Annotated in this window: 68 protein-coding genes, 2 tRNA genes and 1 pseudogene (1 of these 71 cut by a window edge); 57 read left to right on the top strand and 14 right to left on the bottom strand. The window is 46.3% G+C overall.

The genetic code is table 11. The features are described from left to right. Positions 1-275: the 3' portion of a polyprenol monophosphomannose synthase gene (locus E0E47_RS00335; RefSeq protein WP_172604613.1), read on the top strand. The gene continues 469 nt to the left of window position 1, outside the view; the window shows 275 of its 744 coding nt (coding positions 470-744); its start codon lies beyond the left edge, outside the window; it ends in the stop codon at positions 273-275. Positions 276-431: 156 nt separating this feature from the next. Here the strand turns inward: E0E47_RS00335 and E0E47_RS00330 are convergent, their stop codons facing one another. Continuing rightward, positions 432-1,076: a hypothetical protein gene (locus E0E47_RS00330; RefSeq protein ID WP_130892536.1), complete on the bottom strand. Its 645-nt coding sequence runs from the start codon at positions 1,074-1,076 to the stop codon at positions 432-434. A 135-nt stretch (positions 1,077-1,211) separates the two neighbouring features. Here E0E47_RS00330 and dinD point away from each other — a divergent pair, with 135 nt between their 5' ends. From dinD to E0E47_RS00305, 5 genes are all read left to right on the top strand, one after another. Then, the gene (dinD, locus tag E0E47_RS00325) at positions 1,212-2,045 is read left to right on the top strand and encodes a DNA damage-inducible protein D (protein WP_008619513.1); all 834 of its coding nucleotides are present in this window, start codon (positions 1,212-1,214) and stop codon (positions 2,043-2,045) included. Positions 2,046-2,122: 77 nt separating this feature from the next. Further along, positions 2,123-3,499, top strand: a complete 1,377-nt coding sequence (locus E0E47_RS00320; protein ID WP_172604738.1) for a dihydroorotase — start codon at positions 2,123-2,125, stop codon at positions 3,497-3,499. Beyond that, positions 3,484-4,407: a vitamin B12 dependent-methionine synthase activation domain-containing protein gene (locus E0E47_RS00315; RefSeq protein ID WP_130892534.1), complete on the top strand. Its 924-nt coding sequence runs from the start codon at positions 3,484-3,486 to the stop codon at positions 4,405-4,407. Before E0E47_RS00320 ends, E0E47_RS00315 begins: the two co-directional genes overlap by 16 nt. Positions 4,408-4,423: 16 nt before the next feature. Next, the gene (locus E0E47_RS00310) at positions 4,424-5,614 is read left to right on the top strand and encodes a metallophosphoesterase (protein ID WP_130892533.1); all 1,191 of its coding nucleotides are present in this window, start codon (positions 4,424-4,426) and stop codon (positions 5,612-5,614) included. A gap of 43 nt (positions 5,615-5,657) precedes the next feature. Further along, entirely contained in the window at positions 5,658-6,413 is a 756-nt protein-coding gene (locus E0E47_RS00305) for a lysophospholipid acyltransferase family protein (RefSeq protein ID WP_130892532.1), read from the top strand. 66 nt (positions 6,414-6,479) lie between these two features. Here the strand turns inward: E0E47_RS00305 and E0E47_RS00300 are convergent, their stop codons facing one another. From E0E47_RS00300 to E0E47_RS00290, 3 genes are all read right to left on the bottom strand, one after another. Further along, positions 6,480-7,247 carry a DUF4369 domain-containing protein gene (locus tag E0E47_RS00300; RefSeq protein ID WP_008626046.1) on the bottom strand — a complete coding sequence of 256 codons (768 nt, stop codon included), beginning with the start codon at positions 7,245-7,247 and terminating at the stop codon, positions 6,480-6,482. A gap of 74 nt (positions 7,248-7,321) precedes the next feature. Further along, positions 7,322-7,738 (bottom strand): hypothetical protein, encoded by a 417-nt coding sequence (locus tag E0E47_RS00295; protein ID WP_130892531.1) that lies wholly within the window; start codon positions 7,736-7,738, stop codon positions 7,322-7,324. Then, positions 7,722-8,042, bottom strand: a complete 321-nt coding sequence (locus E0E47_RS00290; protein ID WP_008626049.1) for an FtsB family cell division protein — start codon at positions 8,040-8,042, stop codon at positions 7,722-7,724. Before E0E47_RS00290 ends, E0E47_RS00295 begins: the two co-directional genes overlap by 17 nt. 110 nt (positions 8,043-8,152) lie before the next feature. On the opposite strand from E0E47_RS00290, the gene E0E47_RS00285 reads away from it, so the two are divergent. Then, entirely contained in the window at positions 8,153-9,967 is a 1,815-nt protein-coding gene (locus E0E47_RS00285; RefSeq protein WP_130892530.1) for a DNA polymerase III subunit gamma/tau, read from the top strand. A gap of 31 nt (positions 9,968-9,998) precedes the next feature. Here the strand turns inward: E0E47_RS00285 and queF are convergent, their stop codons facing one another. From queF to E0E47_RS00270, 3 genes are read right to left on the bottom strand one after another with little or no spacing between them, the layout of a single operon-like run. Further along, positions 9,999-10,466 (bottom strand): preQ(1) synthase, encoded by a 468-nt coding sequence (gene queF / locus E0E47_RS00280; RefSeq protein WP_008626052.1) that lies wholly within the window; start codon positions 10,464-10,466, stop codon positions 9,999-10,001. After that, on the bottom strand, positions 10,463-11,152 hold the full coding sequence (gene queC, locus E0E47_RS00275; RefSeq protein ID WP_172604737.1) for a 7-cyano-7-deazaguanine synthase QueC: 690 nt from the start codon (positions 11,150-11,152) through the stop codon (positions 10,463-10,465). The genes queF and queC overlap by 4 nt, the downstream gene beginning before the upstream one ends. Before the next feature lie 2 nt (positions 11,153-11,154). Further along, complete coding sequence (locus tag E0E47_RS00270; RefSeq protein WP_008626066.1) at positions 11,155-11,838, bottom strand: queuosine precursor transporter; 684 nt, start codon at positions 11,836-11,838, stop codon at positions 11,155-11,157. A 179-nt stretch (positions 11,839-12,017) separates the two neighbouring features. Here E0E47_RS00270 and E0E47_RS00265 point away from each other — a divergent pair, with 179 nt between their 5' ends. Next, complete coding sequence (locus tag E0E47_RS00265) at positions 12,018-13,112, top strand: TlpA disulfide reductase family protein (RefSeq protein WP_130892529.1); 1,095 nt, start codon at positions 12,018-12,020, stop codon at positions 13,110-13,112. Between the two features lie 113 nt (positions 13,113-13,225). Here E0E47_RS00265 and E0E47_RS00260 read toward each other — a convergent pair whose 3' ends face one another. Next, positions 13,226-14,788, bottom strand: coding sequence for a transporter (locus tag E0E47_RS00260; RefSeq protein WP_130892528.1), 1,563 nt, complete (start codon positions 14,786-14,788; stop codon positions 13,226-13,228). A 371-nt stretch (positions 14,789-15,159) separates the two neighbouring features. Here E0E47_RS00260 and tpx point away from each other — a divergent pair, with 371 nt between their 5' ends. The 6 genes from tpx (at position 15,160) to E0E47_RS00230 (ending at position 20,964) form a co-directional block, all read left to right on the top strand. Then, positions 15,160-15,801 carry a thiol peroxidase gene (gene tpx, locus E0E47_RS00255; RefSeq protein ID WP_008626070.1) on the top strand — a complete coding sequence of 214 codons (642 nt, stop codon included), beginning with the start codon at positions 15,160-15,162 and terminating at the stop codon, positions 15,799-15,801. Positions 15,802-15,948: 147 nt separating this feature from the next. Beyond that, the gene (ffh, locus tag E0E47_RS00250) at positions 15,949-17,304 is read left to right on the top strand and encodes a signal recognition particle protein (protein ID WP_130892527.1); all 1,356 of its coding nucleotides are present in this window, start codon (positions 15,949-15,951) and stop codon (positions 17,302-17,304) included. A gap of 18 nt (positions 17,305-17,322) precedes the next feature. Next, positions 17,323-18,432: a TlpA disulfide reductase family protein gene (locus E0E47_RS00245; RefSeq protein WP_130892526.1), complete on the top strand. Its 1,110-nt coding sequence runs from the start codon at positions 17,323-17,325 to the stop codon at positions 18,430-18,432. Positions 18,433-18,445: 13 nt separating this feature from the next. Further along, entirely contained in the window at positions 18,446-19,324 is an 879-nt protein-coding gene (gene folD, locus E0E47_RS00240) for a bifunctional methylenetetrahydrofolate dehydrogenase/methenyltetrahydrofolate cyclohydrolase FolD (RefSeq protein ID WP_130892525.1), read from the top strand. A 202-nt stretch (positions 19,325-19,526) separates the two neighbouring features. After that, positions 19,527-19,600 (top strand) — tRNA-His (locus E0E47_RS00235). 164 nt (positions 19,601-19,764) lie between these two features. Then, positions 19,765-20,964: a phage integrase SAM-like domain-containing protein gene (locus tag E0E47_RS00230; RefSeq protein ID WP_130892524.1), complete on the top strand. Its 1,200-nt coding sequence runs from the start codon at positions 19,765-19,767 to the stop codon at positions 20,962-20,964. A 40-nt stretch (positions 20,965-21,004) separates the two neighbouring features. On the opposite strand, the gene E0E47_RS00225 is transcribed toward E0E47_RS00230, so the two are convergent. The 5 genes from E0E47_RS00225 to E0E47_RS00205 form a co-directional block, all read right to left on the bottom strand. Next, complete coding sequence (locus E0E47_RS00225; protein ID WP_130892523.1) at positions 21,005-21,580, bottom strand: ORF6N domain-containing protein; 576 nt, start codon at positions 21,578-21,580, stop codon at positions 21,005-21,007. A gap of 44 nt (positions 21,581-21,624) precedes the next feature. Continuing rightward, complete coding sequence (locus E0E47_RS00220; protein WP_130892522.1) at positions 21,625-22,140, bottom strand: hypothetical protein; 516 nt, start codon at positions 22,138-22,140, stop codon at positions 21,625-21,627. Positions 22,141-22,235: 95 nt separating this feature from the next. Continuing rightward, positions 22,236-22,580, bottom strand: a complete 345-nt coding sequence (locus tag E0E47_RS00215) for a type II toxin-antitoxin system HicB family antitoxin (RefSeq protein WP_130892521.1) — start codon at positions 22,578-22,580, stop codon at positions 22,236-22,238. Continuing rightward, the gene (locus E0E47_RS00210; RefSeq protein WP_130892520.1) at positions 22,577-22,828 is read right to left on the bottom strand and encodes a type II toxin-antitoxin system HicA family toxin; all 252 of its coding nucleotides are present in this window, start codon (positions 22,826-22,828) and stop codon (positions 22,577-22,579) included. The genes E0E47_RS00215 and E0E47_RS00210 overlap by 4 nt, the downstream gene beginning before the upstream one ends. A gap of 52 nt (positions 22,829-22,880) precedes the next feature. Beyond that, positions 22,881-23,171: a helix-turn-helix domain-containing protein gene (locus E0E47_RS00205; RefSeq protein WP_130892519.1), complete on the bottom strand. Its 291-nt coding sequence runs from the start codon at positions 23,169-23,171 to the stop codon at positions 22,881-22,883. A gap of 189 nt (positions 23,172-23,360) precedes the next feature. Between E0E47_RS00205 and E0E47_RS00200 the strand changes: the two genes are divergently transcribed. The 43 genes and pseudogenes from E0E47_RS00200 to E0E47_RS17170 all read left to right on the top strand — a co-directional run bounded on the left by E0E47_RS00200 (position 23,361) and on the right by E0E47_RS17170 (position 55,127). Further along, positions 23,361-23,693 (top strand): SH3 beta-barrel fold-containing protein, encoded by a 333-nt coding sequence (locus E0E47_RS00200; protein ID WP_130892518.1) that lies wholly within the window; start codon positions 23,361-23,363, stop codon positions 23,691-23,693. A 209-nt stretch (positions 23,694-23,902) separates the two neighbouring features. Further along, positions 23,903-23,975, top strand: a tRNA-Val gene (locus tag E0E47_RS00195). Positions 23,976-23,999: 24 nt separating this feature from the next. Next, entirely contained in the window at positions 24,000-24,359 is a 360-nt protein-coding gene (locus tag E0E47_RS00190) for an ASCH domain-containing protein (RefSeq protein WP_130892517.1), read from the top strand. Between the two features lie 180 nt (positions 24,360-24,539). Next, positions 24,540-25,214, top strand: a complete 675-nt coding sequence (locus tag E0E47_RS00185) for a phosphoadenosine phosphosulfate reductase domain-containing protein (protein ID WP_130892516.1) — start codon at positions 24,540-24,542, stop codon at positions 25,212-25,214. Between the two features lie 224 nt (positions 25,215-25,438). Beyond that, a complete protein-coding gene (locus E0E47_RS00180; RefSeq protein ID WP_130892515.1) occupies positions 25,439-26,179 on the top strand; it encodes a ParB N-terminal domain-containing protein in 741 nt (246 codons plus the stop codon). Beyond that, entirely contained in the window at positions 26,179-26,691 is a 513-nt protein-coding gene (locus E0E47_RS00175; protein WP_130892514.1) for a hypothetical protein, read from the top strand. Before E0E47_RS00180 ends, E0E47_RS00175 begins: the two co-directional genes overlap by 1 nt. Then, positions 26,681-27,961 carry a PBSX family phage terminase large subunit gene (locus E0E47_RS00170; RefSeq protein ID WP_232038270.1) on the top strand — a complete coding sequence of 427 codons (1,281 nt, stop codon included), beginning with the start codon at positions 26,681-26,683 and terminating at the stop codon, positions 27,959-27,961. The genes E0E47_RS00175 and E0E47_RS00170 overlap by 11 nt, the downstream gene beginning before the upstream one ends. Before the next feature lie 12 nt (positions 27,962-27,973). Next, on the top strand, positions 27,974-29,491 hold the full coding sequence (locus E0E47_RS00165) for a phage portal protein (RefSeq protein ID WP_130892513.1): 1,518 nt from the start codon (positions 27,974-27,976) through the stop codon (positions 29,489-29,491). 217 nt (positions 29,492-29,708) lie between these two features. Then, the gene (locus E0E47_RS00160) at positions 29,709-30,332 is read left to right on the top strand and encodes a hypothetical protein (protein ID WP_130892512.1); all 624 of its coding nucleotides are present in this window, start codon (positions 29,709-29,711) and stop codon (positions 30,330-30,332) included. Between the two features lie 3 nt (positions 30,333-30,335). Next, complete coding sequence (locus E0E47_RS00155) at positions 30,336-30,932, top strand: head fiber protein (RefSeq protein ID WP_130892511.1); 597 nt, start codon at positions 30,336-30,338, stop codon at positions 30,930-30,932. Between the two features lie 15 nt (positions 30,933-30,947). Continuing rightward, positions 30,948-32,054 (top strand): Z-ring associated ZapG family protein, encoded by a 1,107-nt coding sequence (locus tag E0E47_RS17180; protein WP_172604612.1) that lies wholly within the window; start codon positions 30,948-30,950, stop codon positions 32,052-32,054. After that, a complete protein-coding gene (locus tag E0E47_RS00145) occupies positions 32,054-32,383 on the top strand; it encodes a DUF6706 family protein (RefSeq protein ID WP_130892510.1) in 330 nt (109 codons plus the stop codon). The genes E0E47_RS17180 and E0E47_RS00145 overlap by 1 nt, the downstream gene beginning before the upstream one ends. A gap of 1 nt (position 32,384) precedes the next feature. Beyond that, complete coding sequence (locus tag E0E47_RS00140; protein WP_130892509.1) at positions 32,385-32,723, top strand: hypothetical protein; 339 nt, start codon at positions 32,385-32,387, stop codon at positions 32,721-32,723. Then, complete coding sequence (locus E0E47_RS00135) at positions 32,720-33,118, top strand: hypothetical protein (protein WP_232038509.1); 399 nt, start codon at positions 32,720-32,722, stop codon at positions 33,116-33,118. The genes E0E47_RS00140 and E0E47_RS00135 overlap by 4 nt, the downstream gene beginning before the upstream one ends. Before the next feature lies 1 nt (position 33,119). Next, entirely contained in the window at positions 33,120-33,656 is a 537-nt protein-coding gene (locus tag E0E47_RS00130) for a hypothetical protein (RefSeq protein WP_130892507.1), read from the top strand. A gap of 15 nt (positions 33,657-33,671) precedes the next feature. Further along, positions 33,672-33,884, top strand: a pseudogene (locus E0E47_RS17860) (hypothetical protein); the annotation flags it as partial. Positions 33,885-33,947: 63 nt separating this feature from the next. Beyond that, positions 33,948-34,328 (top strand): hypothetical protein, encoded by a 381-nt coding sequence (locus tag E0E47_RS00120; RefSeq protein ID WP_130892506.1) that lies wholly within the window; start codon positions 33,948-33,950, stop codon positions 34,326-34,328. A gap of 38 nt (positions 34,329-34,366) precedes the next feature. Further along, complete coding sequence (locus E0E47_RS17175) at positions 34,367-34,528, top strand: hypothetical protein (protein WP_172604611.1); 162 nt, start codon at positions 34,367-34,369, stop codon at positions 34,526-34,528. After that, on the top strand, positions 34,512-34,988 hold the full coding sequence (locus E0E47_RS00115) for a hypothetical protein (RefSeq protein WP_130892505.1): 477 nt from the start codon (positions 34,512-34,514) through the stop codon (positions 34,986-34,988). Before E0E47_RS17175 ends, E0E47_RS00115 begins: the two co-directional genes overlap by 17 nt. A gap of 1 nt (position 34,989) precedes the next feature. Then, a complete protein-coding gene (locus E0E47_RS00110; protein WP_130892504.1) occupies positions 34,990-38,937 on the top strand; it encodes a hypothetical protein in 3,948 nt (1,315 codons plus the stop codon). Next, positions 38,934-39,359 carry a hypothetical protein gene (locus E0E47_RS00105; protein ID WP_130892503.1) on the top strand — a complete coding sequence of 142 codons (426 nt, stop codon included), beginning with the start codon at positions 38,934-38,936 and terminating at the stop codon, positions 39,357-39,359. Before E0E47_RS00110 ends, E0E47_RS00105 begins: the two co-directional genes overlap by 4 nt. Before the next feature lie 73 nt (positions 39,360-39,432). Beyond that, on the top strand, positions 39,433-43,593 hold the full coding sequence (locus E0E47_RS00100) for a hypothetical protein (protein WP_130892502.1): 4,161 nt from the start codon (positions 39,433-39,435) through the stop codon (positions 43,591-43,593). Positions 43,594-43,613: 20 nt separating this feature from the next. Further along, positions 43,614-44,453, top strand: a complete 840-nt coding sequence (locus E0E47_RS00095) for a hypothetical protein (RefSeq protein ID WP_130892501.1) — start codon at positions 43,614-43,616, stop codon at positions 44,451-44,453. Positions 44,454-44,463: 10 nt separating this feature from the next. Further along, positions 44,464-45,867: a hypothetical protein gene (locus E0E47_RS00090; protein ID WP_130892500.1), complete on the top strand. Its 1,404-nt coding sequence runs from the start codon at positions 44,464-44,466 to the stop codon at positions 45,865-45,867. A 9-nt stretch (positions 45,868-45,876) separates the two neighbouring features. Beyond that, positions 45,877-46,482 (top strand): hypothetical protein, encoded by a 606-nt coding sequence (locus E0E47_RS00085; RefSeq protein WP_130892499.1) that lies wholly within the window; start codon positions 45,877-45,879, stop codon positions 46,480-46,482. A gap of 16 nt (positions 46,483-46,498) precedes the next feature. Next, positions 46,499-46,630: a hypothetical protein gene (locus tag E0E47_RS17750; protein WP_262708080.1), complete on the top strand. Its 132-nt coding sequence runs from the start codon at positions 46,499-46,501 to the stop codon at positions 46,628-46,630. Between the two features lie 19 nt (positions 46,631-46,649). Beyond that, positions 46,650-47,111 (top strand): hypothetical protein, encoded by a 462-nt coding sequence (locus E0E47_RS00080; RefSeq protein WP_130892498.1) that lies wholly within the window; start codon positions 46,650-46,652, stop codon positions 47,109-47,111. A gap of 1 nt (position 47,112) precedes the next feature. Next, positions 47,113-47,400, top strand: a complete 288-nt coding sequence (locus E0E47_RS00075; protein WP_008626136.1) for a hypothetical protein — start codon at positions 47,113-47,115, stop codon at positions 47,398-47,400. After that, a complete protein-coding gene (locus E0E47_RS00070; protein ID WP_130892497.1) occupies positions 47,397-47,615 on the top strand; it encodes a hypothetical protein in 219 nt (72 codons plus the stop codon). The genes E0E47_RS00075 and E0E47_RS00070 overlap by 4 nt, the downstream gene beginning before the upstream one ends. Positions 47,616-47,617: 2 nt before the next feature. Next, positions 47,618-48,805 (top strand): hypothetical protein, encoded by a 1,188-nt coding sequence (locus E0E47_RS00065; protein WP_130892496.1) that lies wholly within the window; start codon positions 47,618-47,620, stop codon positions 48,803-48,805. A 120-nt stretch (positions 48,806-48,925) separates the two neighbouring features. After that, positions 48,926-49,369, top strand: coding sequence for a lysozyme (locus E0E47_RS00060; protein WP_040602650.1), 444 nt, complete (start codon positions 48,926-48,928; stop codon positions 49,367-49,369). Between the two features lie 2 nt (positions 49,370-49,371). Next, complete coding sequence (locus tag E0E47_RS17745) at positions 49,372-49,506, top strand: hypothetical protein (protein WP_262708079.1); 135 nt, start codon at positions 49,372-49,374, stop codon at positions 49,504-49,506. A 137-nt stretch (positions 49,507-49,643) separates the two neighbouring features. Next, a complete protein-coding gene (locus E0E47_RS00055) occupies positions 49,644-50,159 on the top strand; it encodes a Panacea domain-containing protein (protein WP_130892495.1) in 516 nt (171 codons plus the stop codon). Continuing rightward, positions 50,156-50,539: a hypothetical protein gene (locus tag E0E47_RS00050; protein WP_130892494.1), complete on the top strand. Its 384-nt coding sequence runs from the start codon at positions 50,156-50,158 to the stop codon at positions 50,537-50,539. Before E0E47_RS00055 ends, E0E47_RS00050 begins: the two co-directional genes overlap by 4 nt. Positions 50,540-50,718: 179 nt before the next feature. Then, positions 50,719-51,162 (top strand): hypothetical protein, encoded by a 444-nt coding sequence (locus tag E0E47_RS00045; RefSeq protein ID WP_130892493.1) that lies wholly within the window; start codon positions 50,719-50,721, stop codon positions 51,160-51,162. Positions 51,163-51,342: 180 nt separating this feature from the next. Beyond that, a complete protein-coding gene (locus E0E47_RS00040) occupies positions 51,343-51,636 on the top strand; it encodes a hypothetical protein (protein WP_130892492.1) in 294 nt (97 codons plus the stop codon). 81 nt (positions 51,637-51,717) lie between these two features. Continuing rightward, positions 51,718-52,713 (top strand): hypothetical protein, encoded by a 996-nt coding sequence (locus tag E0E47_RS00035; protein ID WP_130892491.1) that lies wholly within the window; start codon positions 51,718-51,720, stop codon positions 52,711-52,713. A gap of 20 nt (positions 52,714-52,733) precedes the next feature. Next, on the top strand, positions 52,734-53,153 hold the full coding sequence (locus E0E47_RS00030) for a hypothetical protein (protein WP_130892490.1): 420 nt from the start codon (positions 52,734-52,736) through the stop codon (positions 53,151-53,153). Positions 53,154-53,203: 50 nt separating this feature from the next. Continuing rightward, the gene (locus tag E0E47_RS00025) at positions 53,204-53,746 is read left to right on the top strand and encodes a hypothetical protein (protein WP_130892489.1); all 543 of its coding nucleotides are present in this window, start codon (positions 53,204-53,206) and stop codon (positions 53,744-53,746) included. A gap of 2 nt (positions 53,747-53,748) precedes the next feature. Further along, complete coding sequence (locus E0E47_RS00020; RefSeq protein ID WP_040602666.1) at positions 53,749-54,066, top strand: hypothetical protein; 318 nt, start codon at positions 53,749-53,751, stop codon at positions 54,064-54,066. Between the two features lie 53 nt (positions 54,067-54,119). Next, entirely contained in the window at positions 54,120-54,539 is a 420-nt protein-coding gene (locus E0E47_RS00015) for a DUF7841 family protein (protein WP_008626147.1), read from the top strand. A gap of 4 nt (positions 54,540-54,543) precedes the next feature. Then, entirely contained in the window at positions 54,544-54,963 is a 420-nt protein-coding gene (locus E0E47_RS00010) for a hypothetical protein (protein WP_130892488.1), read from the top strand. Further along, the gene (locus tag E0E47_RS17170) at positions 54,957-55,127 is read left to right on the top strand and encodes a hypothetical protein (protein WP_008626149.1); all 171 of its coding nucleotides are present in this window, start codon (positions 54,957-54,959) and stop codon (positions 55,125-55,127) included. The genes E0E47_RS00010 and E0E47_RS17170 overlap by 7 nt, the downstream gene beginning before the upstream one ends. Before the next feature lie 91 nt (positions 55,128-55,218). On the opposite strand, the gene E0E47_RS00005 is transcribed toward E0E47_RS17170, so the two are convergent. Then, positions 55,219-55,656: a hypothetical protein gene (locus E0E47_RS00005; protein WP_130892487.1), complete on the bottom strand. Its 438-nt coding sequence runs from the start codon at positions 55,654-55,656 to the stop codon at positions 55,219-55,221. Positions 55,657-55,711: the final 55 nt, after the last annotated feature.

Genomic DNA, 55,711 nt, shown 5'->3' with positions numbered 1-55,711 from the left:
TAAACGACACCACGGCCGGATTTAAATGTTACCGCCGCCGTGTATTGGAAACCATCGAACTAGACAAGGTCCGCTTCAAAGGATATGCCTTCCAGATAGAAATGAAGTTCACCGCCAAGCAGTGCGGTTTCAAGATAAAGGAAGTGCCGGTCATCTTCGTCAACCGCGAGTTGGGCACGAGCAAGATGAGCGGCGGCATTTTCAGCGAAGCCGTGTTCGGGGTCATCCGCCTACGGCTCGATGGTTGGTTCAGACACTATCCGAAGCCATCTTAGAATCAACGGTTTACGAAACCCTGATTTTTCTCCGCAGATTAACATTTTTTTCTCATGAGATTAAAAAATCGTTCTGCTGAGATTGATTTTCCAATCTCAGCAGAACGATTTCCGGTTCTCTTCCGGATGATTTCCCTAGATGCAAAAAGGCTGTTTTCAATCCTCGTAAATCCCCTTTGCGTCCACCCCCAAAAGTTCGCAAAGTTGGAGCACCATCTCCTGCGGAAGCCCCATGCGCGGGTCATCCGTCGCAGGCCACAGGGATGCCAGGAAGTGAGGCCACTCCTCACGGTAAACTCTGGCCATGCGATGATTGTAATCCGAAGCCTGCCGCAAGGAGAAACGTACGTTGGCTATGCGGTCGGCCAACTTGACCATGGGGGCGTAAGGTGTGGCACGGATACCCTCATAATATTTCACTCCTGCACGCTCGGCACGCGTACGCCCTTTTTCATTCGTCAACGCGTACACAATCTCAGCCGCCATGAACGCCTGCGCCTCGTCCAGCCCCAAAGACCGGGCGCGTTTCCGCACGTCGTTGTACGTCAGACGGGCATCCTCGATACTGTCGTGGAACCACGCCCCGAACATCACGGCCGGCACGTCTTCCGCCCGCGTGCACACCTCGCCTCCATAACGGGCCACCAGTTCTGCCACACCGTCCAAATGGTAAGAATAAGGCAAATCCCTGCCATAAAATTGGTTGACGGCCGCATGCGCCTCATGCGCGGCATGGCGGACACGTTCCAACAAATCCGACTGCCGTTCCAGTATTTCAGAAAATAAAGTCTTGCATTCCATATTCCTTTGATTTTGATTTACAAAGGAAACAAAAATCCATATACCGGACAAGATTCCGCCCGACAAGATTCCGCCAATAAGAAGTATTTATTAAATTTGCAGGAGATGCGGATACAAAAACATCGATGAAGGCACATGAAGACAGAAGAAATCATAGAACTTTTCCGGCAATTCGAATCGATAGCCAACGAATATGAAGGTGTCGAATGTTGGAGCGCAAGGGAACTTGCCAAATTACTTGGATACGCCCAATGGCGCAATTTTGAAAACATAGTAAACAAAGCCAAAGCGGCATGTGAACATGCAGAACAAGAGGTTTCATACCATTTTGCTGAAGTCGGCAAAATGGTTTCCCTCGGTTCCGGTTCGGAACGCGAAGTTTCCGATTATATGCTCACCCGCTATGCCTGTTACCTCGTCGCCCAGAACGGTGACCCGAGAAAACCGCAAGTAGCATTTGCCCAAAATTATTTCGCCGTGCAGACGAGACGAGCCGAACTGGTACAACAACGTATCCTCGACTACGAACGGATACAAGCGCGCACCAAACTTGCAGAAACAGAAAAACGCCTGTCCGGTATACTTTATGAACGTGGCGTGGACAGCAAAGGCTTTGCTCTTATCCGTTCAAAAGGAGACAAGGCCTTGTTTCGTATCGACACAGCATTGCTCAAAAGGAAATTAGGAGCACCAGAAAGCCGTCCATTGGCCGACTTTTTGCCTACAATCAGTATTAAAGCCAAAGACTTCGCAGCAGAAATGACCTCTGTCAACGTACAACAAAAGGACTTGTACGGACAACAAGAAATCGGGAAAGAACACGTAGACAACAATGCCGCCGTACGAGACATGCTCCTGCAACGAGGTATTGTTCCTGAACAACTTCCACCCGGTGAAGATGTGAAAAAAGTGGAACGAAGGCTTAAATCAGAAGAGAAACGGCTGACCGGAAAAGCGAAAAAGAAATAACCGAACACGCCTATCATCTTCTCCGAAAATAAAATATTATAAAAACAGGAGCTGAAAAAGACCCTATAAAGAAAACCATTATGAGAACCAGAATACAAAATGCCACCATCGTCAACGAAGGAAAACGCTTCGTAGGCACGGTTACACTGGAAGACGACAAAATACTCAGCATCATCCCGTCCACGGAACAGGCAAAGGCCCTTCCGCCGACCGACCGCGTGATAGACGCCGAAGGGCTGTACCTGATACCGGGCGTGATAGACGACCATGTGCATTTCCGCGAACCGGGACTGACCCACAAGGCCGACATCGCCACCGAAAGCCGGGCGGCCGCCGCCGGAGGCGTGACGTCGTACATGGACATGCCGAACGTCGTGCCGCAGACCACCACCCTCGAAGCCTTGGACGACAAATTCCGGTTGGCAGCGGAAAAGAGCCTCGTCAACTATTCTTTCTTCTTCGGGGCCACCCATACGAACACCGGCATGTTGGAACAACTGGATCCGCACAAGGTATGTGGCGTCAAACTGTTCATGGGAAGCAGCACGGGCAATATGCTCGTCGACCGCGAAGACGCGCTACGCGCCATATTCAGCCGCTCCCCCCTGCTCATCATGACCCATTGCGAAGACTCGTCCATCATATCGGCCAACCTGAAATCGTTCCGGGAACGGTATGGAGACGACCCGGACGTGAAATACCACCCTGCCATCCGCAACGAAGAAGCTTGTTTCCGTTCTACGGAACTGGCCGTCAAACTGGCACGGGAAACCGGTGCGCGACTCCATGTGGCCCATGTCAGCACCGCACGCGAACTCTCCCTTTTCAGCCGTGGACCGTTGTTTGACGAAACCACGGAACGCATGAAAACTGTCACTGCCGAAGCCTGCATCGCCCATCTGTTTTACACGGATGCCGACTATGCCCGCCTCGGGACACGCATCAAATGCAATCCGGCTATCAAAAGCGGTGCCGACCGGGCGGCTTTGCGACAGGCATTGACCGACGGACGTATCGACGTGATAGGCACGGACCACGCTCCCCACCTGCCTGCTGAAAAAGAAGGCGGTTGCATGAAAGCGGTCTCCGGCATGCCCATGGTGCAGTTCTCGCTCGTCACGATGCTCCGCCTCTCCGACGAAGGCGTGCTGCCCGTCGAACGTGTCGTGGACCTGATGTGCCATGCCCCGGCCCGGCTATTCCAAATCAAAGGCCGCGGTTTCCTCCGCGAAGGTGCACAAGCAGACCTCGTACTGCTCCGTCCGTCCTGCCCGTGGACCTTACGGAGAGAGGACATCCTGAGCCGCTGCGGTTGGAGCCCGTTAGAAGGAGAAACGTTCAACTGGTCGGTAGAACAGACCTACTGTAACGGGCATTTAGTATATAATCACGGCCATATAGACACAGACGTCTGCGGCCGGCAACTTACTTTCGACCGATGCCCCATACATTGACTTATCACATACACGAGGTGGCTCCCTACATCAACTGGATATACTTTTTCCACGCCTGGGGATTCCCGCCGCGCTTTGCCGCCATCAGCCGCATACACGGCTGCGACGCCTGTCGCGCCGGTTGGTTGGCTGAATTTCCGGAAGAGGAAAGGACGCGGGCGGCCGAGGCCATGCAGCTATTCAAGGATGCCAACCGCATGTTGGCACAGTGGGACGGAGATTTCCACACCCACGTACGTTTCGGGCTATATCCGGCCTGTTCGGACGGCGACGACCTGCTTCTTACCGACCCGGAACAGGAGGGGCGTACGCTTCGCCTCGCCTTGCTGCGCCAACAACACACCACGAAACCGGACGAACCTTATCTTTGCCTTTCGGATTTCGTACGTCCGCTATCGCAAGACATACCCGATACCGTGGGAGTTTTCGCGGCTACTGTAGATGCGGACATGGAACATCTCTACGAAACCGGTGCATACGCCGATGACTTCAAACACTTGTTGGCACAGACATTGGCAGACCGCTTGGCCGAAGCCTCTACGGAAAAAATGCACCAAGAAGTGCGTACAACCTACTGGGGATATGCAAAAGACGAACAGTTGTCCATCGAAGACCTATTGGTGGAGAAGTTTGCCGGCATCCGGCCGGCCGTAGGCTATCCTTCCCTGCCGGACCAGTCGGTCAATTTCGTGCTGTCGGAATGGTTGGGTTTTCCGGAAATCGGTATCCGGCTGACCGAAAACGGTGCCATGGTGCCGCATGCCTCGGTAAGCGGACTCATGCTGTCCCATCCCTCCGCACGCTACTTCGCCGTAGGGAAAATCGGGGAAGACCAGTTGGAAGATTATGCCCGGCGACGCGGCCTGCCCGTGGAAACGATGCGTAAATTCTTAGCCGCTAACTTTTAACCGTCAAAACAAAAATATGGTATTACGAATACTTCCCGTCTTATTGCTGACGTTGATATTGTCCGATGTCTACCTGTACTTCAAGTTCATGCGCGGACGCAGGCACCCTCTTTGGGCCTATTTTCTCTTTTTCCTGCCCAACGCATTGTTGCTGATTGCCGCCCTCATACTGACTTGGACGGAAAACCATACGCCGGAGAACATGACCCAAATGGTCATCTTCTTCAGTCTCTACATGCTCATCGCGCTGCCCAAGATGCTGTTCCTTATCGTGGATTTGACAGGAAAAAGCATCTGCCTGTTTTTCCCCCGTGCCAAAAAGGCATGCACGATGGTAAGTTCCGCCGCGTCTCTCCTTTTGTTCTGCATCATGGGAGCGGGGTTGAGTTTCGGACCTACCCTTTTGCAAGTCCGCCACACGGACTTCTCCTCGGCCGACCTTCCGCCTGCCTTCGACGGCTATCGCATCGTGCAGTTCAGCGACCTTCACCTCACAAGTTTCAGGAACCGGCCGGAAATGGTGGAGAAAGTCGTGGAACGCATCATGGAACAATGCCCCGACATGATCGTGTTTACCGGTGATTTGGTCAGCACGGAAGCAAACGAATTAGACAGGTTCGACGAGATACTTTCCCGCCTGCACGCACCGGACGGGGTGTATTCCATCTTAGGCAACCACGACTACCTGACATACGCCCGCTACCTTTCTCCCGAAGAGCAAGCCGCCCAACGGGAAAAGTTGAAGGAAAGGCAACGTGCCATGAACTGGGACCTGCTACTGAACGAACACCGCATCATACATCAAGGCCGGGACAGCATCGTGCTCGTCGGCGTAGAGAACGACGGGAAACCACCCTTTCCCGAACGCGGCGACCTGAAAAAAGCGTTGGACGGACTTCCCGGATATGGGGCGAACAATGATTCGACCCGTATCTTTAAAGTGTTGCTCAGCCATGACCCCACCCACTGGCGGCGCAAGGTATTGCCGCAAACCGACATCCAACTCACACTGTCGGGGCATACCCACGGCATGCAGTTCATGCTCTTCGGGTGGTCCCCCTCCGAATATTTTTATCCCGAGTGGAAATACATGTACCGCGAAGGCGAACGTGGATTATACGTCAGCCTGGGCATCGGCGGGGCACTCATTCCTTTCCGGTTCGGTGCATGGCCCGAAATTAACGTCATAACCTTGCACAATAAATAGGTATTCCTTAACTTTGTACAAATAAACTGTCAAAGAAAACAAGATGTTACTCTATCGAATCTACCAACTCTGTATCGCGCTGCCCGTCCTGTTGGTCTGCACCATGCTGACGGCCATCGTCACCATCATCGGTTCGTGGATAGGCAACGCTCATTTCTGGGGATATTATCCCGGGAAAATCTGGTCTATCATCATCTGCCGCGTGCTCTTCATCCCGGTTATCGTACGCGGCCATGAAAACGTGGACAAGAAAACCTCATACGTGTTTGTGGCCAACCATCAGGGGGCATTCGACATCTTTTTGATTTACGGCTTCTTGGGCCGCAATTTCAAATGGATGATGAAAAAATCATTGAGGAAAATCTTCTTGGTTGGAAAAGCATGCGAGAGCGCACGTCACATCTTCGTAGACAAGTCAGGACCGAAGAAAATCCAGGAGACTTACGCCAAAGCCCGTGAAATCCTAAAGGAAGGAACCTCTTTGGTCGTATTTCCCGAAGGCGCCCGCTCGTTCACCGGACACATGGGAGTGTTCAAGAAAGGAGCATTCCAATTGGCGGACGAACTGCAACTTCCCGTGGTTCCCGTAACCATCGACGGATCATTCGACATTCTTCCACGTACGAAAGGGTTCGGTTTCGTTAAGCGCAACAAACTGACTCTCACCATCCACCACCCCATCCTACCCAAGGGAAAGGGACCGGAAAATATCAAAGAAACGATGGAGGAAGCATACCAAGCCGTCATGGCAGGCCTTCCGCCCGAACGGCAAGGCTTTATTAAGAATGAAGACCAGTAAATCCTTTTTTCAAACACATACGGCTCGCCCTAACAGGCGAGCCGTAATCCTATCCGGACAAAAGATTTATTTTAAAGAATCAGTACCCGAAAAATCCGGTAACACAGCCAAAGAGTCTTCCGGCAAGACATCGTCATAACCATACCCCATTTGCTCCATATTCTCTTTCGCAGCCTTGATATAGTTCTTCACATACACATCGTTCTTAAAATAAGGAGTAGCTTTGGCCATGATCTCTTCTATTTGAGGAGTCATCACCGGATAAGGATAACTGCTTGTCAGAATCATAAAAACGCCTGCTCCTAAGACATTATCGAAATTGGACGTAATGAAATTGGTAATCAAACGGTCGTTCTGCAATGCCAAACGGTTGGCCTCGTCATTCAAACGCACCATAATGACATCCTCATCCACCCCATCCATAATCATTTGGCTTTCCTTATGCGGCAATTCTGCAATCTGATTGTCCAACCGCGTCTTGCGACGTATAAAACTATATAAGGTATCGTTCAGGGCACTTCCTGTCACGTATTGGCGTGCCGTACTGATGTGTATGGACAGTTCTTCCGGTCCAAGGACAAACGGCATCAGGCATTCATCATCTATAAAAAGGCTGACCATCATGACAGAATCCAATGCACCGATAAAATTAAACTTCCCATGCACCACGTCGCTAGAGTCAATGTCCACCAAATCATTATCCTTATAGGCTTTCAAATACAGCTTTTTCCCATCCATGGTCTGTATCGTAGAGTTTCCTTCCACCATGTATTCTGTCTGGTGGCAAGAAGACAACACCATAAGGCTCACCAATATCCATAAAAAATTTTTCATTCTTCTTATATTATTCCGGACTTATAGGGGTACAAAGATAAGGGCTTGTCACCAGAGGATAAAGCGTTTTATCACTATTTAAGCTTGTCTTTCCCGTTTTTAAATTTATTGTTGTTGTTTCGTGGCTCTTCCTTCTCCAATTCGGCCGGAATACGAAAAGCGGTATACAATTCCAACACGCAAGCGACTGCCAGGCATACCACCCATTCCTGTCTGCGGGCAAAACCGAAATCAAAAATACGCATAGCCATAAAAAAGGCTGTACAAACCAGCAAAAGCGCACCGATGACTTGTTGCCCCCGCAACCGGCGGATAACGAGATTATCCCCTTCGTACCCGGCACACAACTGCATGGCCGCAAAAGCGCAAGCCCCTACTGCGTAAAAATAAAAAGCATAAAGCCACCCGGTAAAAAAAGTAGCCGCACCAATCAACAACAGCACAGCCCCGGCTATGAATACTATGTTTTGAATCTTATTCAGCTTCTTCATTCGTAGTCTTTTCTTGTATGACAAAAATATCTTCGTCGTCCGTTTTCATGTAATACCGCTCACGTGCAATCTCGATTAACACGTCAGGGTCGGTGTTCATTTCCTCCAAATAACGCGTGTCATGCTCGTACATCTCCGTGTACTTCCGGATTTCAGAGCGCAATTCAGCCAACTCAGCCTTATGACGATAGCGGCTCCACAAACTGTTTTCGTCTACCACTCCCATCAACAAGACGAAAAGCCCGATGACAAAACCATATTTGTGCCGGCGAAAGATATTCCAAAAAGTATGAAGCTTACCCATAACTTGACTTGTTTATAGGGGCAAAGATACGACAAAATCAACGAAAACGGAGGTTACGCCCGTTTTTTTTGCTAAATTTGCTTTGCGAATAACTAATTCATCAATCCATCATGGGAGAATACATCGTATCGGCACGAAAATACCGCCCCTCGGCATTCGATGCCGTGGTGGGACAGGAGGCGCTCACCACGACTCTGAAAAACGCCATTGCAGCCGGTAAACTGGCACATGCTTACCTGTTCTGCGGACCACGCGGAGTGGGAAAAACGACTTGTGCCCGCATCTTTGCCAAAACCATCAACTGCCTGCACCCGTCCGGCAACGGGGAGGCTTGCGATGAATGCGAATCATGCAAGGCTTTCAACGAACAGCGTTCACTCAACATCCACGAACTGGACGCGGCCTCAAACAACTCGGTGGAGGAAATACGTGCCTTAATAGAAAAAGTGCGTATCCCGCCGCAGGTGGGACACTATAAGGTGTTCATCATCGACGAGGTGCACATGCTGTCCACGGCCGCATTCAATGCTTTTCTCAAGACGTTGGAAGAGCCTCCTTCGTATGTTATCTTTATCCTGGCCACTACGGAAAAGCATAAAATCCTGCCCACCATATTGAGCCGTTGCCAAGTGTACGACTTCAACCGCATGAGCGTGCAGGCCATTGTCAACCACCTGAAGTTCGTGGCAGACAAAGAGGGATATGCATACGAGCCGGAGGCACTGAACATCATTGCCCAAAAGGCAGACGGCGGCATGCGTGACGCACTTTCTATCTTCGACCAGACGGTAAGCTTCACGGGAGGAAACCTGACGTATAAAAAGGTAATAGAAAACCTGAACGTATTGGACTATGAATACTACTTCCGCCTGACGGACCATTTCCTGAAAAACGAGGCAGCGCAGTGCATGTTGGTCTTCAACGAGATTTTAGAGAAAGGTTTTGAAGGCAGCCATTTCATTACAGGATTGGCATCCCACCTGCGCGACCTATTGGTCAGCCACGATGCTGTGACACTCCCCTTGTTGGAAGTGAGCGACAGCATCAGGGCACATTATCAGGAACAGTCGCAACGGTGCACGCCCAAATTCCTCTACCGTGCCATCAAGTTGTGCAGCGACTGCGACTTGAACTACCGGGCTAGCAAAAACAAACGGTTGTTAGTGGAAATCACCTTGATACAACTGTCGCAACTGACCTTGGAAGATGACAGCGCCGGCTCGGGGCGTAGCCCTGAGAAGTCATTACCCCCCCTATTCGCCCAACCTGCCGGAACGGTACAACCGACTACCACTCCGGTCAATCCGCAGAAGCCCCAGGCTCCCGTGGAAAAGGTTGCCTCTGCCGTTCAGGACAGAACGGAATCGTATGAAACGCGCAAATCTCCGCTTCCGGACACCGAAACCACGGAACGCAGGCCTCCCAAAGTCAAACTCGGCTCTTTCGGCCCATCCATCAGCCGGCTTAAACAAGAAATAGGAAATCCCGCCGACACTTCCCAACCAACAGCAAATCAGGTTACAACGCCTGCAGCATCACAGGCACTGAAAGAAGAAGAAAATTATCCTGTCACAGGAGACAACATACGTTTCTGTTGGAATGAGTTCATCAACCTTCTGCCACAAGAAGAAACAGCCATCGCACAACGCATGAAAGTCATCCAACCCAAGCTATTGAAGGATGCCACGTTTGAAGTATTGGTGGACAACGAACAGGTGAAATTCTACATGGAACAAATCGCCCGGCGTATAGAAACCCACATGCGCAAGCAACTCCATAACCGGAACATCACCATGACCGTACGTATTGCCGAGCCGACAGAGGTTACTCGCATCACTAGCAAACCCCAACAATACCAGGCAATGAGCAAACGGAATCCGGCGTTGCAAAAACTAAAAGAAACATTCGGATTGGAATTGGCGTAACCTCTCATCCGAACGTTTCTTCATTTTTCCCTTATTTCAAATCATGATTCATCATGCGGAACTCTGCCATCTGCTCGAACTTCGTACCCTTGCGGCCGTAGTTGGCATACGGATAGATGGAAATGCCCCCGCGCGGAGTAAAGATGCCGGTGACTTCGATGTATTTCGGATCCATCAGACGAATGAGATCCTTCATGATCTTGTTCACGCAATCTTCATGAAAATCGCCATGGTTGCGAAAGCTGAACAAATATAGTTTCAGACTCTTGCTTTCCACCATACGGCGGTCGGGAATATAACTGATACGGATTTCGGCAAAATCAGGCTGTCCCGTAATGGGGCACAGACTCGTGAACTCCGGGCAGTTGAAACGTACCCAATAATCATTGCCGGGATGCTTGTTTTCAAAAGCTTCCAATACCTCAGGAGCATAATCTTGACGATACTCCGTCTTTTTGCCCAACGATTGCAATCCTTCTTTTTCTCTTTCGCTACTCATGGTTCTATATTTTCCTCTACATGCAACTTACATTCTTTCTCTGCCAAATATTTATGCAGGCCTTCATTACGCAACTTACAGGCCGGACAATGGCCGCAACCGTCGCCCTGCACACCGTTGTAGCAGGTCAACGTGTCGTGGCGCACCAAGTCGAGCACGCCCAGTTCGTCGGCCAAAGCCCAGGTCTGGCATTTGTCGATCCACATCAACGGCGTATGCAAGACGAATTGCTCGTCCATGGCCAGATTCAAGGTCACATTCAGACTTTTAATAAACGCGTCCCGACAATCGGGATAACCGCTGAAGTCCGTCTGCGACACACCGGTCACAATATGGTTGACGCCCCGTTCACGGGCATACACGGCAGCAATGCTGATGAAGAACAAATTTCGCCCGGGAACAAACGTGTTCGGACAGCTTCCTTCCGGCTTTTCCTCATCCATCTGCATGGTGGAATCAGTCAACGAGTTCCTCCCCAATGAACCGACGAAAGAAACATCCATACAGTCCCAGTCCACACCGGCCCGTGAAGCTATGGCCTTAGCCAACTCCACTTCCTTCACATGCTTCTGCCCGTACACAAAACTCAAGGCCACGACTTTCTTGAAATGTTTTTTGGCCCAAAACAAACAGGTGGTGGAATCCTGGCCGCCACTGAACACCACCAAGGCGGTTTCCTTATTCATGGTCATAATTGAGACACCTTTAATATATTATAAGAAATGTTCTTGTCGTACACATCCACGCCTTCCACACGTTTCACCCAACGCACCACGCGAATCGTGACGGGAAGTATGATGACCTCATAAAGCGTCTTCAGCAAAATCTGCCAGAACATCATGAGCAACAGATTATCCCAAGGCACAAGACCGCCCAAAGCTATCGGGAAAAAAATCAGCGAATCGGCCGTTTCTCCCGCCACAGAGGACAGGACGGCGCGCAGCGAAAAGCGACGCCCCCCGGAAGCCACCTTCATCACGCTCATGACGTACGCATTAAGGAAGGAGCCGGAAAGGAAAGCCAGAAACGAAGCGGCCGCCACACGGGGAGCCAGACCGAACAGGTTGTGAAAGCCTTCCTCGTTGTTCCAATACGGCGCACCGGGAATGAGGTCGGCCACATAACCGAAGAAGACAAACAGGAAGTTCATCAGGAACCCAGTCCATATCAAGAATTTGGCCTTGTTGAACCCCCAAACCTCGACGATGCAGTCGTTCACGATATAAGAAATGGGAAAGACCAAAATCCCGGCCGTAATATTAAACGGACCGAACATGATTTGCTTCGTGGCCAAAAGATTGGCCGAAATGAGACACACACAAAACAGTATCCCCATCAGCATGAAGGATACACTGACTGTTTTTTCTTTCATATAATCTTGTTTTTTAAGAGGTTACCAAGCACTCATCGCGTATTCTATCCGGAACGCGGGAACAAAGATACGATAAAGACGGGAGAGAACAAAAAGAACCTATAAAAAAAGTTTATCAGGTGGAAAAAGAAAAAAGAATTCGTACCTTTACCTATTATTTATAATTTTTTACGGAAAAAATGAAAGAACAAATTTTAAGCCTATTTCTGGCCACATACTGCGGAATGGCCTTTGCACAAACGAATTATAAAGTAACATTCACCACAGACCAGACTGACATCACCAACGTGTACCTGTGCTCGAAAGAGGATGGCACCGTCCTGGATAGCGCAACCTGCCAAGACGGCAAAGCCTCATTCGACGGGAAAACCAACCTCCCCCAAATTGCAGCCATCAGCATAGACCAACAAGCCAAGAAGCCGGTAACTTTACTGATATTGGACGATACGCCGGCCACCATTGTACAAACTTCCGGCTCAACGGACATCAACGGCTCCCCATTGAACCGTAAATACTCCGAAATAAAGGAAAAGGCCAGAACGTATGACAACCAAATGAAAAAACTGCAAATAGAAGCACGGGATATCGCACAAAGCCACAATGGCAACCTGCCGGACGCTGACGCCGACCGGCTGCAACAAGCTTTTGATGAAGCCGTACAAGGGCAAGCCGAAAGCATCCGGCAAGCCTTGGAGGAAAACAAAGACAATTTGATTCCGGCCCTCCTCATCTCTGTCTACGGAGACCGGCTTGAAGACCAATACGTAGGAAATTATCTGGAAACGTACGCCTACAAAGACAACGGATGCCTCAATGAAGTAAACCAATACATGGCAGCCCTGAAACGTAAAGCCATCGGTAGCATGTTCACGGATTTTACCATGGATGACATGGAAGGCACGCCCCACAAGCTGTCCGACTACGTAGGTAAAGGGAACTATGTCTTGGTAGATTTTTGGGCCAGTTGGTGCGGCCCATGCCGTGCGGAAATGCCGAACGTAAAGAAAGCCTACGAACAATTCCACCCGAAAGGATTTGAAATCGTAGGCATCTCGTTCGATGCACAAAAAGGCGCATGGGAAAAAGGCACGAAAGATTTGGGCATCACTTGGCCACAAATGTCCGACTTAAAAGCTTGGAACTGCGAGGCAGGCAAACTATACGGTATACGAGGCATCCCGGCCACCATACTTTTCGGCCCAGACGGCAAAATCGTGGCCACGGACCTGCGCGGAGAAGAACTCCAGAAAAAACTGGAAGAGATTTACCAATAACCCGCAAACAGAACGTTCCTACGTTCCCATTCACGGAAGATGGCATCTCCGGATATTCCGGAAACGCCATCTTTCGCTTTATTATCCCGCTAAATTATGCTCTTGCCCAAACCTTAAAAACTAAAGTCTATACCCAGACCAAATACTTTGTTGGTACGGGTGAAAGAGTCACTACCCTTCAACGCCCCTGTCGCCACCAAAGCGTCGGCCACAGGCTGTCCGGCCGCCATGGCCACCGTATTGCTAATGCCATTATAGTCGTTCGTCGTACGGTTGTAGTCCTTATAGAAAGTTTGGAAATAAGCCACGTTCACTTTGATATGCTTTGTGGCTTGTATGCCGAAGCCCACCCCCATAGAGTTGGAGCTGACATTAAAACTCATGTCCTTCATATAAGCATCCGTCAGTCCGTAATGCGTGTTCTGCCATCCGGCACTGAACTGCAACCTGTCGCAAATGTCGTATTCCACCCCGGCCAGGATTTCCCTTGAACCGCTTTCAAGAAGTTTTTGGGAGTCGCCTTCCTGCGAAGCCTGTTTGTCGAAATAATGATGGTAACCTGCCATCACACGCAACGATGGCAGGATTTCGTATTGCGCACCAAGGGTCAACAGTGCCGGAATGTCTTCCTTCACAGTCCGCCCGTCGCGGAACTTGTCCAACATGGCCAAGCGTTCAGCCGACTCACTGTTGGCCGCACGGTTGTCCAAACGAATTTTCGTCTTAAACTCATACTTGGCGCCAAAGTTGAACTTGCCTATTTTATAGTCCAAGCCGATAATGGGCGTAAAGCCCCACCCCGTCTGGTCGCAGTTAAGCGTCACGTCTTCTGTAGCTACCGCCAAAGTACCCATTTGTTTGGCAGCCGCACCGGCCTTTTGGGCCAATTCGGCATACTGTTGCGCCAAATCCTGATTTCCGGCAGCGGCAGCCTGTTCGGCAGCCGCCGTCAGTTGGCCGGCTTTTTCTAAATAAGAAGCCATTTGGCTTGAAAACAAAACCGGAGCACTCACCATTCCACCATCGGCCGGATTATTCACCGATATGTTCTTCACATAACCGTAGTAGTTCGTCGTGGCATACACCAAACGTCCACCCACGAAAGCCGACAGGTTGTCCGTCACCTTATAGGCCGCACCGATTTGAAACCCATAATAATATTGGCGTCCGCGCATGTAGCTGTCCATGGAATAGCTGTTGATGCCCATATCTTTCCCCAATAAAGGCAGCAACGCTGCCTGACTCTCAAAAGAGCCTAAACCGTCCTCGAAGGCGCACTTTCCACCTCCACCGCCAATGGCGAAATTGAAAGAATACGACCAACGGCCACGATTGTAAGCCGCCTGCAAAGAAGGAACAACCGGAGCTTTGGCATCTCCTTTGAACAGTTTGGAAGATTCTCCACGATTGCCTGCACCGTATGCAAAAGGCCCAAACACAGAAGTAACCTCACGCGTTTGGTAGGCACTTTGGAAGTTCAAGGACAGGTGTAACCCATCCGGCAAGAAAGCTACACCCGCCGGATTACTATACACCCCGTCAATGCCAATGGCACCGTCTCGCGCGGGATTGCGCAAGAACGTCACATTCTGATTCGTGTTCGTAAGTAGCCCTCCGGCAAAAGTTAAACTTGAAACCATCAAGCCAAAGGAAGCCACAAGAGTTTTTTTCTTCATACCTATGAATATTTCTAAAAATCGGGCGCAAAATTAACGATTAAAACTTATATTCACAAAGAAATCCCTTGTTTTATTCTATTCCCAATCGTTACAAATACAACAAATACAGATCAAGGATTCCATTTCACGACAACGCACCTCCGTTTAACGCCCACACAAAAAGCTTCCTTTGATTTTCCATTCTACCGGAATACCTCCAACGCTCTCCTATAATTCACACAGAATATTTGTATATCAACAAAATAAACATATATAAGCAAACTTTTTTCTACCATTTTCGCTCCCCCTTTCCTATTCCGTTTTTTATACTTATATTTGTTGTGGCCTTTCGACATACTTGCTTCGATGAGAATTAAACCTACTTAAAAATGACGGATATGAAAAAAACGCTATTTTTATGGTTGGCATTGGGAGCCACCGTGACTGCTTTTGCCCAATCCCCCAATGGCATCACCAAAACCTCGGCCGTACAAACGGGACAGACGAAAAACAAGGGAGAATCAATCATCTATAAAAGAAACACCCTACATACGACAGGAAAAATGGTAGAAACGGGACGCAAGGCACCGGACTTCCACCTGACACAGTCTGACCTGCAAGACGTAAAACTCTCCGACTTCAAAGGTAAGAAAGTCATTCTGAACGTATTCCCCAGTTTAGACACCCCCACTTGTGCCGTTTCCGTACGTGAATTCAACGAAAAGGCATCGGGACTGGAAAACACGGTCGTGCTCTGCATATCCATGGATTTGCCTTTCGCACAATCACGGTTCTGCACCACCGAAGGACTTACCCGCGTCATACCGCTTTCGGCCTTCCGAAGCCAGGATTTTACCAAAAACTACGGTTTGCAGATTGCAGACGGCCCCATGAAAGGCTTGTTGGCCCGGGCGGTGATCGTGGTGGACGAAAAAGGAATCGTACGGCACACCCAACTGGTCAAAGAGATTTCACAGGAACCGGACTATGAAGCGGCATTGGAAAGCGCCGCAACGGCAACTACGGAGTGAGGACACAGGCGCATACCCGCCTTCTGCCGCAAACTCCAAAAGGAAAAGGCTTATGGAGCAGATTTTATCCGCTGTCATCCCTCTTTTGACGGAAGTTTTTTCGTATCTTTGCCGCTTTAAGAATCATCATAAAAAAACAAACGATATATGTTCGACAATTTGAGTGAAAGACTAGAACGGTCTTTTAAAATCCTGAAAGGTGAAGGCAAAATCACCGAAATCAACGTGGCTGAAACCTTGAAAGACGTGCGCCGCGCATTGCTCGATGCCGACGTGAACTACAAGGTGGCCAAGACTTTTACCGACACGGTAAAGCAAAAGGCATTGGGGCAGAACGTGCTGACAGCCGTGAAGCCAAGCCAGTTGATGGTAAAAATCGTACACGACGAACTGGCAACCCTGATGGGAGGCGAAACGGCTGAACTGAACCTGCAAGGCCATCCGTCCGTCATCCTGATGGCGGGTCTGAACGGTGCCGGCAAAACGACCTTGTCCGGAAAACTGGCTCTGATGCTGAAAAGCAAGAAACGTAAGAATCCTTTATTGGCGGCTTGCGACATCTATCGTCCGGCGGCCATCGAACAGTTGAAAGTGTTGGGCGAACAAATCGGCATCCCCGTATATAGCGAACCGGACAACAAGGATGCCGTGCAGATTGCACAGAACGCTGTGAAAGAAGCCAAGGCCAAAGGTTACGACGTGGTCATCGTCGATACGGCCGGACGCCTGGCGGTGGACGAACAGATGATGCAGGAAATCGCCGCCATCAAGCACGGTATCACCCCCGACGAGACGCTCTTCGTGGTAGATGCCATGACCGGACAGGATGCCGTGAACACAGCCAAGGAATTCAACGACCGTCTGGACTTCGACGGCGTGGTGCTCACCAAATTGGACGGCGACACCCGGGGCGGGGCGGCCTTGTCTATCCGTACGGTAGTGAACAAGCCCATCAAATTCGTCGGCACGGGAGAGAAAATGGAAGCCATCGACCAGTTCCATCCTTCGCGTATGGCCGACCGTATCCTGGGCATGGGCGACATCGTGTCGCTCGTGGAAAAAGCCCAGGAACAATATGACGAGGAAGAAGCACGCCGCCTGCAAAAGAAAATCGCCAAGAACCAGTTCGACTTCAACGATTTCATGTCGCAAATCCAACAAATCAAGAAGATGGGTAACCTGAAAGACTTGGCCAGCATGATTCCCGGCGTGGGCAAGGCGCTCAAAGACGTGGAAATCGACGACAATGCCTTCAAGAGCATCGAAGCCATCATCCAGAGCATGACTCCGCGTGAACGTACCAATCCGGAAATCCTGAACACCAGCCGCCGCCAACGCATCGCGAAAGGTTCGGGCACCAACATACAGGAAGTGAACCGCCTCATCAAACAGTTCGACCAGACGCGCAAAATGATGAAAATGGTGACGGGCAGCAAAATGGGCAAGATGATGGCCAACATGCCCAAGATTCCGGGTATGCCTAAAATGCCTAAACTGAAATAAAAAACAATCCGCACAATCATGAGTGAAAGGATGAATAAATATTGCGCCGCATTTCTCTTACTGCTTTCTGGTGGGGGAAATGCGGCGCAAGCGCAAACCGCCTACAGCGTCTCCGGACGTATCGAGGACCCGTCCATGGAAGGACGGAAGATATATCTGAGCATATATGACCATGACAACAGGGACATAGACTCCGCCACCGTACACAACCAAAGTTTCCGCATGAAAGGAGTGGCCGACGCGCCATACTTCGTCCGTTTGGAACCATCCGACAGGAAAAGCTATGCCAATTTCGTCCTCGAAGACTCCGTGGTCATCGACTATCAGGCGCACAAACCTTCCAGTGGCGGCAAGCTCACGCAAAAGTACCTTTCGTTTTTACAAGAAATGGATTCGCTTAGATCCGCCACGGACTCGTGGAGAAAAAACTATAAGGCGCAACATCCCGATGCGACCGAAGCACAGTACACCCAAGACTTTTACAAGAGATATTTCCACTTCTACGAAAAATGGATCGGGCAGGAAGGCACCAACGGAGTGGGCGAATACGTTTGGCGGGATGCCTACATCCATTTTTACCATACAGGACAAATGGAACTCTTACGGATGCTCCGTGCGTCGCTCAGCCCTTACCTCGCTTCCCTGAAATTCACCCGAACTGCCGTGGACGAGAAACTTGCCAAATGGGAAAGCACGTCACCCGGAAAACCGTTCATCGACATCGAAGGCATCACGATGGACGGCAATCCGACACGCCTCTCCCAATACATAGGAAAAGGCCGTTTTGTTTTGGTCGATTTCTGGGCCAGTTGGTGCGGGCCATGCCGGAAAGAATCAAAAGAGTTTCTAAAACCGTTATGGGAAAAATACAAGGACGGGAACACTCTGACCATCGTGGGGATAGCCGTCAGAGACGAACTGGAAAAAACGAAAAAAGCCTTGGTGGAGGAAAATTACTCGTGGCCGCAAATCCTTGATGCGGGTACAAGCCCATTGGAACAATACGCCATCACGGGAATCCCCCACATCATGCTGCTCGCACCGGACGGAACCATTCTGGCCCGAAACCTGAGAGGCATGCAAATTGAAAAAACAATCCAAGAACATATCAACAAGAACACGCAATAAAAGGAGGTTAAAAATGACATTGATTGACGGAAAGGCCACCGCCGCACAAATCAAGGCGGAAATTGCCGAAGAGGTAAAACAAATCGTAGAAAGCGGAGGAAAACGCCCGCATTTGGCTGCCATCCTCGTGGGACATGACGGAGGCAGCGAGACTTACGTGCGCAACAAGGTTTTGGCTTGCGAAGCCTGCGGTTTTAAATCGACCCTGCTCCGCTTCGAGGATACTATCAGCGAAGAGGAACTTCTGGCCGAAGTGGACAAGCTCAACAAAGACGAGGACGTGGACGGATTCATCGTGCAACTGCCCCTCCCCCGCCATATCTCCGAACAGAAAGTCATCGAATCCATCGACTTCCGCAAGGATGTGGACGGTTTCCATCCCATCAACGTGGGAAGAATGGCTATCGGGCTTCCTTGTTACATCTCAGCCACCCCGAAAGGCATCCTGGAACTGCTCCGGCGTTACCATGTCGAGACGAGCGGCAAGAAATGTGTCATCCTGGGCCGCAGCAACATCGTAGGCAAACCTATGGCACAGCTCATGATGCAAAAGCAGTATGGCGATGCCACGGTGACAGTATGCCACAGCCGGAGCCGCGACTTGAAGAAAGAATGCCGCGAGGCGGACATTATCATAGCCGCTATCGGCCAGCCCGATTTCGTCACGGCCGACATGGTGAAAGAGGGAGCCACGGTCATCGACGTGGGCACGACACGCGTCCCCGACGCTACGAAGAAAAGCGGATTCCGCCTCAATGGCGATGTGAAATTCGATGAAGTAGCTCCCAAATGTGCTTACATCACCCCCGTACCCGGCGGAGTCGGCCCGATGACCATCTGCATGCTGATGAAAAATACACTGTCGGCGGGCAAAAAGGAGTTCTATCGTTAACAGGGTATTGAACAGACATAAGGTGTACCGCCTGCTTGACGGTACACCTTATTATATATAAGCCTTCGCGGACTTCAAGGCTGTGGCTCAAAAAAGTTTTAGTAAAAATCCGACGAAACATTTGCAGTTTCAAATAAAATGCGTACCTTTGCATCGCTTTAGGAAAGGAACATGATACTTTTCATACAAGCACACCAAAATGGTGACTATAGTTCAGTCGGTTAGAGCGTCAGATTGTGGTTCTGAATGTCGTGGGTTCGAATCCCACTAGTCACCCAAAGAAAAGAGGATTTTCAGCAATGAAATTCCTCTTTTTTCGCTGTATATAAAGGAATTGCACAGATGGAGACGAAAATATGTCATGAATAACATTGTTACAAGTAGACTTTAAGACTTACAAGTAACATGAATTTGTTTACCCATTGTTTATCCTAAAAGTTATGGCTACATTTAAAGCAACAATAAAGAAAGACAAGCAACGTTCCGATAAAACTTGGAACGTGCTAATAAGATTCACACATGAACGTAAGGTGCGATACGTCTCCACAACGATGTATGTCACCAAGAAAGACCTGACCGCGTCTTTTAAAATCAAAAACCAACAAGTGATAGACAAATGCGATGATTTGATTCGGATTTATCGGGACAAGGTTAACAAACTGAATCTTGAAATCAACTCCATGGACATTGATTCGGTCATAGATTACCTGAAATCAAAAGATGATAAAAGCGGCATAGATTTTATCGCCTTTTCTCGGAAATGGTGTGCGGCGCATACCGAAATAAAGGGAATAAGGAATTACCTTACAGCCCTAAATTCACTTTGCATGTTTTTTGGAAGAGAAACTATACTATGCAGTGAGATAACCGTCCAAAAGTTGAAAGAGTACGAGGAATATCTTTCAGACAAGAAACGTGCACAATCCTTATACCCATCTGCCATTCTCCGGCTGTTTATGGAAGCAAGGAATTATTATAACGATGAGGACAATGACATTATCCGCATAAAACAAAACCTGTCGAAGTATAAACCCAAACAGCAAAATGTGGCTGAAAAGAGGGCTTTGTCCGTAGAAGAAATCAGAAATGTATTCAATATTCCTTATACCGGCATCAAAGTAAGGGGAATGGACAATAGAAGGGATTTGGCGAAGGATTGCTTCATGCTTTCTTTTTGCCTGATGGGCATGAACTCCGCCGACCTGTATAATGCCACAGAATATGACGGGGAGTATATCACTTACTATCGTACCAAGACAAAAGACCGGAGAAATGATAATGCAAAAATGGTTGTCAAGGTACATCCTATAATAAAGCCTTTGATAGAGAAATATCGTGGTAAGGAACGTGTGTTTAACTTCTATGAGAGATTTTCTTCGATGGGTGACTTGAACCGCTCCATAAACATAGGACTTAAAGGAATTGGTAGGGAATTGGGTATAGACAATCTCCAATTCTATTCTGCGAGGCATTCCATGGCCACAATCGCTATTAATAAAGTAGGAATAAACAAATATATTGTCAACGACATGCTTTGTCATGTGGATTCGTCAATGAGGATAACCGACCTGTATATACAAAAGGATTTCGCTCCCGTCAATGATGCTAATTTCAAGCTAATTAAATATATGTTTGGATAAGATGCTTAAAGCCGGAGGTATAGTTCTCCGGCTTTTTCTGTTATTTGTTTTTAATAAACCCTATCGGGGTACGCGGCTTTTCCTGCAATCTCTTTTGGGTTTGCAATTCAGCCAACGTTTGATTTATGAGTTCCAATTGCATACGGGTGTCCTCGTTGATGTCGTTTTGGTCGGCAAAGACTTCCTCTATGTATTTTTCTATATTTTCAATCCGCTGCTCCAGTTCTGACGCTTGGAATGGTTTAGGGAGCGCAGCCATTTGACGGATGGCTACAAAAGCCCTCATTATCCCGATGTTCACTTCAATGGCTATGTCGCTGTTCAGGATTCCAGAAAGCATGGCAAGCCCTTGCTCCGTAAAAGCATAAGGAAGTTTTCTCGTACCTCCCCAACTTGATGTTCCATTTTGGAATATCAAGTTTTGTTTGAGCATGGAAAATTCCTCATTGGTAAGTTGGAACATAAAATCAGGTGGAAATCTTTTCATATTCCGCTTGACAGCTTTGTTCAGGTTTCCGGTCGCAACTTGGTAAAGTTCTGCCAAATCTTTATCCAACATTACTTTTTGGCCCCTTATATCGTATATTTTACTTTGGATTAATTCAAGTTGGTTCATCTTTTTTCGTAATTAAGCCCCGAACCGGAAGAACGGGGCTGAAATTATTTGTAATATATAACTTTGTAATCATTAAGTTCACTTAGGCTATCTGTATCATATACAATCATTTTCCCCTTCACCAAAAGTATAACTTCATTGTCCATCAACTTAGAAATTAAGCCTTTTGCCATATCCTTTTCTTCTTCTGTAACATCCTTCCCCCATACTCCATTAGAAGAAGTATCAAATTTTACCTCATCTTTTGAATACCATTTATACCCCTCAATAGAATTTGCCTTGCAGAATAATTTACTACCCTCAATAGTGTCTACTGTCATTTCTGCTCCATCCGAGATACGAATAACCTTATCTTTAGGCTTAATTTTTGTGAACTGTTCATCATTTATTTCATTCATCGACCTTGTTTTTTGGTGCATATTATTATGTGTTGTATGTCTATTAGACAAGAAAAACTCTGTCAATTTTCTCACATCATTTGTCATTCCCCACATCTTAAAAAATAAAATGATTTGAAGGATGCCGAACACAATTATAATAATAGATAAAAACTCAATCATAGCTTTACTTTATTGATTAAACATTCGGATTCAACTTTATCTCTTTCCCTCAATTAATGGAGTGTATAACTCCATTTTTGGGGCTTAATAAGTTGTTATAACATAGTTGCAATTTGATTTTCTATAGCCTTTTTTATGAAAGCATTTATTGATATTCCTGCTTGCTGGGCAAGAATGGCGATTTTATTATGTACCTCAGGGGAAATCCGTATATTTAAAGAACCGGAATAACTTTTGCGGGGTGTTATTCCAGCTTCTTTGCAATATGCAATATAATCATCTACCGCCCCTTTAAAATCCTCTTTTAAATCAGAGACGGTTTCTCCCTCATACGAAATCACTGTATCCTTTGGCAAGTCAAGAACTTTACCGAACAGGCAGTTATCTTCATCGCTAATCTCGATGCTTCCCACATAACCTTTATAATTCAATGTCTTCATATCAGTTTGTTTTTAGTCAGAAATTCAAATACTTGTTTCATCACATAGCCTTTTACAATGCTTCCAGGGTGTGGTTTATGTGCCGTGTACGAACTTCCCCCTTTCGCGAAAATGACACGTGACCCGCTTGTTTTTCCTTTGTTGCTTATCTCGTATCCGAAAATGGAGAACAATCGTACAAGCTCATCCCAACTAAAATCCTTGGGTTGGCTCTTAAATCGTTCTATTAATTTCTCTTTCGTACCCATAATTGAATGGTTTGCGCAAATGTAACTAATCTACAGTTGCAAAACAAGGGAATCATTGTTTTTCTTTGATTTTAGATACTATTTTCTCCAGTTCCGCTATTGTTGTGGCTTTGTAGTAATCTTCTTTGTGCTGGATGAGGGCGGTAAGTTCTTCGTTTGTTCCTGCGCTGAATAATTCAGTGATGGGGACGTTGAGGGCGGTGGCGATTTTCGTAAGAGTTTGCAAATTTGGATTTGCACCTTCTTTTATTGATTGCGATAATGCCCCCTCACTGATGCCAATTTTCGCCGCAAGTTCTTTTGCAGTCATTCCTTTTTGTTTTAATACTTCTTTTACTCTCATAATTTAGTTATGATTAAATATCCGCTTTGTGCAAAGGTAGATATTATTTTCGATAAGACGTAATTTAAATGTTAAAAATTACGGTTTAGCGAAATTTTTCTTTGTTTTGCTTGGTGTGTTATTTAGAAATAACTAAATTTGCAATATCAAAATTTAGAAGAAACGAAAGAATAACTAAACAATAGCGATATGAGTACACAGAAAAGAAATCAGTTAAGCGAGATTATGAACCTTGCTTGGCAAATGGTAAAAAGAAACGGTTATTCAATGAGCGAGGCGTTAAAGTGCGCATGGTGCAATATTAAATTACGTGCGTTGCTTCACAAGAAGATAGTAGAGTTCTATTTCAAGAAAACGGACGGCACGTTACGCCAAGCGTTCGGTACGCTCAAAGAAGGGTTGATTGGTGAAACAAAAGGCACAGGCAGAAAGCCGAATGAAAACCTGCAAGTGTATTGGGACACTGAAAAAGAAGAATACAGGTGTTTCAAGAAATGCAATCTGGTTAGGTTCTCGAAATAACGGCCACAATGACAAGACAATAATAGCGAGTTGGGGCTTCGGCCAACGTTTCTTGCAATGATGCCCCCACCGTCAAATGGGCGGTGGGGTTTGGATGAACGGCCGTGCAAATGCAGGGATTTTACAACAACACAGTGATTGTCACAAATAAGAATTGAATTTATGTGGCATAAAAGTGCAAATGCAGTATATTTGAATTATTATTTCATCGCGGGGTAGAGCAGAGGTCAGCTCGTCACTTTGACTTGGTGAAGGTCGTGGTTTCGATTACCACCCCCGCAACAAACTTATTTAATAGATACGATTATGAATATTTTGACACTCATCATCAAGCAGAAATATTTTGATGAAATTCTATCAGGCACGAAAACGCAAGAGTTTCGCGAAATACGCCCAAACACGCAAAAGAAATATTGTGAATTGGATGAAGAGGGCTACTGCAAAGAAGAAGATGGTATTTTGATACCAAGAAAGTATGATGCCATCCGATTCTATGTGGGTTACAGCAAAGACCGGGCAAGCGCACTTGTAGAAGTTAAAGATGCACGCATAGAACTCTTTGAGGACGAAAATCACAACTTGATAGAATACGAGTATAACGGAGAGGCTTATTTGGCAGCCCAGGTTGTTTACGACTTGGGTAAAGTGATAGATAAACATGTTTAATATTTAATTTGAAAGCTGAGTCAGAAGAAGAACAACTTTTGCAAGTTCTGGTTATCGTGGAGGACGTCAAGGATTGACAGACCCAACAACCAGAAGATTGTCGCAGGGTGGCAGATATATCACCCGTAGACAGCAGTATGGTAACATCCGTAGAGGTTTAGGCTTATCAGGTGGTTAATCATGACGCTGCAAGAGAGGACATATAAATCAATAGACAGCATCCGGCAAAAGTCTGATGTTTGTATATTGTTTTGTTCTCTTGGCAAGGATTCATTGGTCTTGTTGGATATGCTTTACCAGAAGTTCGAGCGCATTGTATGTGTGTTCATGTACTTTGTCAAGGACTTAGAGCATATCAACCGTTGGATTGGATGGGTGAAAGCCAAATATCCGAAGATAGAGTTTGTGCAAGTACCGCACTGGAATCTTACTTATATTCTTCGTAGTGGGTTATATTGTGTACCAAATCCAAAAATCAAACTGTTAAAGTTGGCTGATGTCATAAAGGCTATGCAACTCAAATACGGTATCTATTACACATTCTTGGGCATGAAGAAAGCCGATGGCATGAATCGTCGTTTGATGCTGAAAGGCTATGAGGCAAACGGCTACGAGAACAACGGTTTGTGCTATCCGTTGGCTGACTGGACACAGAAAGATATCTTGGCCTACATGAAACAGAACGGATTGCCTGAACCTGTACGGTATTCGTTGAAAGCGAGTTCAGGTGTTGGTTTTAATCTTGATTGTATGCTTTGGATGGAGAAGAATTATCCGCAGGACTTACAAAAGATCTATAAAGTGTTCCCGATGGCTGAAAGAATCCTTTGGGAGTATCATAACAAACAAAATTAAATAGGAGGAATGCAGAGTTAGAAGAAAATCTCAACAACAACTCTTGGAGCAGATGACGCGGTTGCAAAACGCAAATAAGAATAGGGCTTCTAATATGCGAAACAGAGGGCAAGACATTGTCAGTGCCTGGGAACGGTCTATGTCTGCACGGCGTTTCAGCCCATTCGATGGCAACAAAAATAAAAGTGTAGGAACAGGAAGATTTGCATTGAGCAATGGCTAATATGGAACTAAGCAAATACATAAAGAATGAATCGGTGGAACTCAATCGTTCTGCCATTCACTTTGCAGATTATAATCCCCGGAAACTTTCGGATGAATCCCGAAAGACACTGAGACGGGGTATCAAGAAATTTGGTTTGGTCGGTGGTATTGTGGTAAACAAACGAACAGGGCTAACAGTAGTAAGCGGACACCAGCGTCTAAGCGTGATGGACGAACTTCAAAAGTACCCAGAGAATGACTACCGAATCCGTGTAGATGTCATTGACGTAGATGAGAAACAGGAAAAGGAATTAAATATTCTGATGAACAACCCTAATGCGCAAGGCTCATGGGACTATGACGCTTTGGCTCGTTTAGTTCCCGATATTGATTATAAGGATGCCGGATTGACAGAAGCCGACTTGAATATGATTGGTTGTGATTTTCTTTTGCAGACTGAGGAAGAAAACTCCATTGCTGATGCTCTGGAAGATATGATGTCACCTGTAACAGAACAGAAGGAAGCCGAGAAAGCCGCCAAACAGATGGAAAGAGCCGAGAAAGTAGCCCACATGAAGGAAGTCAAGCAACAGGTAAAAGATACAGCACAAAAGCAAGCACAGAATATGGATGCTTATCTAATGCTTTCCTTTGATACATTTGAAGCAAAATCCGCCTTCTGTGAAAGGTTTGGGTATGACCCGTATGCCAAGTTTATCAAGGGTGAGGTATTCGATGAACAAGTAGAAAGAATTGAATAATGATGAATGGTGAATCTCAAAAAAGTAAACATACGGGAAGAAAACCCAAATTCGACTACAAGAGTGAGGAGTTTCTCTCTCAGGTGGAAACGTATGCCAAAAAGGGATTCACGGACAAAGAGATTGCTTTTGCGCTGGGATTATGCCCACAGACCTTCTGCGAGAAGAAGGGAGAATACTCCGAATTAGCAGAAGTATTAGCGCGCGGGCGGGCAACCGTCACGGCGGCGGTCAGGGCAAAGTTTCTTGCAATGGCATTAGGTGGTATCAAGACCAAAAGTACCGTAGTAAGAAAACTGAAAGACCAAGAAGGAAACCTGACTGGTGAAGAAGAATTACAGGTAAGTGAAAGCGAACTGGCTCCGAACCTTCAGGCGATGTCCGTTTGGTTATATCACCATGACGAAGAATGGAGAAAGGTTGAACGTCGGCAGGATGAGGACGGCAGTCTTGAGAGGGAAAACGGTATTGACATAGATAAATGGATGGAGGAAAACGAAAGTGAAAATTAAGCCACAGAAAATATATGCTCCATTGTACCACAACAAAGACAAGTTCATTATCCTTGTTACTGGAGGGCGTGGTAGTGGTAAGTCGTTCAATGTTTCTACATTCATTGAGCGATTACTTTTTGAAGTGCGCCATCCTTCCTCGGAAAAGAGAATCGTCCATCAGGTTCTATACACACGATACACAATGGTGTCGGCTCATATTTCCGTTATTCCTGAGTTTATGGAAAAGGTGGATTTGGACGGGCATTCCAAATACTTTATAAGTACCAAGACAGATGTGAAGAACCTCCGCAGTGGTGGCTATGTTATGTTCCGTGGCATCAAAACTTCTTCGGGCGTTCAGACTGCAAAGCTGAAATCCATTCACGGTATAACCACATTCGTTGTTGATGAAGCGGAGGAGTGGGTGTCAGAGAAAGAGTTTGAAACCATCATGCTTTCCATCCGTCAGAAAGGGATACAGAACCGGATTATCATTGTGATGAACCCTACAGATAATAATCACTGGGTATATAAGCGGTTTATAGAGAACACTCACAAACTGGTGGAGATTGACGGTGTGCTAGTACAGATTTCCACACATCCGAACGTGCTCCACATCCATACGACCTACTTCGACAACATCGACAACCTCTCCCCTCAATTCATCAAAGAGGTGAAGCAGATGAAGGCGGAGAATCCGGAGAAGTACGCCCACACGGTGATAGGCCGCTGGGCTGACGTGGCGGAAGGCGCGGTGTTTAAGAAATGGGGCATCGTGGATGAGTTCCCGCAATGGTGTAAAAAAGTGGCTCTTGCCTCCGATTGGGGATTTACGAATGACCCTTCAACAGGCATTAGATGTGGAATTATAGATAACAGGCTTTATGTGGATGAGCTGTTCTATGAAACAGGAATGCTGACTAATGAAATTGCACAGAAACTAAAACCGTGGGGGCTGAAAGTATATGGAGACAGTGCCGACCCCCGTTTGATACAGGAGGTGAAAAACAGAGGTGTGAACATCTATCCAGTAGATAAATATCCTGGTTCTATAGTTGCCAGTATTGACAAGACAAAAGAATATGAGTTGTTTGTTACAAAACGCTCCTATCATATTATGGAAGAGTTGCGCAATTATGTCTGGGATAAGGATAAAGACGGCCATTATATCAACGTTCCGATAGACGCTTGGAATCATTGTATAGACCCGATTAGATATTATGTTTTAGGACATATATTGGGGCGCGTATTAAAACCACGAGATAATTCAGGAATATTCGCACATTAAAAATATTGAGATATGAGGACGATAGAAGAAGTTTTAAGAATCGAAGACATAGATCAAAAGATAACCTATCTGAAGAAAGGCCGCAAAACAGAGCTTCCCGATGCGGTGAAACTCTACAACGATTGGAATCCCAACCGTCACGAGATAATCACGGATAAAGAGAAATACCCGAAGATTAAAATCACGGTCGAAAAGGAGAAGGAGGTCTATGATGAAAAGTCGGGAAAAACGACCACAATTCCAAAGAAAACAAAGGAAGTAGAGCCTAACCGTATTGCCCTACCCATTGAGCAGGACATTGTAAATATACAGACTGCTTTCACTGTGGGCACAGAGCCGAAGATGAACTGTGAACCGGAAGAAAGTGAACAAGGATTGTTTTCTGCCCTGAGAAAGGTGTTGGAAAAGAACAAAATCAAGTATCAGAACAAGCGAATCGTGCGCTCGTGGCTTTCCGAACAGGAGTGTGCCGAATATTGGTACGTGGTGAAAGATGATGGTTTTTGGGCAAAGTTGAAGCGCAAGATTGGCACCCTTTTCGGCGCGTCCGCTCCTGAATACCGTCTGAATAGCGTGATTTGGTCACCATTTAGGGGTGACAAGCTATATCCTTTCTTTGATGATAGCAATAACTTGGTGGCTTTCTCTCGCGAGTACAAGAAAAAGGATTTGGACGACGTGGAGATTACCTGTTTTATGACTATTACGGCAGATTCCGTTTACCAATGGGAGTTTATAGACGGTTGGAAATCCGTTTCTTCATTCAAACATGGATTCAAGAAGCTGCCTGTCCTGTATTGCTATCGTCCGGAAGCCTATTGTGAGAAGATTAAGACACTCCGGGTGCGGTTGGAGAAGCTGATGTCAAATTACGCAGACTGTATAGACTATCATTTCTTCCCTATCCTGATGTTGTTTGGTGACGTGCAGAACTTTTCGGGTGAGTTCAAGAACAGGGTTGTGGAATTGACCGGTGAAGGAGCTAATGCCCAATACTTGACATGGAACCAAGCAAGCGATACGGTGAAATTAGAATTGGATTCGCTCATTGAGAAGATATATTCCATGACGAACACGCCACGTATCTCCTTCGAGAACCTGAAAGGAAGCGGCAATGCCTTATCCGGCGTGGCTTTCGATTATGTTTTCCTTTCCACCCACCTGAACGTGGAGAACTTGGCAGAGGTAATCGGCGAGTTCATGCAGAGACGTGTCAATTTCCTTGTTTCCGCGCTTGGTTCCATCAATTCCAGTCTTGAAAAAGCAGCCGAAACGATAGACATCAACGTGGAAATAGAACCTTACCGCCTTGATAATGTCGATGACCGGGTTAGCACAGCCGTTAAAGCTGTTAGTGGTAACGTGTGGTCGCAGAAGCATGGTGTACTGTTCGCAGGGAATGCGGACAGACTGGATGAAGAACTTCAGCAAATCAAGGAAGAACAAGAAGAAAAGCAACGCATGGAGATTGAAAAACAAAGCAAAATATCACAGAATAAACCTCAAAATGAAAACCGTTCCGTGTCGTAGTATCGACAATGTGTTATTTCGAGAGAATATGTATATCCCTATCATGTGATAGGAATAATAATTTACTTTCAGCGCGATTCCATCCGGTTTCGCGCTTCCTTTGTATTTAATTCATGACAATCCCGCTATTGTCACGTATTATTCTTTCCTAAATTTCTTTTTTATTTTCCACATTCGTAATTTTACCATAGGTATTTATTAATCAAACTCATACTGTATGAAAGAGAAAATCTTAGTAGCACTGAAAACGAAGTATAAAACCTTTGGGTTTAGTGACAAGGCGTTTGACGGGGTGGCCGACTACTTATCTAAAACCGTAACTGAAGAAAGTCAGATAGAAACCGCCATCGACGGGGTCGAAGGGCTTTTTAAGGGTTTTCAGGGAGATGTTGATTATGTACGAAACGAAAAATCGGGTCTACAAAAGCAATTGGACGAACTGAAAAAGAAAATCGAGAATCCCAATCCTCAACCTAAACCGAAAGAAGAAAAGAAAGACGATGTACCTTCTTGGGCACAAGCTTTGATTGATTCCAACAAAACTCTTTCTGAAAAACTTGCCGGTTACGAACAGGAGCGCGCACAAGCACAGCGTAATGCGCAGGTCTCCGCCAAGGCAAAGGAGTATGGTATTCCCGAAACACTTGTACCCATGTTGAACATTCCGAACGATGCGGACTTGGATACATTTATGAAGGACGCAAAACAGACGTTTGTCAATGCAGGGCTACAAAGTGTACTCCCCGACAGTGGAGACCCGAAACCGACTGATGATATTGACTCGATAGTCGCCACAATTGACAAGGGAACAAAAGAAATTGTTGAACAAGCTAAAAATTAGTTTATGTCAGGAAAAATTAAATGGAATGAAGATATGCCACCCATTGAACATGAAGTGTGCGATGAAAGTACCATTTATCGCTTGAAAGATGGTGGTATGGACTTGGATAAATCCAATCTTCCGGCACAAGGGTGGTTGCCTGAACTTGCGCCACTCTACCGTGATAAGGTTGAGAGAAAGGCTCGTGTTTGCCTTCGTGTAAAAGTTTTGGAGAAAGCAGAAACGACAGGTGCGACAATAAAAATAAAAAAGAATAAGTTTTGCCAGTTCGTCAAAGCCGGAATGCTTTTGTCTGATGGTACGAATGTCATCACTGTCAAGAGTGTAGATACCTCTAATGAGGAATATGATGTAATTACTGCATCGGAAAATTTAACGGCGGCTATCGAGGCAGGAACAGTCCTTCCCGAAGCAAAAGGGGCAAGTGATGCAAAAGCCAAATATACAGCAAACTTCGCTTCTTTTGGTTGGCGCAAGATGGATGATGAGGATACGATAGCTTTTGTAGGTCGTGTGTTCGGCATTGAAGAAGATAACCTTTACATTCCTTTCACAGAGGAAGATAAGGTGTCTTTGGGTGACAGATTCATGTTTATTTAACGAAAGGAGGTCTAAATGTTACTAACGATTGATATGCTTCTCGGGAGTTCCCGAATTATGAAGTCGGTAATTGACCGTACCATCGTTTCCATGCTTGACATGGATAAAGTCTTTTGGAAGGACTACCTTGTATATGACAAGGCAAATCCTGATGGTACGTTTAAAACCTATATGGGAACTGTTGTCGGTGTCATTGCCGGTACGGTTATTGACCGGTATGCAAACAAGCCTTTGAGAAAGCGTCATGCGCTGTCTAAAGGTTATGGCGAAGTGGCTTGCTTGGGTGACGCGTACCAAATGGATAATACCCGTTTGGAACGTTTGCAAATTCTTATTGACGAGTTCAACGAGGCACGTTCGGCAGAAGCACGAGATATTAAGCTGAATGAAATCGTCAATTTCTTGGTTGATGATGTCCGCCAGTGCTTGTTGGCTCCGATGAAACGCTTCGACTTGATGCTGGGAAGTTTGCGCTTTACCGGCAAATGCAAGGTTGATGGCAAGGAAAACAAGAAGGGTGTTTCTATTGCGGATATTACTTTGCCTATCTATACGAAGAAAGCCACTTCAGGTGATAAGAATAATATCATCACTTGGATGAATACAGAGTTTGTAGAGAAACTCCGTACTAAAGGTTATGCGTTCGCGATTGCTGAGATGAACCGCAACACGTTCAACAAGCGTATTGCCGCTTCTACGGAGTTCTTGGGCAAATACACGATGAAATTCGGTGATATGGAGTTTAATTCGGGTAATATGGTGACTACCGAAATGGTAAACCGTTATTTGGGTGCCGTTGATATTCCGTTCCGAATCCGAATCAAGGAAGAATGGATTCAAACGTCAGAGGATGAAATGGTAAATGCCGTTCCTGACGATAAGGTTTCATTCCTCCCTGCTATTGACCCACGCAAGAAGTTGGGAACAATGAAGTGGAAACGTCCTTATGAAATGATTGACCGCATTCCGGGTAGAACTTATACCGAAGCGGAGGACGGAAAGATGTTTATTTCATCCTACCGCAACTCGGAAGGTCGTTTTATGGAATATGGAATGGAAGCGATTCCGAATATTGAGATTCCTAACAAGATGGCGATTGCCGATTTGAGTGCATTAGGATAATGAAAGTATCTGACTACATAAAGCAGACCTTCAGGGACTTTGGCGTTGCTTTGAGCGATGCCAATCTCCTTACAATCCTTTTGACCACGAAGATAAGCGGAGAGGATGATGTAAACGAAGACAATATCCAACCGATTTCGGTAGGTATGACAAAGTTTATCCCTACCCTTTTACTTCGTGGTAGTTCCAAGTCCGTATCGGAAAACGGGCACTCCAAATCGCAATCATGGGACATTCAAGGTATCAAAGATTACTATTTCCTGATGTGCAAGCGGTATGGATTGAAAGATGAACTGAATACGGACAAACCTAAAGTAATTTTCTTATAAAATGTTAGACGAAGCACCTCACATATTAGTGGTAAGGACGGTGACACCACCGGATAATGATGAGTACGGGCGACCGATATCTGGTACTGGCGGTGAATCGTGGGATGAACTGGCCGAATGCTTTTGCCATGACAATTCCCAACAGCAGGAAGTGTCGGTAAACGGCAAACTGTGGGTTTATTCCTACCATGTGGTATATGAGGGAAAGAAACTGGCATTAGACACAAAGGTAAGATGTTTGAATAAGGAAACAAAAGAGGTTGTAGGAGAAGGCAAGGTAATCAAGAATGCCGAGTGCTATTCTGAAGAACTGAAAGGACGTTGTGATATTTGGATATGATAGTGACGGGTGACATATACAAAATACTCTATGAGAAAATTCAAGAGTTTGGAATAAAAACTATTTATAACAGTTGGAATCCCATTAAATCTGAATTGAAAGAGGAATCTATCGTCATAGTAACTTCCACACCGATTGAACCAGATGTATACTGGGAAAAGGCATTTGTACATGTTAACATCTGTATTCCTGATTATCTGGAATACGTGAATATAACAAGACTCAATGAAGTAGAAAGACTGGCGGCTTCTTGGATAAAAGATACTCCAGTAGGGATATTTGACGGAACTCGTTATAGACTGTCCAAATCGTCACTCGGCATTGAAAGGGATGATGCATTGAAATGTAGTTATGTAAATTTGAAAATTTTATTTGAAATATTAAATGTAATGTGATATGGCAGGAAGAAAAGTTTCAGCAATAAAAATTAAGGACTTACGTTATATGGATGTTCTTTCCGCAGCTCCATCTTTATCAGGAGTGGCTGCACAATTCAAATCAGCTAAAAAGATAGATAACTCCCATCAGGGAACATTCACTTATGAGGAGGATGAACCAACAATCAATAGCTATAAGAATGAGTTGAATGGTAAAATTTACCGTTCTGATGTAGAACCCGGTGATAAGAGAATCAATTTTACCATTGGGCAATATGATTTTGAAACTAAATCGGAACTACAAGGCGGGTTGGCAGGAGATTCCGGAAAATCCTGGTCTAGCGGTGATGCGACAGAACAACGTTATAAAGCTGTTTTTGCTTTGACGGAGGACAACGTTTTGATTGTATTTCCAAAAGCTAATATTATCGGCCGTAATTCTTCAACGGACAATGCTATCGGTATTGCTGTATCCGCTATTCCACAAGAAATAAGCGGTGATATAAAAGACGAATATTGGTTTGATGCGGAAGAACTCGAATTATATGCCGAATGAACTACTGTTACAGTTACACCTACACCTTCCGATGCAACCATAAAATTGGACGGTGATACAGTTAAGTCAAAGCGGGTGAACGCTGGAGCTACTGTACACTATGAAGTATCGAAAGAGGGGTACACAACACAATCCGGTGATATAAAGACATTATCATCGGATGCAGGTAAAGTAGTTAATAAAGAAATAACGCTAGTTACAGCTTCTAGTCTTTCTTCCAAATTGTAATATTAAGAGGGTAAGGCTTATATATAAGAGCTTTATCCTCTTTTATATAAAAAATAAGTATACATGAATAAAGGTGCTAAAAATATAGCTAATGCCATCATAGACTTGGATTTTAAAACTGTGGTGGTAAACAATAAGGCATATACTGTCTATCCTCCAACTATAGAGAAATTATCCGGAGCAATATCTTTCTTGTCGGAAGTCCGTGATGCGGATACATTTAAAGACGTCCTTTTGACACTTGGCGATGCCGATAAGTATGCCAATGCCCTATCCTGGTTTATAACAGGAAATGAATCTTTGTATCAAGAATTGAAACAAGGTTCTTATAAAGAGGTTGTAGATGCTCTTGAAACTTGTATATCAATGATTGATATAGAGCTTTTTCAGAAAGCTGTCAGCTTGGCGAAGAACGTAGGTCTGCTGGCAGCGAAACAGAAATAGCGGGGAATAATACGTTCTTGGGGCAAATAGCTTCTTTTATGGAAAACTTGCATTTAACGTATGAAGAAGTTGTTTATAAGATTCCCTATCGCAATTTGGTTTTAATGCAAAAGGACAAGTTGCATGCGGTTTATGGTGATAAAGTTGAAACTGTTTCGGCAAGGAGCATGTTAGGAAGGAAAAATGCAGTTAAAAGGTGACATATCGGGATTGGACAAGTTGGAGCGGCAACTAGAGGAAAAGTATATAGGCCGTTTAGCGGAAGCAGGTGAAAAAGCTTGCCAGATAGCTATTACAGGAGGGTGGTATCAAAACATAACGGGCAATCTGCGCAGTTCTATCGGATATGTGATTGGTTATAACGGTAAAGTTATCAAAGAAGGCGGATTCCATAAGATAAAAGGTCGTGGAGAAAATTACCAGCATGTAGTTTTCACGACGAGATCGGGGAAGCATGTTGACTTTTGGGCCAAGGGAAAATATGGAGACGGTTCGGAAGGAAGCAGGAAAGGATTGGAGTTTGCGCGGTCTTTTATTATGGGGAAACAAGGTTATTCTTTCGTCCTTGTAGCCGGTATGGAATATGCTTCCTATGTAAATTCCAAAGGATATAACGTAATTGATACAGCAGAAATAGAGCTAAGAAAAATCGTAGGGTAATATGGCAGGAATTATTGTGGACGTTTCGTCCGATATTCAGAAACTCCAAAAGTTAAAAATGGAGATAGAGGATGTCAAAAAAGCACTAAAGCAAATCAATGTGAAAGTTGACATTGATATTGCCAAAGGGATGGAAGCTCAGTTGAAATCCCTTATGGGGCAATATGATGCTTTGGTAAGAAAGGTGTCGGAAGCTGAGGGGAAAATAATGGTTTCTACCAAACGGATAAACGATGCTTCGGAAAAGATTATCAAGGCGCAGGAGCAGCTTTCAAAAGCGGCAGGTATGAATCCGCAATTTGGTAGTGGTAATGTAAAAACAACTGCGAATAATGCGGAAACAGCAAGCGTGCAGGCACAGGCTAAGGCGTATGATGAACTGGCGGCAGAAATTGACGCAGTTATGGGAACGCGTATGCAAAACATCAAACGCTTAATCGAAGAACAGAATGCTATCCGTCTGATAAACGAAGAGATAAAGAATCTGACTAAATATCAGTCAGGCAATTCCTCTTTGACTACGGCTCAACAAAAACGGTTGGAACAACTCAACAATTCTCTGTTAACTCATAAGGCTGCATTGTCGGAAGTTCGTCAAACGTTGATGAACAATGTGAAAATGGATAATGTCGCGGCCACTTCAATGAACGGGCTTTCACAGTCATTGTCACGCATGAAGATTGCTTATCGTGAACTGACGGAAGAAGAAAGGAAATCACCTTTCGGAAAGGAATTACTTGCATCTATTAATCAGGCAGACGAAAAAATAAAGGAGTTGGATGCCACGATAGGAAATCACCAACGCAATGTAGGGAACTATGCTTCGGGATGGAACGGGCTTAATATGTCTGTACAGCAGATAGTACGTGAACTTCCGGCGGCAACAATGGGACTTAACATGTTCTTTCTTGCTATATCGAACAATCTTCCCATCTTGACCGATGAGATAAAGCGTGCAAAAATCGCCAACGAGGAATTAAAGAAGTCCGGACAGAAAGGAGTACCGGTATGGAAGCAGCTTGTTTCGTCTTTGTTTAGTTGGCAAACAGCTATGATGGTTGGGATAACTGTGCTTTCAATGTATGGTAAGGAAATTGTGGAATGGACTAGTAATTTGTTTAAGTCCAAAGATGCAATATTGTCTACGGAAGAGGCAATGGAGAAAGTAAATGAATCCTTGGAGAAAAATAACGGAAGTTATGGTAGTAATATTCTTTCGGTCAAGAAACTTTCATCTGAATGGAAAAAGTTGTCTTCTCAAAAAGAACAATTGCAATGGATAAATGATAATAAAACAGAATTTGATAAGCTTGGTATCTCTATAAATGGAGTAAAAGACGCAGAGAATGCTTTTGTCAAAAATACAAGCGCTATCATAGAGGCTTTTAAGTTAAGGGCTAAAGCCACAGCTGCTCAAAAATTAGCGGCAGATGAATATGAAAAAGCATTAGTGAAAAGAAATGAAGCAGAAACAAAACAAAATAAATTAGAAGAAGAAGGCCCAACTGCAGTTGATAGACTTAAAGCCGCTATATATGGTAGGCGTAAAATAGTACCTGGCGCACAAGGAACTATAGGAGCCACAGTTACAGACTACGAACAATCTGTTCGAGATAATATAAAATCACTAAATAGTGAGGCAGATGCCGCAGAGAAAGCTGGTGATGCTTACTTTGATTTAGCAGCAGGGTACGAAAAAGCGGCAAAATCAGAATTGGATAAATCTGGTATTGAAGAATCTCATAAAAAAGTGAATGACAATACGAATAAGATAACTAATCAGCAATCACGTATTGTTGAAATCGAAAGAAAGAATGCCACAGCCCGCATCCGCCAACAGGAAGATTTGGAGAATAAAGTGGCCCAATCCCGGATAGATGCCATGGATGAAGGCTTTGAGAAAGAGAAAGCCCAAATGGAACTCAACCATAAAAAAGAGTTGCAGGAGATTGGCCGACAGCGGCAGGATTACATCAATGCCATCATACAAATGGAAAAGGAGGCTTTTGATGCCAAGGAGAAGTTGAAAGCGTCCAAGGACAAGAACTATAAGCCAAAGGCATTTGATTCTTCTACCGTAAGTGTTGATACATCCGCGTTCGACATTATGGGAAAGGAAACGAGGGAAAGGCAGAAAATGGAAATAGCGGATTTTTACAAGGATTCCCTTTCCGAATACCAGGATTATGTCACGAAGTACAACGCCACGGTGGAGAAGTTTGCCAAGGCAAGGAAAAGGTATGAGGAGGCCGGAGCGTCAGACAACCAACTGAAAGAGCTTGAATACCAAAAGGAAGAAGCGTTAAAGGCCATTAACAAAGAGTTCGCCTCCCGTGAGGAAAGTTTCAACTCGTGGGCAGACAGCGTAATTGACTTGTCATTTGAAAAACTCCGTGAATCGCTTAATCAGGCATATCAGGAGATGATGAACATGGAAATCAGTGACCCGGACAATCCTGATTTGGCGGGCAAGAGGGCGAAAGTGGACACGCTAAGAAATGCCCTTGAAAAGAAAAAGATAGAAGAAGAGGTATCTCCCGGAAAGTCCACAAAGGATTGGGACAAGCTGTATAAAGTTCTTACCGATGTGAACGATGTATTCGAGGAGATAGGAGATACTGTAGGGGGAACATTCGGTGAAATCATCTCTTTGGCCGGAAGCATCGCGTCTTCTTCCTTACAAGCGGTTGGTGCCATAAAGGCGATAAATGCGGAAATGTCGGCTCTGGATAAAGCATCCACAGTACTGGCCGCCATAAGTGCAGGAATGAAAATCATATCAGGGATCGGCGGCTTTTTCAAGGAAAAGTTCGGTGCCGACTACTCGGAATATGAAGCCTTGAAATCCCAATATGATACCCTGATAAACATTTGGGACCAACTCATAGATAAGAAAATGGAGTATATTGACATTGATTACGGCATCGAGGCGCAGAAAGCCGCCGACGAAGCTGCAAGGCTTGTCAATGTACAGATAGAGCGTCAACGGCAACTCATCAAACAGTTGGCTTCAAGCGGAAGTAGTGCCGGTTCCCATTCTCTTGGATACCGTATAAATGACCGTCTTACCGCAGAAGATTACGAACGCATATCCAGCCTCGTTGGAGAGAAGATAACGGCTGAATACCAATTGTGGGACTTGTCTTCCGAACAGATGGAGAAGCTATTGACGGATGAAAGGCTTGTGTCCGTATTGGGTGAGGTGAACGGCGAGTTCATCGACTACATCCAGAACATAGCGGATTATGGGGAGCAGTTGGAAGAAATCGCCCAAAAGGAAAAAGAGGCATTGACCGGAATCGGCCTTGACGAGTTCAAAAGCGGATATGTGGATTTGCTGTCCGACTTGGATTCAACAAACGAAGAATTTGCCGACAACTTCGAGAAATATTTGCAGAAAGCCATATTTTCTTCGCTTATAGCCAACAAGTACAAGGACGAAATAGAAAGCCTGTATAACCAATGGGCGGCAGATTCAGAAAGTGGTGGCAAGCTTACTCCGGAGGAAGCTGAAAGGCTACGGCAAGAACAGAAAGAACTTGCTGAAAAGTTGCTTGCCGAACGGGAACAGCTCATGAACGATTTCGGATGGGAAACGTCAGGTGGTACTTCTGCGCAACAAGCCAGTAACGCGGTCAATGTACAGGCATCCCAAGAAAGCGTGGATGAGACCAACGGAAGGCTCACGGCCATTCAGGAAACGGGATACCGTATCGAGAACGCCAACCAACAGCAGGCCATTGCCATAACTGAACTTAAAGGCTCTATTTCTGGATTGTTGTCTAAAATGGGCGGCATGTACAATATTTCCGACGAGACCCGTACAATTTTGGCCAATTCTTATTTGGAACTTCAACAAATCAGAGAGAATACAGGTGAAATAGTCAAGCCAATCAAACAGATGCAAAAGGATATGGAAGAAGTAAAACGAAACACATCAAGATTATGAAAGGTGAATTACTAATCAACGAAAAAGATGCTTGGACTACATGGGGTGTATGTATGGGGGAAGGATTTCTTGATTCAATAGATACACCTGCTCCAATGAAAGACTACATTGAGAATGAAAGCCGATTGGAGCACGGGAAGCGTATAATAACGGAAAACGCGAAAGTGGACAGCAGAAATTTCACATTGGAGTTTACCATTATGGGGAGTACGGAGAGTGATTATCGGGCAAAAAAGAAAGCTTTCGAAAGCGAACTTTATAAAGGTACGATAACCGTCCAAATACCCAAGTTAAACAGTGAAGTGTACAGGTTGGTCTATCTTGGCAAAAGTATTTCTTACGGGTTAAGCCTTAACAGGTGTTTTGGAAAATTTTCAGCCAAATTTGAAGAACCCAACCCGGCAAATCGAGGAGATTTGTGACAATGGCCCGATTGTTGCAAAATCGGTTATCCAATATAATGTAGCATGAGCAATATTCATTACTTTTGGGTATATGATAGAAATAAAGGATAACAACGAGGTATTAGTTTTGTCCACACCGATAGGTGTAGGAAGCAAGCGAAAATTTGAGTTGATGAAAGATGACTATATCACGCTCAAATTTTCCTTGCTTTATCCCGTCCGGTTCAAACTCGGCTGTCATACAGAGTGCGAGTTTGGCCGCTTTGAAATCATAGAAGACCAGAAGCCATCTTTCAACAATTCCACGGGCGGTTATGACTATGAGTTGAAGATGGAAGCCTCTTACATGAAGTGGAAGAACAAGGTTTTCAAGTACACCCCTGAAACGGGAGGCAATGAGGCGGCATGGGATTTGACGGCGCAACTTTCATACCATCTTGACATCTTCCTGCGCAACCTGAAAGCATGGGGATTCCAATTTAACGGTGAGGACTATGAATATGAGATAGACAATGACGTGAACGTGGATGCCTTGGTCATGCACTATTCCAACACCAACCTCATAGATGCGCTTACCTCCCTTGCGGAAGCCGCAAACTGCGAATGGTGGATTGAGGGCAAGAAAATCCGTTTCGGACGTTGTGAGAATGGGGAAGCTGTGGAAATAAGCCTTGGCGAAGAGGCAGAAACCATGAGCCTGTCCAAGAGCAGCGGTGAATATTTCACGCGCATATACGCATTCGGCTCCACGCAGAACATATCATCCCGGTACCGGAAGAAACTGGAGTTCACGGTAAAGAAGGAACCAGGTGTTTCCTTGAATGTCAATGGAGAAAATTATGCACCACTTGATTTGGATAAAGATTTGGTGGTTGGATATTTTAGAGATTCTGTAAGGAGCAGACATTCCCTTCCTGTCATTATAGAACAAGGGCAAAACATGAAGGTTGGTGTAGGAACAACACTAAGCAATGTATTTCAATTTGATTTGTATAACAGTGCAAATATTGATTCTACTAACAGATTGATTTATGGTACTGAATATAATTGCGTTCTTTCAGGTCTTCAATTTACATTCAGGCATACATCAATACCTTACAGGTTTAAAAAATTCCGTTGTTTTTTATACACGGATAAATCGTCCGACCACATATTAGACTACGAGGAAAATGTTGACGGTTTTGCGGAAAAGACTTTCAATATTCCAGATTCTCAATTAATCGTTCCAAATGGTTGTTCACGAATAATCATCAATATACAGTTTGATTGTGAAAATGGAGACGTAGAAGGTTATTGTTTCCTTGGTATAAAAGGTACTGAGACGTTTGTATCTGTTGGTGAAAGAGCTTCATCATATTTGCAATTTACAGATAACAGCCATAAATATGAGGCTGTTTTCAATCCATCATACAAGGTTTCTGAGGGTAACGCGAACGAGATTCTTTTCAACAAGCTTTGTATTCGTGGTGACATTTCTGAATTTGAGCCTTCGTCACAGGGGAGGAAAGTGGAAATTGGAAATCTCGTAAGGATGAAAATCCCCATTGGTTATTTCAATTCCGACGTTGACGGCCTTACGGTAAACGGGGTTGTACAACGCAGGCTGATGCTTCCTGAAGGCACACCGTATATAGACGTATACCCCGACATGTCACCAGACGAAGTGATAGAGGGCATCGTGACTTTCGATTACGTCTATCCACGCAAGGTGCTTTCCATATCTTCTGTTGGGGAAGAAATGATTGATGTCACGGAAGGCGAGGAAAAGAAACCCACAGGAATGAAAGTACCGGTGTATACCATCAAGACCACCGGGCTTGTGGGGTTCGACAATTCCTATGTGATTTCAGAGAAACTTACGATCACCTTCCAAACCGGAAAGCTTGCCGGACTTACATTCGGCCTTACGTTCCTTCCGGAAAAGAGTGACAATACGTCCACATGCTTTGAAATAGTGGCCAACGAGGACTACGGGGGCCGTTTGCCGGATACGGTAATAAAACCAGAGGCCGGGAATGAATTTGTCATGGCCGGATACGACACGGAATATGTTTTTGAGAACCTTGTCCCAGAAGCGGAAGAGGAACTGAAATCTGAAGCAGAGAAGTATGCCGAGAAAATCAGGAACAACATCGGCACCGTGTCGGCCAAACTCATGTCAGACTGGTCAAAGGCACGTAATGAGGCACAGGAAACACCTTGTCCTTTCGATGTAGGCCAGAAGGTAACGGTCAACAACCCCTCATTCTTCCCAAGCCCCCGTACCATGCGTGTGCTTGGCTATGAACTTGCACTTGACATTCCATGGGATTCTCCGGTGTATACCATCGGTGAAAGTGCCTCCTATTCCCGTCTTGGCGCACTTGAAGACAAGATAGATTCCATCAAACTGAACGGAAGCAGTTACTTTCCTGGAAAGGTAAGCTCTTCAACATCAGGTACAAATGTGTATTTGATAAAGAAGGACGATGAAACCGAGCCGTCGGATACAAACGCCTATTCTTCGCTAAGGACAGACAAGGAGATAAAAGAAGGGATAGAAAAGAACAACAAAGAACTGGCCAAGAAGTTCCTTTCAAAGTTAAACGATGATACCGCTTCGGGCATCATTACTTTCCTCCAAGGGCTGATAATCGGTAGTTTTTCATCCGGCGAATCCGGCGGCCAGATCTCTTCCGACGGGGCTGCGGAACTGGCCTCGCTGCTGCTTCGTGGCGACCTTTCGAGCGACAACTTTGTCACTGGGCTTCTCGGGAGCGGCTACGGATTGCTGAAAAAGAACGCGGCGGGACGCTCGTACTTTGAAGTGGACGAGTTGTACGTGCGCATGAAGGCTTATTTCGACTCGTTGGAGATAAAGCATGCTTACCATACCGGGGGCACCAACGTGCTGTCTCCTGCGGGGATGGTGTGTTCCAGGGTAATGGAAATAACGGACAATATCGTCATCGACGCGGCGGGAGAAAAAGTGTATGATTCCGAAGGCGAGCCGGTGGAGGAATTTGGTTCTGTGGGGCGTGTGACCGCATACCGCTGCTTCTTTGTGAATGACGACGGAGGCAAAAGGATTGTCAACGAGTTCAGGGTTGGCGACAATGCGCAGTGCCGCACGTTCAATATCAAAGAAGGGGTGTACGAAGGGGTATCGAACCAGTTCTACTGGAGGAGAGTGGTTGGTGTGGGCGAGGATTACATTGATTTGTCTGACGATGCGGGGGAATACATGGAGGGGAGCACCGTGCCTTTGGCGGAAGACAATATTGTCACGGTAGGGAATGCCTTTGACGCTTCCCGGCAGAATGTGGTTGTCCTCTCGGCCTACGGGGAAGATTCCCCTTACGTCGCCCAGTATGCCGGTGTGAACTCGTTTTCGCTTGAAGGGAAACTCGTGACAAGAATATCACCTCACGGGAACCTTTTCAAGGGTAATTTCGTGATGGAGGACGGAAGCGTCGTGTCGGCGAGGTTCGAGCTTTTGGACGGTGCCATCAGGAACGTGGTCACCGACTTGGAATCCCATGGCGGCAGCATTTCCAAGTTGGAGCAGAGGGCTGATGAAATCACGTCTTCGGTGGAGGACTTGGACGAGGATTTGCGGAGCGAGATAAAACAGACGGCGGATTCTGTGCATATCGGTATCAACAACGGCCTTAAGGAAGTCGGTATCGACATTGAAAAAGGGGATGTCAACATCAAGGGAGAAAATATATCGCTTGAAGGCGCGGTGACCGCCAACGGTAACTTCAAGGTGTTGGAGGACGGGAGCACCGAGTCCAAGAACGGGAAGTTCGAGGGTATTATAATTGCCAATGAAGGCATATTCAGGGGGTATGTTGGAAAATCACGTACCGTAATCACAGAAACCAACATCGGACAGTACCTGAAACCTGTTGACGGACTTGAAGGAGAATATGAAATTGATTTTGAAAAGCTTGGCGGATATGTGGTTTTCAGTGGCGAGTTCACCGAAATTCCACCATTGTACCTTCCGGGCCTGTCAGATTATTACGTGACACAAGATGAGGAAAGAAAGAATTTTATAAGGTCGCTCGTGGGACAATATGTCATAATGTACAATATGAGCAACACGGCGTTCGCCCTTTCCGGTGCTTCCTCTGAAGATTTCGACCCTACGGGCTTTACAAGCCGGACTTTGAATGTAGGGGAGTTCGCTTCATTGCAATGCCGTGCAGGCGTAATGAACGGGTACGAAGCAATATTTTGGCAGCGTAGAATAGGAAAGTTTATGTAAAAAACAAAACAATAATAGATATGGCACAATTAAACAGGACTGTGGCGGAAGTCAACCGGTTGCTTGATGAATTGGCAAGGTTGCTTGATGAGGGAGGAAGCGGCTTTGAACTGGCCAATTCCTTGTCCGACCTCCAATCTCCGGGAATGGCAACAAGCTCTTCTCTTTCCGGATTGATATTCAACACGGCAATTTCCCAAGGCATTGGCATCTGTGATTACAATGACACGACCATTCCGATGCCGGAAATGTCATCCGTCACCAAAGTGAAGTCCGTGGTTTATTATGAACGAAGCAAAAAAATCTATGCCACGGGAGAAGACGGGAAACTCCATAATAACTGGTCGGATTCCTCGGTGACGCCTTTCGCTTACCAAAAGCGTGAGTTCCTCTGCGGCTTTGACGGAAACTCTCCCATAGCGGGCAAGGTTTACCTGATGCGCCATGCCCAGACGGGGAATCTTGGACTGTACTTCTTCAATGGGAATGCAATGGTGCAACTCATCGACTTCAACGTGGTGACGGAGATGGCCAAAGGTCCCAAAGTGGAGCATGCAGACACCCTTTCGGGCATACCGGCGGACGTGGACATGGTTGACATAAGCATCAGCTCCCCACAGTCGTTAAGCATAGCCGGCACTCCCAAATCCGGGCACAGGATTGAGATATTCGTATTCTGCGAGGAAGGCACGCAATCGGTCACCTTGCCGGATGACCCGACCACATGGACCCACATCAACGGAAATACCTTTTCGTTGGACGAGATGGAGTCGGCAAAGATAGAGCTGACTTATATCGGCAGCTTATACTACACGACTGTGATGAAGAAGTATGCGGATGCTTCTTTGATTGTTAAATAATAATTGGAAAATGATGGAAGAACAAGTAAAAGAACCTATTTCCTCGTGGAATATGGACGGCGCGGACAACGGGGACATCATGCCCATTGCCAGTGGCCCGGTGGGACAACTTTTTGAGGTATATGCCTCGAAGTCGGAGGCGGATGCGAAGGCTTTGGCATCGAGCAAGCCGGGGGCGATGTGTTTCGCCACGGACACGCACCGCATCGTGTTCAACGGCGTGGTTTATAATTTTGTGGAGATAATCAACAGCCTTACGGACGGGAGCACGAACAAGGCTTTGAGCGCGGCGCAGGGAAAGGCGTTGAAGGCGTTGGTGGACGCGCTTCCTACAATGGAAGAGATGAACAATGCCATCAACTCGAAACTGGGCAGCGTGTATAAGGTAATGGGGACGAAAGCGACCATTGCCGATGTGCTCGCGCTGACGAACGCGGTGAAGGGCGACACGTGGAACGTGACGGCCGAGTTCACGTTGGGTGGCAAGAAGTACCCGGCGGGGACGAACGTGGTATGCGTGACGAACACTTCGGCCAGTGACCACAACGACGACAACTGGGACGCCCTGGGGGGCACGGTGGACTTGTCGGTGTTCCTGAAGGCGGCCGACGCGGCAAAAACTTATGCCACGAAGTCGGAGCTGACCTCGCACACGGGGAACAAGAGCAACCCGCACGGGGTGACGAAAGCCCAGGTGGGGCTGTCGAACGTGACGAACGACGCGCAGGTGAAGCGGAGCGAGGTGGTGGACGATTACATAGACGTGAAGGAGGTGGCAGCGGGCAACACGGTGGCTAGCACGAACGTGACAAAGCGCATCATTACGGTGCAGGAGGCTTGCGTCCCGGTGCTGCTCGACCAGATTGTGGGGGGCACGCAGACGGTGCAGCAGGCATCGTCCACGAAGGCAGGGGGAAGCCTGGTCTACCTGAAAGACATGAAACAGTTGTGTTACCGTATTGACGGTACGTATTATAACAACTGGTCCATTGCCGATGACAGTAACAAGGCCAAGCAATATGCCGAACTTGCCGGAAGTGACGGCTTGGCCAGGAAGCCGATAGAGGGCAAGGTGTACGTGATGCCTTCGGCAGGTTCTTTTAAGGGCGTTTATGTATGCAAGGACGGTGACCTCGTGCTGTTGTCGGACAAGACGGAGGTCATCAACAGCCTGACGAGCGACCGCACGGATGCCGCGCTTTCGGCTGCCCAGGGAAAGGCGTTGAAGTCGCAGGTGGATGCCAAGCTGAACAAAAGCGACGTGGTGAACAGCCTGACTTCCACGGACACGGCGAAGGCACTATCGGCAGCACAAGGAAAAGCCCTGAATGACAAGCTGACTACGACAACGAACACGGCGAACTCTGCCAAGTCGATAGCCGACTCGATAAAAGCCGCCCTTACCATCAAATAGTCATGGCTTATGGACGAGAAAGTGATTGATTCGGAAGACCGGGAGCAAGGCGGCATTGTCCCCCTTGCATCCTCCCCCACGGGGAAGATTTTGGAGGTGTACGCGAGCAAGACGCGGGCGCAGGCTTTGTCATTGACGGGGTCCAACCCGCAGGCGTTGTTCTTTGCGACCGACTCGGATTGCATCGTGTTCAACGGGAAGGTGTATTGGAGCGGCTCGGAGCTTCGGATCAAGAACATGAACGCTTCGGGCGGGTCTACGAATGGAATCATTACGCGGACGAGTGCAATACCTGGCGTGTATTTCGATTCGGACGTATTGGCGAGCACGGCAGGACTTTTCCCGCATGGAAGCAATGCCAACGGGGTGTTGACGTTGCACACGAACGCGGGAAATTATTACCACCAGTTGGGTTTCAGTTCGGATGGCAACATATACCACCGTTCCTTCATGGGGAAGGTGCCTGACAGCACGACGGCATGGAAGAAAATCTCATTGGTTTCGGCCAAATCGGGCATGCCGGTGGCTTTGGAGGAAAGAGGCGTGGCGGAACTCATGGCCGAGGTGGAGGCGTTGCGCGGGGAGGTTGCGGAGTTGAAGAAAGCGGTGTACTGATTAAAGGAAGATGGCCATGGATAAGCATTGGGGTTCCATAGGGCGGAACGTGCGGTTATGGCCGGAAGTGGAAAAACGGGAACCCCATCGCGTTCCTGGATCGTATGTCGTGCGGGTCTTGTCTTGTGGCACGGTGAGGATTTTGTAACACTAAAAAAAGCATTGTAATGGAAAAAGTGATTATTGATTTTATAGAAAATCACATGATGAACCACATCATACTGATAGCATTATGCGTGGCGGCCACGATAGGCGCAATGGCCGTGGATTTGGTCTCTGGGGTACAAAAGGCCAAACAACGCGGCGAGGCGCGGACTTCCACGGGGTACAAGAAGACGGCCACGAAGGCAAAGAAGTACTTCACGCCTTTCCTGACGTTGTGCTTCATCGACATCCTGTGCTGCGTGGTGGTTCCCATACCGGTGTTCTCGATGTTGTGGACGGCTTACTGCATTTTCTGCGAGTTCGTGTCGGTAAGGGAGAAATCATGGCAGAAGGAGGAACTCCGGAAGGCGGAGAAGACGATGAGGGTAATCATCGACAACAAGGACGAGATAGCCAAGATGGCGGCAGAGCTTCTGTTTCAAAGGGAACATGAGAATAATACAGTAAAGAAGGAGGAAAAGTGACATGGCACTCAGGAATTTGAATTTCACCCTACAGGGTGACAGGTATGTGGCGGAAGAGACGGTGAACGCGGACTATGCTCTCCATCTGGAACGGAAGGAAGGCGGCGGGTTTTACATCTCGCAGCGGAGTTCGGACGAGGGGACGTTCGTGCCGTGCATCCTGCCGAACACGTTGTACAATCCCGGACAGTTCATAGACTGGTGCTTCGGACACGGCGTTTATCCGATGCACATCAGGATTGAGAGCATGTCGGAAGTGACGAAGGCCACTATCAGGGAGGCGGAATGATGGAGAGGATGAACTATTCACGGTTGAACATGGCGGGGTTGGGAACGACCCGCGCCAATTCTTCCGGCATCATAGGGCGCGGGGACCCGTATGAGCTTGTCGGCAACGCCCTGCTCTTGGAGGAAGGCAAGGCTTGGCTTTGGGCTGACGGAAGCCCCGTTATGATGGTGGAGGTGACAAGAAGGACAGTAAGGAAACAATTAAGACACAAGTAGTCATGGCAGTAGAAGGAAAGACGATATTACAGACCCCGGAACGCACGGAGCTGACGGGGAAAGAGGGCATCCCGTTCCAGGAGGGTGAGCGGAACGGGCATGTGCTGTTGGAGAGAATCAATGAGTATGTGAGTGGAAACGTAGTTTACATTTTACCGGGAGCTTTAGAAACGACAAAAGATTGGTCTACAACAGACGTGGAATCTATTGTAGGGAATTGGGATGAGTTTGTGGAAGCCGTAAATCATAAAGTCGTAATTGCAAAAGTTTCAATTGGATATGATGGGATTATAGCATATATTCCTGCAGGAATCGTCAAGCTTGATGGATTTATTGGATTTTATATAAATGCAGGCAATGGCATTTTTGTATACTCAATATCATCAGATAGAATATCCCTTGAAACTTTAGTAGTTGTCCCCAATGTCATAAACAACCTGAATTCTGATAATGAAGAAAGTGCTCTTTCGGCCGCACAGGGTAAAGTGTTGAATGACAAGATTGCGGAAATCTCAAATCCGGCCTCTGCGGACAAGGACGGTTTGATGTCGAAGGAGGACAAGAAAACGTTTGACAGCATCCGATTCAGCGAAAATGAGAATAGTATTTGGTTTAACGGGAAGAAGTACGGAGCAACGCTTTTCAAGAATTTATTTGGCCTTTCTACGGGTTCAAGCAACGAAGAAATCAAAACGGCACTTGGTGGGAATACTTATAATGATATTTCCAAGATGGTCGACAGAGGAATCCTGTTTTTAAACATCAATAACAAGGCATTGCAACATGTGATGATTAGAATAGAAAACACAGGTTCCTCAGAGGGGGATTATTTACATATCAGAGGATTATCTGACGCATCTGACACGGCCTATATAAAAATACGTCATTACAATGGCACTTTTAGTATACCAAGTGCTGTTAAGAGGGATAACTTATTGTTCAAATCTGGCATAGTCAATGTATTAGACTCTTCCGCTTCAGATTTACCACTTTCCGCTGCGATGGGCAAACAGTTGAATAACGGGAAAATATCAAGGAGTGAAATAGTTAATGACCTTGATTCTAATAATTCAGGAAAGCCTTTGTCCGCTGCTATGGGAAAAGAACTAAATGATAAAATCGAGGCCATAAAATCGGAAATTTCCGCATTAAGGGATGAAATAGAAGCACTGAAGGGAAGCGGGTCATGAAAACGGGGAGGCACGCCGCCTCCCCCTGTTAAACTTAAATATAATACCATGAAAAACATATTAGTTCTTCGGGCGTCCCTCACGGGAGGCGATGGCAAAGTTAAACAAAAAAATGTAGATATGAAAGCGAGCAACACATTGATTGAGGCGATAAAGAGATTCGAGGGTTTCCGTGGCACGGCTTACAAGTGCCCGGCGGGCGTGTGGACGATAGGCTACGGACATACGGTTGGCGTGAAGCGCGGCGACAAGATGACGGAGGGCGAAGCGGAACGGCAGCTCAGGCGCGACTTGGCAGAATATGAGGCATTCGTGGACAAATTAGGCGTGACGGAGCGGCAGAACAAGTTCGACGCATTGGTGGACTTCGCGTACAACCTTGGGTGCGACGCGTTGGCCGGTTCCACACTTTTGAAGAAAATACGGGCTTGCGCGCCGGATGCGGAGGTGCGTGCGGAGTTCATGAGGTGGGTGTATGCCACGGTGGCCGGGAAGAAGCGGAAGCTTGACGGACTGGTGAAGCGCAGGAAATGGGAGGCTGACAGGTTCTTTAATATCGCGTGAACATGGGAACGAGTGATGAATACTGGCCGATGCTTGACGACGGCGGAGGGGGCGACGGGAAGGGTTTGCCGCCTTGGTTGGTCTTCCTCGTGTTGGCTTTTGGTGTCTGGATGTTGGCACGGGCGTTGGCGATGTGAATGAATGATTATTAACCCGGTGGCGGGGAAGCGATCTTTGACTTGGTGGGATTGCAGTTAATGAAGACAAATAAGGCTTAACAAACTTGGAAAGATGGACAATTTACTCTATTTTTGTCCTATTCAAATGTTAAAATATGAAAGATAATGCACTTTCTGTGGCTAATTATCTCATTGATTTAGCAAAAAAGGAGAATAAGAACCTGACGCAATTAGGTTTGATGAAACGTGTCTATATAGCTCACGGATTCTCTTTGGCGATAAACAAAGAATCTTTGCTTGACAACCGTTTTGACAAGGTGGAGGCATGGAAATACGGGCCTGTAATTCCATCCGTCTACCATTCTTTCAAGCAATACAAAGCCGGCCCTATAACAGAAAAGGCCGTTGTGATGGATTGGGACGAAAAGAATTGTACGATTTCATTTCCGGAGCCTGTGTTGGAGGGTGACAAGGCAAAGAAAATTGTCGAGATGGTATGGAAGCGTTACCTTGATTTTACGGATGCCGAGATGGTCGCTTTGACGCACCGGAAGGGCACGCCATGGTCTGTTTGTTATATACCAGAACAAAATGTTCCCATTCCGGATGAAGTAACAGCCTTGTATTATGAAAAGCTTGTTGAAACTGTATTAAAGTCACACAATTCATGAAAGGAAAGTTTGAAGACCTTATGCGAATCCTTTCTGATGAAGGCAAGGACAAGGAGGAATCCGAAGAATCACAGGTGAATTTGTTGGAACAAACGTCCAATGAACTGACAATAGACTACCTGCGTGCACAGATAGACCGCCAAAGGGAGGAAATAGAGGGACTTAAACAAGACCGTGAGCAACGGAAAATATTCAGTTACGTGATATTTGGATTCATGTGTTTGTATATGTTAGCTTCTTTGGTCATCGTATATTTAAGTGGACGTAGGACAATCTTACTGTCAGACAGTGTACTTATTACCCTACTTACCACATCGTTGGCCAATGTGATAGGGATATTCAATTTTGTCGCAAAATATTTATTCCATCCCAAAAGATAGCCCCTTGGAATTGAAAGGCTACGTGTTTGCGTGGCTCACAAGGTAGGTTTCAACGGGCTATCATTTTGCATCAGGAGAATAGTAACCAAGCCACACGAAACCATTTCATTAATCAAGCGGCAATCCCACATAAACAAGTCGGGGTTGCCGCTTTTTCGTTGCCACAAAAAGAAGTAGGAATGAATAGATTTTTTAAAGTGTTCTGGCCTTGGCTGATGGTGCCGGTGTTCTGGCTCGTGGTGGGGCTGTCGTTGTTTGCCGTGTGCGGATGTGCACGGGTGCAGTACGTGCCGGTGGAGACGGTGAGGATAGACAGCGTGCATGGTGCGCGGTGGTCTGTGGACAGTGTTTACTTGAAGGATTCGATTCACGTGGAATTGAGGACGGAGAGGGACACGGTGTATAGGACGGAATACAAGTACCGGACGCACTGGAGGGAGCGCGTGGTGAGGGACACGTTGGTGTCGGTGAGGACGGACAGCGTTGGCGTGCCTTATCCTGTGGAGCGGAAGCTTTCGAGGTGGGAGGAAACGAAGCTGCACTATGGGGGCTTTGCGCTCGTGGCCGTGGTCGTTTGCATCCTTATAGGATTCGGGAGGTTTGTGTACAGGCTGAAAAAGTAATGTTTACTCCTTCGGGGACGGGAGTATAAAAAAGCCCCCAACGTTCCTTGCATTACCACATGACAAGACGCGAAAATAGCTCGCGCGTTGAGGGCTTTATGTCTTCATCGCGAGCTATCGTTGTATATAAACGCCTTGTCATGTGGTATGACAAAGATATGAATAAAAATCGGATTTTGTATGTGCAAGGAAGATATTTTTAATGAGATTATTCAGGTTGTCAGCAGGGAAACGGAGATTTCACCAAGAATCATATTGTCGGGAAGCAAGGAAACGGAGGTGGTTGATGCGCGTTACCTTCTCGTGTATTTCCTTTCCAAGGAGGGCTTCTACCCTTCCCGGATTGCATTATTGGTGCACAAGACGAAACGCGCGGTAAACTATATGCTGTCTAATTTTTCTTCGCGTGTGAGGTGTGGGAAAATGATGGGAATATATCGGGAAAGAATCGGGAATGAGTTGGGAAAAAATTGATTTTGAGTGACATAATGTATTTGTAGTTTTGCAGGGTCAGGATATGCCTGACCTTGTAACGTTTAATTTAAAAGATACATTATGGAGAGAACTTATGTTTTTAACAGCGATGGTACCAGCGGAGGCAGCAAAATGGACATCACTGCATTGCTCCCCGGCATGATTGGAGGAGGACGAAGCGTTGACCCCAACCTGCTTGCCTTGATGGGTAACCGCAACGGCTTTGGAGGACAGGACGGATGGTGGTCTATCATTTGGCTAGTGGTGATTGCTTCTATTTTCGGATGGAACGGTAACGGTGGTTTCTTTGGCGGACGTGGCGGTAACGGTTGCAACGGTTTGCCTGCGGAACTGGCTGGAAATTCGGGACGTGAATTGCTGATGCAGGCCATACAGGGTAACGGGAACGCTATTTCCCAGTTGGCTTCTTCGTTCAACTGTTCTACGCAACAGATTCAGACAGCCTTGTGCAACGTTCAGAACAGCATTACACAGGTTGGTAATCAGGTCGGCTTGTCTACCAACCAAATCATCAATGCGATGCAAAGCGGGAATCAGGCTATCCTGACACAGCTTGCTGACTGCTGCTGCAAGACGCAGAATGCCATCACAACGATGGGATATGAGAATCAGCTTGCCATGTGCAACCAGACGAACCAACTTGTGAACACAGCCAACCAGAACACACTGTCATTGCGTGACGGAGCTACGGCGAACACGAATGCCATACTCGCGAAACTTGATGCCATTCAAAATCAAGCTTTGCAGGATAAGATTGCAGCCCTGACGGCCGAGAAGGCTTCCCTGACGGCTGAAATCTCACAGCGTAACCAGAACGCCACCATCCTGAATGCCGTAGGGCAGCAGATCGCTCCGCTTGCAGCAGGTTTGCAGGCTTTGCAGGGGGATGTGGACGGAATCAAGTGCCGTATGCCGCAAACCGTACCCGTACAATACCCTAATATCGTAGGTGTAAATCTTGATACTTACCGTGCAGCCGCTTTCGGTGCTTATGCCGGTGACGCTTACGGTCGGAGCGGATATGGTTGCGGATGCAATGGAGGTTATTGGGGATAATGTAAGAAAGGAGGTAAGCTATGTGGCCTAACTTTTTTACAGGATTTCCGTTCGGGTTTCCGGGACTTGGCAGGGTAAACTACAATACCCTGCCGACCGTGGCGGTGAATGTGGGTACGGAGAATGTCACTCTGGAACTTCCGAACCATGCCTTCTATGGCAGGAACTATGTCGGTGGGTTCTACATCAGTCTCCGTCAGGACATCCCGGCCGGGACAACTCAGACGCTGCCTATTCTGATAGGCACGAACGGTGACACACGTCCGCTGATGGCTTACAACAATGAGCCTGTAACAGTGGCCAATCTTGCCGGAAAGGGTATCTATGAAATCCATTACAACAAGTACACGAATGAGTTGTTCCTGGTGAATGGAGGTTACAGACCGACAGCAGCTCCGGCACGGGCAAAAGAAACCGCTTCTTTTGGAGCAAGTAAATAACAAGGCGGGGGTCTGTGTTTCGCAGACTCCCTTATAAAAGTCAAACAATCATGTTTCAGAATTTAAGACCAAACAATACCTTATATATTCTTCATAGAGGGGCTGACCCTGTTCTTGAATGTGGTAAGGTTGTAACAGTAAAGAATCTAAGGACTGTTTATAAAAACACTCCCAATACTCTTTATCCACAGCCTGTTCAAGTAGTAGATATTGTTGCAAGTGTCAGTAACGGGGATACTGTTACTATAACCGAAATGCCTGCCAATCTTGACATTGCTGATGATGTAAAGAATGGTATTCTTGTGTCTGCTTCACGTGAGGAGATGAATGTTGAAATTCTTACGATGAAACAAAAGAGTGAAGAAATACTTAAAAGCGTTGAATATCATAAGAAGTTTCTTTCTTCGTGCGAGCAGATGCTTTGTGCTTTAAACCCAGAGGTTGTAGCAAAGCAACAACAAGAAAAGGAAATATTGGACTTGAAAAGTCAAATGTCGGAAATGAGCCGGAATATGGCTGACCTTATGACATTGAACAAGCAACTGATGGAACAGTTTGGTCTTGGTTCTGACACATCCAAAACAAAGAAATGATTATGGGAATGTGGAGTATTTTGGAAGAAGGGCGTGACGATTACGGACGCGGCTTCGGTATGAGAGACGGCGGTGAGATTGAAGAAGCTTACAGGGAAGGATGCCGTCACGGATATGAAAAGGCCATGAACGAGATGCGGGGCGGAATGGGGTTCCGTGAAAGCGGAAACTACAGTGGCGGAAACGGATATGGCAACAGGGGGTATGGTGAACGTTACGATATGGGCGAACGCCGTATGCCGGGTTACTTCCCGGAGTATCCCCGAATGGATGAGATGGGAGAACGTCGGCGCAGACGTGCCAATGGTGAGTTTTATTGATACGGGAGGGGTGGAATTCCCCTCTCTTTTACTAAATCATAAAGGAGAAGATTATGGGACAGAGACTGGATGCTTATGACCGGTTTCCTTCGGGAATGAAGGAATATATTTCGCAATACGGGTGGCACTTCTCGAAGAAGATGTGCGAGTGGGCCGTGTCGAAAATGAAAACCAAGGACGAATCCACCGGGAAACAGAAAAAGCTAGATGCATTGAAGAAGGACGAGGTGGAAGAGTTGTTGAAAAAATACGGCATCAAGCTGGAGAAGGATGCAGGGTACGACTGTGTGTATGCGGCCAACATGGGCAAGGCGGATTATTATAAGAGTTCGATAGCCGATGAATCCCATCTTGCATTGTTCATCAAGGATTACATTGATGACCCTGACGGTTATGACGGGCTTCCTTTTACCCGCTTCTATGCGGATTGTATTGGTTCGGGTACACCAATAATTTGGGAGGATATGATGTAACATTATGATAGTGCAGGATTTCTACATACCGAAGTATGGGTGGAGCGTGAGGGTGTACTATGCCGTTACAACCTATTGGACTGAACGGATAATGAAAGACCTGTATGATTGTGGATGCCGCGGTTATTCGTTGAGACAGGCATACCGCAATCTGACAGAAGGCAACTTGAATACCGGGCTGACTTATTCAAATTTCCACGACCGTGAAACGGTGATGGTGCTTTCCCTCACTTCCACACCGGAGCAGTTTCAGAACTCATGGGATCACGAAAAGGGGCATCTGTGCCGTCATATTTCGCAGGCATCCGGGATTGACCCGTATGGGGAGGAAGCGCAGTATCTTAGCGGTTACGTCGGGCAGAAGATGTTTCCGGTTGCAAAGAAATTTTTGTGCGAACATTGTAGAAAGGAGTTGGGATGTTGAACGTATTGAAAGCCATCATATCCGGCAAACGGGGTCAGGAAGTCTATGACCTCCTGTCTGACGAGGAAAAAGTTAAACTGAATGAATATGCCAAGCTGTATGGCGTAAACCGCCGTCAGCGCAGGGAAATCGAGAGAAATGCGAAGAAACGTGTACATAGATGAACTCATAGCCATTGCCGACAATCTTCCGTATATGGATTATTGCCGGCTTATGGCTGTGCTGAATTGGAATCTGTAATAGAAATATTACTTTTCATTCTACCAACTCATGGGATTTCAACCATGAAATAATCTTGTTGCACAGGTATTCCACATCCTTACGGAAGGATGTATAATTCTGATAAAGGAAAACAAGGTTCGCACAATTGTTGGATATGGTGCTTTTGGCCTGTACGCCCAACACATTGGACAGTTCATCACGCAATCCGGGAGCCATCTTGTCCCCGGCCAAAGAGGACGGGGAATAAAGATAAAGGACTATGAAGATGAACTTTTTCCGTTGAATCACTGTATTTGTGGCCGGTTTGCACCCTCTCTCGACGATAAGGCTTGTGAAGACTTTGTGAATCTCGGGTATGAGCTTCTTGTCGGACAAGACCGGACGGGACAGGGTGTTTTCTTCCTTGGACAAGTCCGATTTTACGCTTCTGATTTTCCTTATACGTATGATTTTATCAAAATCCAGTTCCATGACACGATTATTTAATTAGAAATCCGTATATTTGTGACGGAATAATCGTATGGGG

It is taken from the genome of Paraprevotella xylaniphila YIT 11841 (genome assembly GCF_900683745.1).
Taxonomy (GTDB): domain Bacteria; phylum Bacteroidota; class Bacteroidia; order Bacteroidales; family Bacteroidaceae; genus Paraprevotella; species Paraprevotella xylaniphila.
This window is presented reverse-complemented; position numbering and strand designations above follow the sequence as displayed.

Bases quoted from the DNA above. Each gene is read 5' to 3' on its own strand.
- E0E47_RS00330 (WP_130892536.1), bottom strand. From the start codon at position 1,076: ATGGAATGCAAGACTTTATTTTCTGAAATACTGGAACGGCAGTCGGAT.
- dinD (WP_008619513.1), top strand. From the start codon at position 1,212: ATGAAGACAGAAGAAATCATAGAACTTTTCCGGCAATTCGAATCGATA.
- E0E47_RS00315 (WP_130892534.1), top strand. From the start codon at position 3,484: ATGCCCCATACATTGACTTATCACATACACGAGGTGGCTCCCTACATC.
- E0E47_RS00310 (WP_130892533.1), top strand. From the start codon at position 4,424: ATGGTATTACGAATACTTCCCGTCTTATTGCTGACGTTGATATTGTCC.
- E0E47_RS00305 (WP_130892532.1), top strand. From the start codon at position 5,658: ATGTTACTCTATCGAATCTACCAACTCTGTATCGCGCTGCCCGTCCTG.
- E0E47_RS00300 (WP_008626046.1), bottom strand. From the start codon at position 7,247: ATGAAAAATTTTTTATGGATATTGGTGAGCCTTATGGTGTTGTCTTCT.
- E0E47_RS00295 (WP_130892531.1), bottom strand. From the start codon at position 7,738: ATGAAGAAGCTGAATAAGATTCAAAACATAGTATTCATAGCCGGGGCT.
- E0E47_RS00290 (WP_008626049.1), bottom strand. From the start codon at position 8,042: ATGGGTAAGCTTCATACTTTTTGGAATATCTTTCGCCGGCACAAATAT.
- E0E47_RS00285 (WP_130892530.1), top strand. From the start codon at position 8,153: ATGGGAGAATACATCGTATCGGCACGAAAATACCGCCCCTCGGCATTC.
- queF (WP_008626052.1), bottom strand. From the start codon at position 10,466: ATGAGTAGCGAAAGAGAAAAAGAAGGATTGCAATCGTTGGGCAAAAAG.
- queC (WP_172604737.1), bottom strand. From the start codon at position 11,152: ATGAATAAGGAAACCGCCTTGGTGGTGTTCAGTGGCGGCCAGGATTCC.
- E0E47_RS00270 (WP_008626066.1), bottom strand. From the start codon at position 11,838: ATGAAAGAAAAAACAGTCAGTGTATCCTTCATGCTGATGGGGATACTG.
- E0E47_RS00265 (WP_130892529.1), top strand. From the start codon at position 12,018: ATGAAAGAACAAATTTTAAGCCTATTTCTGGCCACATACTGCGGAATG.
- E0E47_RS00260 (WP_130892528.1), bottom strand. From the start codon at position 14,788: ATGAAGAAAAAAACTCTTGTGGCTTCCTTTGGCTTGATGGTTTCAAGT.
- tpx (WP_008626070.1), top strand. From the start codon at position 15,160: ATGACGGATATGAAAAAAACGCTATTTTTATGGTTGGCATTGGGAGCC.
- ffh (WP_130892527.1), top strand. From the start codon at position 15,949: ATGTTCGACAATTTGAGTGAAAGACTAGAACGGTCTTTTAAAATCCTG.
- E0E47_RS00245 (WP_130892526.1), top strand. From the start codon at position 17,323: ATGAGTGAAAGGATGAATAAATATTGCGCCGCATTTCTCTTACTGCTT.
- folD (WP_130892525.1), top strand. From the start codon at position 18,446: ATGACATTGATTGACGGAAAGGCCACCGCCGCACAAATCAAGGCGGAA.
- E0E47_RS00230 (WP_130892524.1), top strand. From the start codon at position 19,765: ATGGCTACATTTAAAGCAACAATAAAGAAAGACAAGCAACGTTCCGAT.
- E0E47_RS00225 (WP_130892523.1), bottom strand. From the start codon at position 21,580: ATGAACCAACTTGAATTAATCCAAAGTAAAATATACGATATAAGGGGC.
- E0E47_RS00220 (WP_130892522.1), bottom strand. From the start codon at position 22,140: ATGATTGAGTTTTTATCTATTATTATAATTGTGTTCGGCATCCTTCAA.
- E0E47_RS00215 (WP_130892521.1), bottom strand. From the start codon at position 22,580: ATGAAGACATTGAATTATAAAGGTTATGTGGGAAGCATCGAGATTAGC.
- E0E47_RS00210 (WP_130892520.1), bottom strand. From the start codon at position 22,828: ATGGGTACGAAAGAGAAATTAATAGAACGATTTAAGAGCCAACCCAAG.
- E0E47_RS00205 (WP_130892519.1), bottom strand. From the start codon at position 23,171: ATGAGAGTAAAAGAAGTATTAAAACAAAAAGGAATGACTGCAAAAGAA.
- E0E47_RS00200 (WP_130892518.1), top strand. From the start codon at position 23,361: ATGAGTACACAGAAAAGAAATCAGTTAAGCGAGATTATGAACCTTGCT.
- E0E47_RS00190 (WP_130892517.1), top strand. From the start codon at position 24,000: ATGAATATTTTGACACTCATCATCAAGCAGAAATATTTTGATGAAATT.
- E0E47_RS00185 (WP_130892516.1), top strand. From the start codon at position 24,540: ATGACGCTGCAAGAGAGGACATATAAATCAATAGACAGCATCCGGCAA.
- E0E47_RS00180 (WP_130892515.1), top strand. From the start codon at position 25,439: ATGGAACTAAGCAAATACATAAAGAATGAATCGGTGGAACTCAATCGT.
- E0E47_RS00175 (WP_130892514.1), top strand. From the start codon at position 26,179: ATGATGAATGGTGAATCTCAAAAAAGTAAACATACGGGAAGAAAACCC.
- E0E47_RS00165 (WP_130892513.1), top strand. From the start codon at position 27,974: ATGAGGACGATAGAAGAAGTTTTAAGAATCGAAGACATAGATCAAAAG.
- E0E47_RS00160 (WP_130892512.1), top strand. From the start codon at position 29,709: ATGAAAGAGAAAATCTTAGTAGCACTGAAAACGAAGTATAAAACCTTT.
- E0E47_RS00155 (WP_130892511.1), top strand. From the start codon at position 30,336: ATGTCAGGAAAAATTAAATGGAATGAAGATATGCCACCCATTGAACAT.
- E0E47_RS17180 (WP_172604612.1), top strand. From the start codon at position 30,948: ATGTTACTAACGATTGATATGCTTCTCGGGAGTTCCCGAATTATGAAG.
- E0E47_RS00145 (WP_130892510.1), top strand. From the start codon at position 32,054: ATGAAAGTATCTGACTACATAAAGCAGACCTTCAGGGACTTTGGCGTT.
- E0E47_RS00140 (WP_130892509.1), top strand. From the start codon at position 32,385: ATGTTAGACGAAGCACCTCACATATTAGTGGTAAGGACGGTGACACCA.
- E0E47_RS00135 (WP_232038509.1), top strand. From the start codon at position 32,720: ATGATAGTGACGGGTGACATATACAAAATACTCTATGAGAAAATTCAA.
- E0E47_RS00130 (WP_130892507.1), top strand. From the start codon at position 33,120: ATGGCAGGAAGAAAAGTTTCAGCAATAAAAATTAAGGACTTACGTTAT.
- E0E47_RS00120 (WP_130892506.1), top strand. From the start codon at position 33,948: ATGAATAAAGGTGCTAAAAATATAGCTAATGCCATCATAGACTTGGAT.
- E0E47_RS17175 (WP_172604611.1), top strand. From the start codon at position 34,367: ATGGAAAACTTGCATTTAACGTATGAAGAAGTTGTTTATAAGATTCCC.
- E0E47_RS00115 (WP_130892505.1), top strand. From the start codon at position 34,512: ATGCAGTTAAAAGGTGACATATCGGGATTGGACAAGTTGGAGCGGCAA.
- E0E47_RS00110 (WP_130892504.1), top strand. From the start codon at position 34,990: ATGGCAGGAATTATTGTGGACGTTTCGTCCGATATTCAGAAACTCCAA.
- E0E47_RS00105 (WP_130892503.1), top strand. From the start codon at position 38,934: ATGAAAGGTGAATTACTAATCAACGAAAAAGATGCTTGGACTACATGG.
- E0E47_RS00100 (WP_130892502.1), top strand. From the start codon at position 39,433: ATGATAGAAATAAAGGATAACAACGAGGTATTAGTTTTGTCCACACCG.
- E0E47_RS00095 (WP_130892501.1), top strand. From the start codon at position 43,614: ATGGCACAATTAAACAGGACTGTGGCGGAAGTCAACCGGTTGCTTGAT.
- E0E47_RS00090 (WP_130892500.1), top strand. From the start codon at position 44,464: ATGATGGAAGAACAAGTAAAAGAACCTATTTCCTCGTGGAATATGGAC.
- E0E47_RS00085 (WP_130892499.1), top strand. From the start codon at position 45,877: ATGGACGAGAAAGTGATTGATTCGGAAGACCGGGAGCAAGGCGGCATT.
- E0E47_RS17750 (WP_262708080.1), top strand. From the start codon at position 46,499: ATGGATAAGCATTGGGGTTCCATAGGGCGGAACGTGCGGTTATGGCCG.
- E0E47_RS00080 (WP_130892498.1), top strand. From the start codon at position 46,650: ATGGAAAAAGTGATTATTGATTTTATAGAAAATCACATGATGAACCAC.
- E0E47_RS00075 (WP_008626136.1), top strand. From the start codon at position 47,113: ATGGCACTCAGGAATTTGAATTTCACCCTACAGGGTGACAGGTATGTG.
- E0E47_RS00070 (WP_130892497.1), top strand. From the start codon at position 47,397: ATGATGGAGAGGATGAACTATTCACGGTTGAACATGGCGGGGTTGGGA.
- E0E47_RS00065 (WP_130892496.1), top strand. From the start codon at position 47,618: ATGGCAGTAGAAGGAAAGACGATATTACAGACCCCGGAACGCACGGAG.
- E0E47_RS00060 (WP_040602650.1), top strand. From the start codon at position 48,926: ATGAAAGCGAGCAACACATTGATTGAGGCGATAAAGAGATTCGAGGGT.
- E0E47_RS17745 (WP_262708079.1), top strand. From the start codon at position 49,372: ATGGGAACGAGTGATGAATACTGGCCGATGCTTGACGACGGCGGAGGG.
- E0E47_RS00055 (WP_130892495.1), top strand. From the start codon at position 49,644: ATGAAAGATAATGCACTTTCTGTGGCTAATTATCTCATTGATTTAGCA.
- E0E47_RS00050 (WP_130892494.1), top strand. From the start codon at position 50,156: ATGAAAGGAAAGTTTGAAGACCTTATGCGAATCCTTTCTGATGAAGGC.
- E0E47_RS00045 (WP_130892493.1), top strand. From the start codon at position 50,719: ATGAATAGATTTTTTAAAGTGTTCTGGCCTTGGCTGATGGTGCCGGTG.
- E0E47_RS00040 (WP_130892492.1), top strand. From the start codon at position 51,343: ATGTGCAAGGAAGATATTTTTAATGAGATTATTCAGGTTGTCAGCAGG.
- E0E47_RS00035 (WP_130892491.1), top strand. From the start codon at position 51,718: ATGGAGAGAACTTATGTTTTTAACAGCGATGGTACCAGCGGAGGCAGC.
- E0E47_RS00030 (WP_130892490.1), top strand. From the start codon at position 52,734: ATGTGGCCTAACTTTTTTACAGGATTTCCGTTCGGGTTTCCGGGACTT.
- E0E47_RS00025 (WP_130892489.1), top strand. From the start codon at position 53,204: ATGTTTCAGAATTTAAGACCAAACAATACCTTATATATTCTTCATAGA.
- E0E47_RS00020 (WP_040602666.1), top strand. From the start codon at position 53,749: ATGGGAATGTGGAGTATTTTGGAAGAAGGGCGTGACGATTACGGACGC.
- E0E47_RS00015 (WP_008626147.1), top strand. From the start codon at position 54,120: ATGGGACAGAGACTGGATGCTTATGACCGGTTTCCTTCGGGAATGAAG.
- E0E47_RS00010 (WP_130892488.1), top strand. From the start codon at position 54,544: ATGATAGTGCAGGATTTCTACATACCGAAGTATGGGTGGAGCGTGAGG.
- E0E47_RS17170 (WP_008626149.1), top strand. From the start codon at position 54,957: ATGTTGAACGTATTGAAAGCCATCATATCCGGCAAACGGGGTCAGGAA.
- E0E47_RS00005 (WP_130892487.1), bottom strand. From the start codon at position 55,656: ATGGAACTGGATTTTGATAAAATCATACGTATAAGGAAAATCAGAAGC.